The organism is Zobellia uliginosa, from assembly GCF_018860745.1.
Lineage (GTDB): Bacteria > Bacteroidota > Bacteroidia > Flavobacteriales > Flavobacteriaceae > Zobellia > Zobellia uliginosa_B.
Window position 1 is genome coordinate 1,151,104 of the sequence record NZ_JAHKPY010000003.1, and the last position, 51,309, is coordinate 1,202,412.

37 protein-coding genes and 1 tRNA gene (1 of these 38 only partly in view) are annotated in these 51,309 nt (G+C 37.4%); 22 read left to right on the forward strand and 16 right to left on the reverse strand.

Features of this window, described 5'->3' with window-relative positions; genetic code table 11:
• The 8 genes from KO521_RS08790 to ccsA all read right to left on the reverse strand — a co-directional run.
• On the reverse strand, positions 1–945 hold the 5' portion of the coding sequence (locus KO521_RS08790) for an MATE family efflux transporter (protein ID WP_215939516.1). Its footprint begins 465 nt before the window's first position; 945 of the gene's 1,410 nt are visible here — the first part of the coding sequence; the start codon lies at positions 943–945; its stop codon lies off the left edge, out of view.
• A gap of 301 nt (positions 946–1,246) precedes the next feature.
• Positions 1,247–2,809, reverse strand: a complete 1,563-nt coding sequence (locus KO521_RS08795) for a sulfatase family protein (RefSeq protein WP_215939517.1) — start codon at positions 2,807–2,809, stop codon at positions 1,247–1,249.
• A gap of 52 nt (positions 2,810–2,861) precedes the next feature.
• The gene (locus KO521_RS08800; RefSeq protein WP_215939518.1) at positions 2,862–5,387 is read right to left on the reverse strand and encodes an alkaline phosphatase D family protein; all 2,526 of its coding nucleotides are present in this window, start codon (positions 5,385–5,387) and stop codon (positions 2,862–2,864) included.
• Positions 5,388–5,389: 2 nt separating this feature from the next.
• Entirely contained in the window at positions 5,390–7,060 is a 1,671-nt protein-coding gene (locus tag KO521_RS08805) for a RagB/SusD family nutrient uptake outer membrane protein (RefSeq protein WP_215939519.1), read from the reverse strand.
• A 3-nt stretch (positions 7,061–7,063) separates the two neighbouring features.
• Positions 7,064–10,504 carry a TonB-dependent receptor gene (locus KO521_RS08810; protein WP_215939520.1) on the reverse strand — a complete coding sequence of 1,147 codons (3,441 nt, stop codon included), beginning with the start codon at positions 10,502–10,504 and terminating at the stop codon, positions 7,064–7,066.
• Between the two features lie 102 nt (positions 10,505–10,606).
• Positions 10,607–11,734, reverse strand: coding sequence for a FecR family protein (locus KO521_RS08815; RefSeq protein ID WP_215939521.1), 1,128 nt, complete (start codon positions 11,732–11,734; stop codon positions 10,607–10,609).
• 194 nt (positions 11,735–11,928) lie between these two features.
• A complete protein-coding gene (locus KO521_RS08820; RefSeq protein ID WP_215939522.1) occupies positions 11,929–12,498 on the reverse strand; it encodes an RNA polymerase sigma-70 factor in 570 nt (189 codons plus the stop codon).
• 122 nt (positions 12,499–12,620) lie between these two features.
• The gene (ccsA, locus tag KO521_RS08825; RefSeq protein WP_215939523.1) at positions 12,621–15,761 is read right to left on the reverse strand and encodes a cytochrome c biogenesis protein; all 3,141 of its coding nucleotides are present in this window, start codon (positions 15,759–15,761) and stop codon (positions 12,621–12,623) included.
• Positions 15,762–16,089: 328 nt separating this feature from the next.
• On the opposite strand from ccsA, the gene KO521_RS08830 reads away from it, so the two are divergent.
• From KO521_RS08830 to KO521_RS08885, 12 genes are all read left to right on the forward strand, one after another.
• Complete coding sequence (locus KO521_RS08830) at positions 16,090–16,854, forward strand: Rossmann-like and DUF2520 domain-containing protein (RefSeq protein WP_215939524.1); 765 nt, start codon at positions 16,090–16,092, stop codon at positions 16,852–16,854.
• The gene (locus KO521_RS08835; RefSeq protein WP_215939525.1) at positions 16,838–17,365 is read left to right on the forward strand and encodes a KdsC family phosphatase; all 528 of its coding nucleotides are present in this window, start codon (positions 16,838–16,840) and stop codon (positions 17,363–17,365) included. Before KO521_RS08830 ends, KO521_RS08835 begins: the two co-directional genes overlap by 17 nt.
• 2 nt (positions 17,366–17,367) lie before the next feature.
• Positions 17,368–17,949 carry a Maf family nucleotide pyrophosphatase gene (locus tag KO521_RS08840; protein WP_215939526.1) on the forward strand — a complete coding sequence of 194 codons (582 nt, stop codon included), beginning with the start codon at positions 17,368–17,370 and terminating at the stop codon, positions 17,947–17,949.
• Positions 17,950–17,985: 36 nt separating this feature from the next.
• Positions 17,986–18,930 carry a septum formation inhibitor Maf gene (locus tag KO521_RS08845; RefSeq protein WP_215939527.1) on the forward strand — a complete coding sequence of 315 codons (945 nt, stop codon included), beginning with the start codon at positions 17,986–17,988 and terminating at the stop codon, positions 18,928–18,930.
• A 4-nt stretch (positions 18,931–18,934) separates the two neighbouring features.
• Positions 18,935–19,480: a mechanosensitive ion channel domain-containing protein gene (locus KO521_RS08850; RefSeq protein WP_215939528.1), complete on the forward strand. Its 546-nt coding sequence runs from the start codon at positions 18,935–18,937 to the stop codon at positions 19,478–19,480.
• A gap of 152 nt (positions 19,481–19,632) precedes the next feature.
• Positions 19,633–22,158: a PIG-L family deacetylase gene (locus KO521_RS08855; protein WP_215939529.1), complete on the forward strand. Its 2,526-nt coding sequence runs from the start codon at positions 19,633–19,635 to the stop codon at positions 22,156–22,158.
• A gap of 107 nt (positions 22,159–22,265) precedes the next feature.
• Positions 22,266–23,999 carry a sodium:solute symporter gene (locus KO521_RS08860; protein WP_215939530.1) on the forward strand — a complete coding sequence of 578 codons (1,734 nt, stop codon included), beginning with the start codon at positions 22,266–22,268 and terminating at the stop codon, positions 23,997–23,999.
• A gap of 137 nt (positions 24,000–24,136) precedes the next feature.
• Positions 24,137–25,177, forward strand: coding sequence for a LacI family DNA-binding transcriptional regulator (locus tag KO521_RS08865; protein ID WP_215939531.1), 1,041 nt, complete (start codon positions 24,137–24,139; stop codon positions 25,175–25,177).
• A 172-nt stretch (positions 25,178–25,349) separates the two neighbouring features.
• Positions 25,350–28,403 carry a SusC/RagA family TonB-linked outer membrane protein gene (locus tag KO521_RS08870; RefSeq protein WP_215939532.1) on the forward strand — a complete coding sequence of 1,018 codons (3,054 nt, stop codon included), beginning with the start codon at positions 25,350–25,352 and terminating at the stop codon, positions 28,401–28,403.
• 28 nt (positions 28,404–28,431) lie between these two features.
• Positions 28,432–29,991, forward strand: coding sequence for a SusD/RagB family nutrient-binding outer membrane lipoprotein (locus KO521_RS08875; RefSeq protein ID WP_215939533.1), 1,560 nt, complete (start codon positions 28,432–28,434; stop codon positions 29,989–29,991).
• Between the two features lie 101 nt (positions 29,992–30,092).
• On the forward strand, positions 30,093–33,392 hold the full coding sequence (locus tag KO521_RS08880; RefSeq protein WP_215939534.1) for a VCBS repeat-containing protein: 3,300 nt from the start codon (positions 30,093–30,095) through the stop codon (positions 33,390–33,392).
• Positions 33,392–36,523: a DUF5107 domain-containing protein gene (locus KO521_RS08885; protein ID WP_215939535.1), complete on the forward strand. Its 3,132-nt coding sequence runs from the start codon at positions 33,392–33,394 to the stop codon at positions 36,521–36,523. The genes KO521_RS08880 and KO521_RS08885 overlap by 1 nt, the downstream gene beginning before the upstream one ends.
• Before the next feature lie 52 nt (positions 36,524–36,575).
• Here KO521_RS08885 and KO521_RS08890 read toward each other — a convergent pair whose 3' ends face one another.
• Entirely contained in the window at positions 36,576–37,424 is an 849-nt protein-coding gene (locus KO521_RS08890; RefSeq protein ID WP_215939536.1) for a DUF2911 domain-containing protein, read from the reverse strand.
• 265 nt (positions 37,425–37,689) lie between these two features.
• Between KO521_RS08890 and KO521_RS08895 the strand changes: the two genes are divergently transcribed.
• From KO521_RS08895 to KO521_RS08905, 3 genes are read left to right on the forward strand one after another with little or no spacing between them, the layout of a single operon-like run.
• Complete coding sequence (locus KO521_RS08895; protein WP_215939537.1) at positions 37,690–38,187, forward strand: SRPBCC family protein; 498 nt, start codon at positions 37,690–37,692, stop codon at positions 38,185–38,187.
• Positions 38,188–38,198: 11 nt separating this feature from the next.
• Positions 38,199–38,891 carry an SDR family NAD(P)-dependent oxidoreductase gene (locus KO521_RS08900; RefSeq protein WP_215939538.1) on the forward strand — a complete coding sequence of 231 codons (693 nt, stop codon included), beginning with the start codon at positions 38,199–38,201 and terminating at the stop codon, positions 38,889–38,891.
• Between the two features lie 3 nt (positions 38,892–38,894).
• The gene (locus KO521_RS08905) at positions 38,895–40,205 is read left to right on the forward strand and encodes a cryptochrome/photolyase family protein (protein WP_215939539.1); all 1,311 of its coding nucleotides are present in this window, start codon (positions 38,895–38,897) and stop codon (positions 40,203–40,205) included.
• Between the two features lie 15 nt (positions 40,206–40,220).
• Here the strand turns inward: KO521_RS08905 and KO521_RS08910 are convergent, their stop codons facing one another.
• A complete protein-coding gene (locus KO521_RS08910) occupies positions 40,221–41,270 on the reverse strand; it encodes a DUF6340 family protein (RefSeq protein WP_215939540.1) in 1,050 nt (349 codons plus the stop codon).
• 318 nt (positions 41,271–41,588) lie between these two features.
• On the opposite strand from KO521_RS08910, the gene KO521_RS08915 reads away from it, so the two are divergent.
• Positions 41,589–42,038: a VOC family protein gene (locus KO521_RS08915; RefSeq protein WP_215939541.1), complete on the forward strand. Its 450-nt coding sequence runs from the start codon at positions 41,589–41,591 to the stop codon at positions 42,036–42,038.
• Positions 42,039–42,089: 51 nt separating this feature from the next.
• Here the strand turns inward: KO521_RS08915 and KO521_RS08920 are convergent, their stop codons facing one another.
• From KO521_RS08920 to KO521_RS08935, 4 genes are all read right to left on the reverse strand, one after another.
• Complete coding sequence (locus tag KO521_RS08920) at positions 42,090–42,410, reverse strand: GNAT family N-acetyltransferase (RefSeq protein WP_215939542.1); 321 nt, start codon at positions 42,408–42,410, stop codon at positions 42,090–42,092.
• A 19-nt stretch (positions 42,411–42,429) separates the two neighbouring features.
• Positions 42,430–43,737 (reverse strand): UDP-N-acetylglucosamine 1-carboxyvinyltransferase, encoded by a 1,308-nt coding sequence (gene murA / locus KO521_RS08925; RefSeq protein ID WP_215939543.1) that lies wholly within the window; start codon positions 43,735–43,737, stop codon positions 42,430–42,432.
• Between the two features lie 16 nt (positions 43,738–43,753).
• Positions 43,754–44,410: a DUF4290 domain-containing protein gene (locus tag KO521_RS08930; protein ID WP_215939544.1), complete on the reverse strand. Its 657-nt coding sequence runs from the start codon at positions 44,408–44,410 to the stop codon at positions 43,754–43,756.
• Positions 44,411–44,489: 79 nt separating this feature from the next.
• On the reverse strand, positions 44,490–44,777 hold the full coding sequence (locus KO521_RS08935) for a DUF493 family protein (RefSeq protein ID WP_215939545.1): 288 nt from the start codon (positions 44,775–44,777) through the stop codon (positions 44,490–44,492).
• A gap of 87 nt (positions 44,778–44,864) precedes the next feature.
• On the opposite strand from KO521_RS08935, the gene KO521_RS08940 reads away from it, so the two are divergent.
• From KO521_RS08940 to KO521_RS08960, 5 genes are all read left to right on the forward strand, one after another.
• Entirely contained in the window at positions 44,865–45,428 is a 564-nt protein-coding gene (locus KO521_RS08940) for an AAA family ATPase (protein WP_215939546.1), read from the forward strand.
• Entirely contained in the window at positions 45,428–47,326 is a 1,899-nt protein-coding gene (locus KO521_RS08945) for a RecQ family ATP-dependent DNA helicase (protein ID WP_215939547.1), read from the forward strand. Before KO521_RS08940 ends, KO521_RS08945 begins: the two co-directional genes overlap by 1 nt.
• Before the next feature lie 35 nt (positions 47,327–47,361).
• Positions 47,362–48,309, forward strand: coding sequence for a methionyl-tRNA formyltransferase (fmt, locus tag KO521_RS08950; RefSeq protein WP_215939548.1), 948 nt, complete (start codon positions 47,362–47,364; stop codon positions 48,307–48,309).
• Between the two features lie 174 nt (positions 48,310–48,483).
• Positions 48,484–48,756 carry an HU family DNA-binding protein gene (locus KO521_RS08955; protein ID WP_194527026.1) on the forward strand — a complete coding sequence of 91 codons (273 nt, stop codon included), beginning with the start codon at positions 48,484–48,486 and terminating at the stop codon, positions 48,754–48,756.
• Between the two features lie 113 nt (positions 48,757–48,869).
• Entirely contained in the window at positions 48,870–49,430 is a 561-nt protein-coding gene (locus KO521_RS08960; RefSeq protein WP_215939549.1) for a YqgE/AlgH family protein, read from the forward strand.
• An 18-nt stretch (positions 49,431–49,448) separates the two neighbouring features.
• Here the strand turns inward: KO521_RS08960 and KO521_RS08965 are convergent, their stop codons facing one another.
• Together KO521_RS08965 and KO521_RS08970 are read right to left on the reverse strand one after the other, a co-directional pair.
• Positions 49,449–50,294, reverse strand: a complete 846-nt coding sequence (locus KO521_RS08965; RefSeq protein ID WP_215939550.1) for an aminotransferase class IV — start codon at positions 50,292–50,294, stop codon at positions 49,449–49,451.
• Positions 50,295–50,351: 57 nt separating this feature from the next.
• Complete coding sequence (locus KO521_RS08970) at positions 50,352–50,735, reverse strand: START-like domain-containing protein (RefSeq protein ID WP_215939551.1); 384 nt, start codon at positions 50,733–50,735, stop codon at positions 50,352–50,354.
• Between the two features lie 137 nt (positions 50,736–50,872).
• Between KO521_RS08970 and KO521_RS08975 the strand changes: the two genes are divergently transcribed.
• Positions 50,873–50,946: transfer RNA gene (locus KO521_RS08975), tRNA-Met, on the forward strand.
• Positions 50,947–51,309: the final 363 nt, after the last annotated feature.

The following is a 51,309-nucleotide window of genomic DNA, read 5'->3' on the forward strand; positions in this document are numbered from 1 at the left end:
ACTCATACCCCAAGACGGCATTAAAGTGAATAACATTACACGAATGGCAATCGTGTAACCAGCCAATACCTCGCTACCGAACTCGGACATCATCCGCATTAAAAATACCCAGCTAGAAGTGCCAATTAGAAATTGAGCAATTCCCCCAAGGGAAACTTTAATAAGGTTCAACATCACTCCAAAACGAATGACAATATCTTTGAACCCTATTTTTATTCGGCTCCATCCAAAGAATAAAACCGCTAGTTGAAACAAAACGGCAGTTCCTCTTCCAATATTGGTTGCTATAGCAGCTCCCATTACTCCGTATTCCGGTATTGGACCCCATCCGAATATAAAAATAGGGTCAAGAATAATGTTGAGTCCATTAGAAAGTACCAAGGCCCACATGGCAACGGAAGCGTCACCTGCTCCCCGGAATATGGCATTGATAAGAAACAGGAGTAAAATAGTAATGTTCCCTCCCAACAAAAGCTGAGTGTATCCATACCCTTCTGCTATCAAATCGGGTTCAGCGCCCATTAGGCCAAGTATATCTTCGGCATATTTAAAACCGAATACACCAAAAATTATCGAAACCAAAACACCTAAAGCAATGGCCTGTACAGCAGCTTCTTGTGCTCCTTTTACATCCTTTGCCCCTATTCTTCGTGCAACTATGGCCGTGGCAGCCATACTAAGCCCTATGGCTATCGCATACACCAGGGTCACAACGGACTCGGTCAAACCAATGGTTGCTACGGCGTTTACGCTCACTTGTGAAACGTAAGCAATATCTACAATGGCAAAAATGGATTCCATCATCATTTCCAAAATCATGGGGATGGAGAGCATAAAAATAGCCTTACGGATGCTTCCGGTCGTAAATTCTGTTTCTTTACCGGTAACGGCAATTATAAAGTACTGAAACAGCCTTTTTAAAGTGATTCTATCTGAATGTGGCATTTGTAATGAAGTTATGTTGATGAAAAGAAAAGTATGTCTTAACCGAAAGAAGAAAGCTCGATTAATTTATAGGTGAAAACCTAGTGACATTTGTACGGAACATAATTTCTATAACTTCATGATGTAACAAAGATGCAAAAAAAAAGGTATTGAGTCTATTTAAAAAGTAGATAAAATAAAACCGTTCCAAGTATAATATGCTCAAAATGAACAACAATTACACTTAAAACGGTCTGTATTACATGTATGTTGAGAATATTTGACTGTTTCAACTAAAAGAAACAGAACACCTCAACATTTTCTATTTCAATTCCAATTCTTTGATTTCAACATCAGATGTACCCCTTATGGCCTCGTAATCTGCAATCAATTCCTGAAGTTTTTCTGGATTTTCTTTTGCCAAGTTTTTCGTTTGGCTTAAATCCTCCTTCACATTATACAATTGGTATTCGCTGTCGTTACCCAATTCAATATTAACCTGCGTATTAACTGCTGCACCTTTGTAAGGTGGAATCATTGCCCAGTCTCCTTTTCTTAAGGCTGTTCTAGAACCGGCCTCTAACACCAACTCACTTCTAGCTTTATCCGTTTTCCCTAAAAAGGCATCTAAAATGTTCTCACTATCCTCACCCTTTTTATCACTCCCTACCAATGCCGCTACGGATGTTAACAAATCTACCTGACAAACCAAAGCATCTGATTTCCCCGGAGCTATCTTTCCTTTCCAATAGGTAATAAAAGGTACACGAGTACCCGCTTCAAACAAGCTGTATTTTCCTCCACGTAAAACACCTGCTGGCGTATGCTTACCAAGTTTCTCTTCAGAGTCATCATAATAGCCGTCATTTACAACAGGGCCATTATCACTAGAAAAAACAATCAGCGTATTTTCTAAGAGACCTTGAGCCTTTAACGTTTTCATAAATTCACCTACAACCCAATCCGCTTCAAGAATAACATCACCACGAGGGCCCATTCCTGATTTACCTTCAAATCTTGGGTGCGGTGTACGCGGTACATGTGGTTGCTGTAGGGCATAGTATAAGAAGAAAGGTTCATCTTTATGGTCTGTTACATAGGCCTTAGCTTTCTCTAAAAAGTGATCTGCCATATCCACATCCTTCCATTTAGCAGCTTCACCACCTTTCATATAGCCAATACGCGGAATACCATTTACAATACTATTATTATGACCGTGATGCCATTTCATAGTTGTCAACTCCGGGTTATCCAAGCCTGTTGGTTCTCCTTCAAAGTTCTTTTTATAATCAACTTCTATAGGATCGTTAGGATCAAGACCATCTACGTTTCCATTATCAATATATACAGTTGGAACTCTATCTTGTGTTGCTGCAAGGATATACGAATAGTCAAAACCAACTTCGTTAGGTCCTGGAGATACTCTCTCGTTCCAATTTACATTTCCACTTCCTAAGCCCAAATGCCATTTACCGACTATACCCGTAGCATAGCCTTTTTCTTTAAGCATTTTAGGTACGGTAAGTTGATCTGTACTGATAATCAAAGGAGCTGTACCCGGAAGTATTTTTGCATCTTTATTTCTCCAAGGATATCTACCCGTAAGGATGGCGTAACGACTTGGTGTACAGGTAGCCGAAGTAGCATACCCATTAGTAAATTGAACTCCTCCTTCCGCTAAAGCATCAATATTAGGTGTGTTTAATTCGGTTGCTCCATAGGAACTAAGGTCTCCGTAACCCAAATCATCCATGTAAATAAAAACGATATTTGGTTGCTTCGGACTCTCGTCCTTGACCACTGTTTTTTCTTCCTTTGACTTACAACCGGATAACACCAGTAACAAAATGGCGCCATTCAAAAAATACTTCCTTAAACTTGTCATGAACTGTTTTGTATTTATAAATTAATCTACTCTCAAATTTATTCCTTTTCGCTTAAATAGAAATTACCTTTTTAGGATCAATGGTTATTTCTATACCACTTATGGTTTTTTCTGTTGCCCCTTCCCCTATAAGTAGAGTGTATTTCCCCTTTACGTAAACGGAGGGCGTATAACTATTCCCTTTAATCCGCATAGCATGAACCAGTTCTTTGGTGTCTTCATTTACAATTTTCAACAATTGATCGGCTGCCTCTACTTCTAACTTTGGAAGATAACCAATAGGTCTCCTTCCATCATTATCCGATTGCTGAATAGTCAATGGCCACCCAGGATACGTATTCTCTTCAGAATCAACATCTAGATTTGCCAAAAATCGGATGGCTTCCATCTTTATGGTCCGGGCGGTGGTATCAAAAGTAACTATACCATACCCCGATGCTTTCTTCTGTGCCTTTTGGTAACGGTTAAATTCTTTATCAAAATCATCTGTAGGGTTTCCTACCGCATAAATATAATTATCGTTTCCAAAACCATCACGATAACATCCGGTGTTCGGTAATCCGTGTTCGGGTCTATCCGTATAAGGAACGTTCACTGAATCTGGCTGTCCCCATCTTGGGTAACCTGTAGAAATAGCTGGCGTACAAAATGTCCAACCTCCATCCCTTGGTTCATTCACGCTGTATTGGACCATAAATGGCAAATGCTGATCACCATTAATGTGAAAAGCACAAGCTTTTCTAATTGTTTCAACAACTTTATCCCGTTTTGATTTTGGCCATCCCCCAGAATCCAAATCGCCGAACAAAAATTCTTTTGTTGGCCCGTGATGTGTTCCCACGTTGGAGAAAAGCGTCTGGCTCAGTAATACTTTCATATTGGCTCCTTTCCAATCTGTAACCCAATTTTCTAGAAAATCCAGTTGTCTTTGCCCCATAAAAGAAAGCGTTTCCGCTTCCAATTCCCCTTCTTTTGCAGGAGCGGTCAAGTGATCTATTCTACCCGCTCCTTCCCTAACCATTTCTGGTCCGGATTTAAAAAGGCGATCACTGACAATTGCAAAACTGACCTTACCATATACCAGCTCCGTATACCAAGTGGTCATACCAGATTTTAAAGGTGTAGCATCATAAGCGTCGGGCATATGACCACATTGCGTTTGGTTTACCACATTCACAAAATTGGGAGTCTGTACCAAACCACCATGGGCATCACGCACTTTTTCCCATTCTTCAAATGAGATTCCTTCTCCTCCTTCTCCCCAAAGGTTTCCTTGATACACATCATGATCATCAGGTGTGCATACGCTTGGTCTATTTTTTAGAACATCGCCAAACGCCCATCCGAACATATACCATTTACCTAAATAATTTAAAATGGCCTTTTCTTCTGGCTGCCTTTTTATGGGATACCCTCCGTTGCCTTCGTATAATTGGTCTCCTGAAAAATAGAGCATATCCGGATTGGATTTGTCTAAATTTTCGACCAAAGGACGGTATGGAAACCCCATAGCATGCTGACATGTGAGTCCGCCAAAGGTTAAAGCTCTATCCGTAGGTTCTTCACGTATAACGCCTTCGTAACTATGTTTTTTCTTATCCAAACTGTAACGTAGACGGTATTTTACATCTTTAGAGGTATCCCAGTTAGCAACAGAAAAAATAGAAGTGAAAGAAACCGGATCTATCTGAACCTTTGCCTCTTTTACCCATTTTCCGTTTCTTAAAAACTGTAGTTCTACCTTTTGGGAATCTTTAGGCCCTATTGGAGGAAGTTGAGCGGTAAGTTTTAACTTCCCTTGAGATAAGGTATACATTGCCCATAAAATAGGACCAAAACTATTTTCTGGCGTATATTGAACTTTTGTGCCCGATAGATGTACATCACTCCACCAAAAAGTACTTTCTTTTTTTTCATCCCCTCTATTCTCAAGAGCGACTAACCCGTTTATATTTTTATCTACTGAATACTTTAGAGTTTTAGAGATACCAGCACTATCATTTACTTCTAGGTTTAATTCTGTGGCATCAGCTTTATTTTGTCCCTTAAATTGAAGGGTGAAATTTTTAAAATCGAATTCCTTTGGAAGTGATTCTTTCTTTTCATCAATATAAATTTCGCCATTTAGATTTAATCCTGCCGAAATACCCTTTCCAAAATAACAGGCCGCTTTAACGCTTTTAGGGTCTGTAAAATCTTTTATTCCAACGGAAAAACCTACTCCACCTTTATTGCCCTTATTCTGTAGTAATCCTAAGTTCCCCTTTAGTACAAAATCGCCCTGGTTTTCACCTAATACATGGGTTAAGATATGTAACCTGGATTGCTTCTCTGCACCGGAAAATTCTAGTCGGTTGTTTTTAATTTCCCAATCTTCCATAGGTACTGCCCAGAACGAACTGCCAACCCAAACCCTATCATTCAACTTTTTAAAGTCCGCTGAAAAATTGGAATTAACAGAATTCATCGTCCCTCTCTCAAATACCATCTCTTTTGCAAGGATAGGATTAAAAGGACTCGCCAGCATGGGCACGGCGAGTCCTAAATTTTGAATAAACTTTCTTCTTTTAATGGTCATACTTAGTTTCCTAATTTAGGATTTACATTAACCTCAGATTCCGGAATAGGCCAAACATTATCCGTTCCTGCCCTGAAATTTTTGGTCGTCACGTACCATCTTGATTGCGGGTCGATTTTCTTGGATGTAGTTGGATACAAAGTAGAGCTTGGAAAAGGAGCTCCCCAGAAATCGCCAACTAGGACCTCGTCTCCTATATCCCATCTAAAAATATCCCAAAGACGCTGACCTTCCAATGCCAATTCAATTCTTCTTTCGTTTCTCAAAATAGGACGAAGTGTAGCCGGATCGGTTTCGGTTATTGGTGGCAGTCCTACAGAAGCTCTACCTCTAACCTTATTGATAGTCTCGTCTAACAACGTTTGTGTTATAGGGTTACCTGCTTCTAGCTCAGCTTCCAAATAACTCAATAAAACTTCGGCATACCTTATAATCGGAATATTTCCACCATAATCAGATCTTAAATTACCACTAAAAGACTCGTCAAAGAACTTTCTAAGCCCATAACCCGTTCGCGTTGCCTGTTTAGAATAGGTTAATTGATCCAAAGATTCCGTATGATCAGGGTGACAGTCATAAATTTTATCTCCAAAAGAAGAACCGTCCCAAAGTAAATTATATCTAAATCTTGGGTCCCTATTAGCTCCCATATCATCGTAATCAAATCTTGGGTCATCATAAGATAAAGGCGTACCATCATCAAAACCATAAGCATCTGCCAAGCTCCCTAATGGATTTACAATATGCCATCCCGAAGCTACGGCAGGATATGCGTGCTGCGGCAAAGAATTTCCTGCCTGTCCTCCAAAATACTGGGTACTAAAAATGTTCTCGCTACTAGCTTCGTTCGCAGGAGTGAAAAGAGAAGCATAGTCTGGGTCTATGATATTTTCACCCATGTCAATAATCTCTTTGTACACTTTAGAAGCTTCGATAAAATTCTTCTCCCCAAGATACATTCTACCCAAGAAAGCTAAAGCAGCCTGCTTACTTGCCCTACCAGCTTCTGAACCCGACAATTCTCCAAAAGATGGCAAATCTGCGGCAGCGGCTTCTAACTCACTGATCACAAATGAAACCAATTCTGCTTTTGAAACCTTATCTACATTGTTTGCCTCATCTGGCGTTAAGGTCGTTGTTACCAAAGGAGCACTACCCCAAAACTGGGAGATATAGAAATAAGTGGAAGCCCGTAAAAAGCGAACCTCGGCGGTCATTCTATCAATCTTGCCCTGGTCCATATCTACATTACCAACGTTTTCTAAAAAGTCGTTGCAAATAGCAATTCGCTTGTAAGAACCTTTCCAATAGCCATTAATAACATTATTATTTGGTAATAAAGTACCGTCCGTAAGACGATTTTGAGTAGAGTTATCCCCTCTACGATCATAGGCATTATCCGTTGCAAATTCCATAAAAACGATGCCGCAATACGTCCACCAATCTGAAGGCACCACTTGGGTTCCATATTCAATGGCACCACGGTAAGCCCCTGTCAAAGCTATATTTGCATTGGACTCTGACGTCCAAAAATTATCTTTTGCAAAAGCGTTACTTGGAAACTGTTCTAGTTCTTCGTCGCAGCTCGATACGAAAATCAATGCCATGCTTAAAACAGCGAACCTAGCAATGTATGATATGCGACCTATATATATATTTAATAAGTTTGTCATGTCCTAAAATTTTAAGTTTAAACCAAAGGTGTAGGTAGTTAGAATAGGATAATAACCTCCTGTAGAATTAATCTCGGGATCCCATCCATCTCTGTAAGAGTTAAACGTGTGCAAGTTCTCGGCACCCACATACATCCTTAGATTATCGATGCCAATTAAATCAGTTACAGGATCAGGGAAATTATAGCCCAATTGCACATTTTTAATTCTAAGATACCCCGCATCTATCACCCAAAAATCTGAGGTTTGCGTATTTGGCGTACCACTATTGGTAATAACTTCAAGTCTAGGGTAATCAGGGTAACGAACCGGATTTTCTGGATCAAACCTTCCTTCCATTTGCCATCTTTGAATATTTCCTAAATTGAAGAAAGCATACCCAGCATAATTCGTCAACTGTCCTTTAACTCCTCCAACACCCTGAAGAAACAGAGAAAAGTCGAAGTTTTTGTAATTAAGGTTAACATTAGCTCCGTACGTGTATTTTGGTATACGACTACCTAAATACTTACGGTCATACGTTGGGTCTACTTGACCATCCGGCACCCCATCAGGACCACTAATATCCTTATATCTAAAATCACCTGCTTGCGAACCTGGGTTAACTGCTGTCTGGTCTGCCCAACTAGATACTTCTCCGTCATTTAGAAAAACACCGTCTGTCTCATACCCGTAATACATTTGCATAGGATAACCGATAAAAAGATCAGATCCATTACCCACATAACCATTTGGCTGCTCTACGTTACCTAAGCCCAAGGTCACAACCTCATTATCAATCACAGAAAAGTTTCCGTTAACCGAATAGCTGAAATCACCTTTACTGCCTCTGTAGCCCAAGTCAAATTCCCAACCCGTATTTTTAACGGCACCGGTATTGGTTTCACTAATACCAACCCCTAAAACAGATGATACACTGGAAGATGGCTTAAAAAGAACATCCGTGGTATTTCTCCTAAAATAGGTAGCATTGAACGTCAATTTTCCGTCAAAAAAACCGGTTTCGACACCTATATCCGTTGTTTCCGTTGACTCCCACTTAATGTTCGCATCACGATAGGTAGAATAAGCAGCTCCTGTAGAAAGTCCGCCACCCAATGCATAATCACGGCCTGAAGCCAAAACGGTTTGGTATGGATAGTTACCAATATTCTGGTTTCCTAAAATACCCCAAGAACCTTTCAGCTTTAAGTTTGAAAGCCATTCCACATCTTGTAAAAAAGATTCTTGTGATGCTCTCCAACCAACAGCAGCCGCTGGAAACACTGCATACTTATTACTCTTAGGAAATCTTGATGACCCATCATAACGAAGCGTAGCTTCAAACAGGTAACGCTCATCAAAACTATATTTTAAGCGAGAAAAGAAAGACTGTAAGGCCCACTCCGCATCATAACCAGCAGTTTGCTGATTTTCTGCACTACCTAGATCCAATACCGTGTAATCATTACTTGCAAAATCCTGTCGGTATCCATTAAAAAAAGAAAACTCTTCGTTCTCAAAAGAATACCCCCCCAAGAAGCTAAAATCATGAATACCTACTTCTTTTGACCATTCACCTGTAAATTGAAGCGTTTTATATAGTTCCTTATTACTGTACTGGTTCAAATAAGACTGACTCAAGTTAATCTGGTCGTTCAATCGTTGAGACGCGTAGTATGAACGCTCTTCGTGCAGTGTAAAATTATACCCACCTATTGCCGAAAACACTAAGTTATCATTAGGCTTATAGTCTAGTTTAACATTTACACCTGCTTTTGTACGTGGGTTTTCCAAATAAGAATCAGAAGCCAACCAAGCCACTGGAGTTCCACCGCTTTCAGGCCCAATCCCAAAATTACCTTGAGAATCTTGTCCTAGCTCAATTGCTGGATATCTTACGGCATTAGATACCAATTGACTCACAAAACTGCCCGCATTATCAGTTGCGTCAGATGCTCTACTAGCTTCACTCTGGTACCCCGGGCCTTTATTCCCTGTCACCTGAGGCTCTTCTCTTTTTTCTACAGAACCAAAAAATCGAGTATTTAATGTAAACTTATCCCCCAATTTATTCTGAAGGTTCATACGCACATTATAACGATTAAAACTATTTTTTGGAACGATACCGTCTTGTTGTAAGATTCCGGCAGATACATAGTATTTGTTTTTTTCGTCTCCACCATTCAAGGTTAGCGTATGTGAAGTCTGGATTCCGTTTTTTGAAAATAAATCTTCTAGAAATTTTGTGTTCGGATAATTATCCGGGTCATCTTGTGCTTTATATTTTGCAATATCCTCCGCAGTAAAACTATTACTGCCAGAAGCTATATTATACATTTCGGCATATTCCCAAGAATCAACAAATTCCGGAAGCTCTGTTGCCGCATTAAAGCCAACGTAGCTATTGTAATTTATAGAGAACTTGTTCTCGCTTCCATTTTTTGTGGTAATAAGAATTACCCCATTTGCCGAACGCGCTCCATAAATTGCCGCAGAAGAAGCATCTTTTAATACTGAAATTGATTTAATATCATCCGGATTAATATCATTCATGCTACCAGCAATACCATCTATCAAAACAAGTGCGTCCGGTGTTGCTCCAAAGGAACCAACCCCTCTTACACTTATGTTTCCCCCACTCTGACCAGGTCGCCCAGAACGTTGAACCACTGTAACACCCGGCATTTGACCGGTAATAGCCTGGGACACCTGAGTAACAGGTCTGTTCTCTATATCTTTGGAAGATACTTGAGAAACAGAACCAATTACGTTCACTTTCTTTTGTGTACCAAAACCGACCACAACAACTTCATCCAAGCCTGCGGCACTTTCAACCAATTTAATATTTAAAGTAGTTTGTCCTGCAGCGGGTATTTCTTTAGTGGCAAAACCAATATAGGAAACCACCAAAATAGCATCATCAGAAGTAAGTTCTAAACTAAAATTACCATCAAAATCTGCCGTAACACCATTTGTCGTTCCTTTTTCTATTACATTGGCCCCAGAAAGGGGTACCCCCATTTCGTCTGTAATCGTGCCTGTTACAGATTGTTGATATGTAATTATTCTCTCCTTTTCAGGAGGATTATCTGCTTCTTTAAAAGAAATGTTCTTCTTAAGAACAATCTGGTTTTTTACCATGGTATACGTAACGCCATTACCAAAAACCAAGTTCAATACTTCTTTGATCGGTCGTTTCTCTATACTGAGAGTCACCCTTTTAGAAACGTTAAGCTGACCCGTTTTATAAAAAAAACGGAACTCACTTTGCTTTTCTATTTTTTTCAGTACACTTTCAATAGTCTCGTTTTCGGCCTCAATGGAAACCTTCTTATTTTGCGAATAAGAATTCGCATGAAGGTTGAACAAGGCAAAGGCAAACATTAGAATGGAGATTTTCACTGTTCGGTTCTTGTTAAGAATGTTTTTCAATAGAATGAAAAACAATGGTTTTTTTTCCATATTTTTAAAGGATTTTGATTTGTTTAAACTGGATTGAAATCATTACTTGTCGGGGGACGTTGCCGCGTTCCCCGTTTTTTTTGGCTCTAAATCAGGTCATTCTTATGTTGGTTTTTTAATTAATATTTGGTTATTAGATATCTCATAGTCAAATTCTGCACTTTCTTTAAAAGTGTCCAGTAAATCTTGTATTGTTTCATTTTTAAAAGCACCTCTAAATCGCACTGCTTCCAGCTCCTGATATCCATTTTCAATTCGGACTCCGTAGCGGCGCTCAATCTTTTTTACAATAGCTTCAAAAGGCTCATTATTAAAAGTCAAATCGCCCTCACGCCAATTTAGATAGTCATCTAAATTAACTTCGCTTATTACAAGAGCATCTTTTTGCATTGCTACTTTTTGCCCAGGTACCAGAATACTTGGCTCGTGATTTATTTGTTCACTTCTATTATCATTAATAGCCACACTACCTTCCGCAAGTACCGTATAGGCTTCTTCGTTCGCATAACAACTAACGTTAAAATGGGTTCCCAGTACCTTAACATCCATATTCTGGGCAACCACTGTGAATTGATGATTTGGGTCCTTGGCCACTTCAAAATAGGCTTCCCCCTTTAAAAAAACTTTTCGCTCTTGCCCTTTAACAAAACTTACGGGATACTTGAGCGAAGTATCTGCATTTAAGTGCACCAATGTGCCATCGGAAAGTAGTAATTCAAAGGTCTTCCCCTTTGGAATAATTATCTCATTGTACACAAGCTCAGTAGTAGGCTTGCCATGGTACACCATTTGATCATTAGCTTGCGACGCCAAAATGTTCCCATCTGCATCTTTTATGGATTCCTCACTGCCAACAACAATTTCCTTTGTTTGATTATCGCTGGTTTTTAGTACAATTGCGGAATCATCTACTGTTAATACGGGTTCTTCCTGCGTATCTATGTTTAGAAAATAATAAGATACCACAAGTCCTAATACGCCAACAAATATGGCGGCATACTTTAAAACAAAAAGATTGAAATTAATTCGTTTGATTTTGGTTGGGTTTGTTTCATTTGTAATTTTTTGCCAAACCTCTTGCTTTACGGATTTATCAAACTTAAAATTTGACATTTCAAGATCATCGCCTTGATACGATTCAAGAAACCTTTCCAACAACTCTCTTTCCTCTGGAGAGCATTCGTTATTCAAGTATTTCTTAAATAGTTTTTTTGCGTTTTTTGCATTCATCTACACCTCTATTAGAAACGGATATCATTATTAAGTACCCAAAATAATGCGATGGTACACGTCAGAAGTCGATTATTTTTTAAAATCGATAAAATTTCAATAGTTTAATTACGATATACCCAATACCTAAAAGCTAGTATAGTAATCAAAAGAAAACTGTAACACATTCAAAAACAAGACTTAATAAAGTTGATTTAGTAGAGCAAAAGGAGAGAAATAACAATGGCCTCCTCTAGCTGAAGATTATTTCTAAGAGAAGCCAATGCTTTTGAAATTTGATTTTTTACCGCTTGCACGGATATTTCTAATTCTTCGGCAATTTCTTTGTTCGATTTGTGATGGTAACGGCTCAGAACAAAAATTTGGCGGCACCTTTTTGGAAGTTTAGCTACATGATCACGTATGATTTGATCGAGCTCCGAGTACTCCAGTCTTTGAGATACGTTCATTGAAACGTCAATAATGTTCAATCGGGTTAAATCTTCCGTCGATAACTTATTATTTCTAAAATGATTGAAAATCTGAAACTTTACTGCTTGAAACAGATAGGGCTTTAAGAAAGTAATATTGTTTGTCTTTCGTTTTGACCAAAGAGAAATAAAAACCTCTTGAATAATATCTTCACATACAGCCCTGTCCTTAATTATGTTGTGCGCATAAATGAACATAGCGCGGGAATATTTGTCATAAATAGCCTTGAAAGAAGCATTATCATCTTCCTCCATACCTTTTACTAGCGTCAAATCTTCACTTATCATCTTCATCACACAACAATCAAGATGCTAAATCTATAAAAAATTGACTTAAAATTACAATAACAGTAAAAAGAACACTTAATTTTAAGCTATAATACCAATTTTAAAGTAAACAAAGTGAAGCCAGAACTTTACTTTGCGTAGTTAACCCTATACCTCCAATTACTTATTACACCAAGTATTACAGCTCCTAAAGCTATATACCAAATATAGTCCGGTGTAATAGCTGCGGCACCACTTTGTCCGTAACTATGTAAACCTACCAAGTAATAGTTTACGCCAAAATAGGTCATCATTATACTGCCAAAAGCAATAACACTCAGAAAATTAAAAACCCACCTACTTCGTAAACCTGGTACCAGACGCGTGTGCACAACAAAAGCATAGATCATTATAGAAATCAGAGCCCAAGTTTCTTTAGGATCCCAGCCCCAATATCTGCCCCAACTTTCATTGGCCCATTGGCCACCTAAGAAGTTTCCAATGGTGAGCATAACAAGCCCTACAGTCATAGATAGCTCATTTATAATAGTCAGCTCTTTAATGTTTATATCCATTACGGCCTTATTCTTCTTATTGGTGAATATCATAAGTAACAAAGAAACCAAGCCAAGAATCATTGCGACTGATAACGGACCGTAACTTGCAACAATCACGGCAACGTGAACCATAAGCCAATAACTATCCAACACCGGTACCAAATTGGAAATAGCAGGATCAACCCAGTTCAAATGGGCAATAGTTAGCAGCATACTGGTAACAAAAGCAGATGCCGCAATGGTCATATCACTTTTTCTGGCAAAGAGAAGTCCCATTCCCATGGTTGCCCAAGAAACATAAAGAATACTCTCATAAGCATCCGTCCACGGTGCATGACCAGAAATATACCACCGCAAAACAAGACCAGCGGTATGCCATAGGAACAGAATAAAAATGGTGCCCTTTAAAGCAAAAACAGCAACACGCCAAATAGAACGGTCCTTAAAAATCTGAAATACTAAAACAAAGAACATTATAACACCTACTAAAGCATAAAGACGATAAAGGGTGTTGAAGATATTCAGTTTGTTATAAATAACCTCTGTATTGATTTTAGCTTCAGAAGGAAGCACTTCTTTACCGTGGTTCTTTTGATTCTGTTTGAACGCCTCCAATAGTTTGTCCGCACTACTATAATCTCCCGTTTCCTTTGCTTTTCGCAAGGTCATCAGGTAATAAGGAACCGAATTTTTTATAAAGTTAGCATACAACGAATCAGAAACCTGGTATTGCCCGCCTCTGTATTCTATTGCTGAAATCCATTTATTGTTCTCATCATTCAACAATGGAAAAATCTTAATGATACGCCCACTTAAAGCCTGATCTAATAGACTTAAACGAATATTTGCGTCTTTAATATCCGTATCGAATTTATTAGGGATATTAGTTGAAGTCGCTTTTGCTAAAAAAGGCTCTAACTTGTAATTCCCTTCTTTATCGAAAAAATCGGTGGCCTTTACAAATTTCTGTCCTTCAGGAATACCTATTACGTGACGAATACTATCATTCTTACCCTTTTTATCAACAGCCAAAAATTCTGCGTTGTACCACGCTGCTGGACTCAACATCATGGATAGAAACACCTGATCGGCATTCATATCCTTATAGACATCCTTTAAGCTAAGCTTACGAAGTAACTCTGAAGAAAAAGTATTTATGGGCTTCATGCGGCCGCCTTCATCTTGTATTACCAATTTCCCAAACTTCTCCGCATGCTCCTCAGAAACAATTGTAGTTTGTAAAAGCGAATCTATCTGAGATTGCGTCGGTGCCATGTTGCCATGATCATGACCATCATCCGCAGAATGTTCTTGAGCACTAACATTCAACAACATTCCCAAAACCAGAACCGTGGTCAATTTTGCTTTTTTGTTTTTTAACTTTTCCAAAGAAGCGGCAAGATCCTTAAACCTGGTTTTTCCAAAGAACATAATCCCCATTAAACCAATGTAAAGTAAAAAGTACCCTAAATATGTAATGCGCGTCCCCCACTGATCATGGTTTACGGATAAAACGGTTCCTTTTTCATCTGGACTAAAACTAGCTTGAAAAAAACGATACCCTTTATGATCAAGAATATTGTTCATGAAAATACGGTAATCAAAAGGTCTTTCATCCTCTACCGTAACCTTACTCATAAAAGACTTATACCCTTGCTCGGTACCAGGATATTTTTCAGCAATAAAATCATTCAGCTTAATGCTAAAAGGCAGCTCGTAAACTTTAGAACCATAGCTTAAACTAAAATCCAAGCCGCCAACATTTATCTTATCGGAAAATTCAGAAACACCTTTACCACCTAAAAGTTTTTGCTGAACAGTTTCTCCATTAACCGTAATATCCACTATCATAGCGTCCATGGTAGCATCTGTCATTTTCTCTTTTGGCACTTTTACAACACCATAAGAACCTTTTACCACTGGTTCAGGAACTACAAATTGCATTCCTGCAGTTGAGTACAACGAACGCAGTTGAAATTCCTGTAGGCTATCCTTGGCAACCTGTCCTTGAAACTGGTCTGCCATTCGCATAAAATTACCTTCAAAAGGTGTTTTTATCGTGTAAGTACCATCCTTTTCAAAAATATTGATTGCACCTTCCGTATCATTGTTCAAAGAAAAAAGTACATTGTGAATGCTAGAGACTTTACCACTTTCCAAGAAATGTTCATGTCTTTGACCATCACCCGCCTCAACAATCTTTAAATACTCTTTTCCATTTTCATCCGGAATCAACCCTTCTTCTGCCCCATCAATAAAACCTACATAAGAAATAGTAAAAGGCTGACCATTAAAATCCGATTTCCACGGTAATCTTGCTTTAATATCTTCGGCCGTGACAATTAAATCTTCTTGTAATGTCTTTCTTTTGGGTTCTCCGTTGATTTCACCATCTACAAAGGCCGTTAAATAGGTTTTATCCGAATAGAATACCTTTTCTGATTTTCCCTCTCTAATGGGCATCATTCCTTCATAACTGATATATCTAGTAACAAATGCGCCAACTACAATAAAAATCCAAGAGAGGTGAAGTGTTAAAACTGCCCATTTTTCCCATCTTAACAGACGGTACCTGAACATATTACCAATGAAATTGATTACAAAAAATACCATAATAGCCTCAAACCACCAGGTATTATAAATCCAAATCCTAGCTGTTTCAGTAGAATATTTACTTTCGATAAACGTACCTAAACCCATTGAAATAGCAAAAACTATAAACAAAATGGACATTAAGCGGGTGGAGAAAAAGAATTTTTTGAGCATGTTCATCGTCAGCAGCGAAATTGGTTTTCAGCAGGCAAAAATACGCCCTTTTTATTATTTACAGGAAAATAGGCCAACCTAAAGTCCTGATAAAACTGTTAATTATAAGTGAAATTTTTACGAGATTCGTTTAAATGAATAGAACCCTTTCTATACATCTTAAGGCACAAGGGTTGCTATTATATATTCTTAGAGTCATAGTAGCTAATTTTAAAATGAAGGGATGTGAGATTTGTAGTTCATTTTTAAATAGAACAAAGTCTCCCATACGTAATTATATGCTTATTTTCGTCACATGATCAAGGTAAGTATTTTAGGAACGGGCAATGTGGCCACCCATCTTTTCAAGGCTTTTTCCAGCTCGGAAGAAATTGAAATCATACAGGTTGTTGGCAGAAATACCAAAGCGCTTCTCGCGTTTGGCCATAACACCAATACGACTTCGAATTTTACTGATTTAAAAGTGTCAGATATCTATATTATTGCATTGAGTGACAACTCCATAAAAACTGTATCAGAACAACTTACAAAAAATAATGCCCTAATTGTTCATACATCGGGAAGCACTCCCATGGCCGAACTTTCAAAACACAAAAGACATGGTGTTTTTTACCCATTGCAGACATTTAGCAAGACCACGGAGGTAGATTTTAAAAAAGTTCCCATTTGTTTAGAAGCTAAAAAAAAAGAAGACATGGCTTTATTGAAAAAGCTAGCAAATCTTGTTTCCAACTACAGCTACGAAATAGATACAGAACAACGTAAAAGCCTTCATCTTTCGGCTGTATTTGTTAATAATTTTACGAATCATCTGTATCAAATGGGCTCAGACCTTTGCAAGGAACACAATGTTCCTTTTAAAATTCTGAGTCCGCTTATCCAAGAAACCGCAAGAAAGATTGAGACGCTTTCCCCTTTTGACGCCCAAACTGGTCCCGCAAGAAGAGGCGATTCAAAAACCATAACAAACCACTTAGAACAATTAAAAAATCCAGAATTCAAAGCCATTTATAAACTGCTTAGCAAATCAATACAGACCACTTATGGAAAAAAGTTATAAAGAGTACCTTAAAAATATCGACACTTTTGTTTTTGATGTTGATGGCGTTTTTACCGACAGCACCTTAATGATAACCTCCGAAGGTGAAATGCTCCGCACCATGAGTGTAAAGGATGGTTACGCCGTAAAGACCGCCTTACAAAAAGGATATAAAATATGTATTATTTCAGGCGGCACCAATGAAGGAGTTCGGCTTCGTTTAAATGCTTTAGGAGTAAAAGATATTTACTTGGGCGCGCACCACAAAATGGACGCCCTTAATCAATATATGGAGATGTACAATATTGAACCGAGTACGATGCTGTATATGGGAGATGATATTCCGGATATTCCACCTTTAAAAACCGTAGCCTTGTCAACTTGCCCACAAAACGCTGTTCAAGAAGTAAAAGCGGTATCTATGTACGTTTCTCACAAAAACGGAGGAGAAGGTTGCGTAAGAGATGTGATCGAGCAAGTTTTAAAGGTTAAGGGAGATTGGATGACCAATTTTAGTGCTGCAAACGATTAACTATGTTAGATCTAAATAATCACACTGTAATTTTAGCCAGCGGCTCTCCTAGAAGACATCGGTTTTTAAAGGAAATGGGTATTCCTTTTGAAGTACGATTAAAATCTTTGGATGAGATATATCCTCCTGAATTAAAAGGAAGCGAAATAAGTGATTATTTGGCCAAATTAAAAGCCGATGCTTTTGAAGGTGAGTTACAAAATAGAGAGATTTTAATTACCTCGGACACTGTGGTCTGGCATAACGGGGCATCTTTAGCCAAAGCGGCCGACGCGGAAGAAGCTTTTCAAATGCTAAGAGCACTATCTGGTGATTGGCACGAAGTGATAACTTCAGTGTGCTTTACTACACGAGGTGAGCAGAAAGTTAAAAATCAGATAACCCATGTAAAATTCAGGCAGCTGTTAGACGAAGAAATAAAATATTACGTCAACACCTACAAACCTTATGACAAAGCCGGCGCATATGGTATTCAGGAATGGATAGGACTTACTGGGATTGAAGAAATTAAAGGGTCTTACCCCAATGTTGTAGGCTTACCTACGCAATTGGTATACAAAACGTTAATTGAAATGGCCAAGTAGTTCTTTTTGGTTAATTTTAAATAAAACTTTTACTTCATGAAAATTATAACAAAACAAGCTCTTCCACTCACATATATTGCTTTACTAATTTCCTTTACCCAGTCTTGTCAAGATGTTAAAAAAGAGGCTGATAAAGATATTGTTCATACTGAAAAAAGTGTAAAGCTACCCGAGAAAGAACTCTCTGGTGACTTTAAGAATTACTGGTACGCCGGTGATGCGGAAATTACATCTTACGAACTACAACTAGCACGATATGGCGAAATCAGAGAAGGCAAAGCTGTTCTTGTTTTTGTTACCGAACCTTTCTTGAAAGATAAACAGGTAAAGGCTGATGGAAACAATCCAGATAATATTCCTGTTTTAAAACTTAATGTTACTAAGAAATATCTTACCGGTATTTACCCTTACTCCATAATGACAAGTACATTCTACCCTGTTCACGATAACCAGCATGCACTTAAAGTTTCGTTTTCCGCACAAGAATGGTGCGGACAGGTTTACGCACAGCTTAATAACCGTGAGAAATTTAATGTGATATCTCATTCGTATTTTGAGGGTGAAGCAGACCAAGACTTTAAATTAGAGAAAACCGTACTTGAAAATGAGCTATGGAACAAGATTAGGGTTTCTCCTGAAACACTACCTGTTGGAGATTTAAAAACAATACCTTCCCTAGAGTTTATTCGATTGTCGCACAAAGAGTTAAAACCATATGAATCAACTGCTAGTTTAAGTGCTGGAGATAGTGTTTCAACCTATCAAATAACGTATCCTGAACTAGAAAGAACGCTAAAAATTAATTTTACAACTGCCTTTCCCCATAGTATAGAAAGTTGGTCTGACAGCTTTACTAGCGGCTTTGGAGAAAAAGCAAAACAGATGACATCTACGGCAACAAAAATAAAAACTTTGAAGACTCCTTACTGGCAACAAAATGGAAATAAGCATTTATCTTTGCGCGATAGTTTAGGTCTCTAATTTTATGCAAGAATTTATTTTAACGAACAATCACGAACTTATAGCCACAGCCATAACTTTTGGACTGTTGTTGATTTTAAAGTTTATTACGGATAAGACCATTCGGAAGATTGGCAGAATTAGTGATATTGTTGAAGCTCGCACCCTTTTAATCACAAAGTACGCATCAATGCTTCTAACCCTTATTGGCTTTGGTGTAATTTCATTTATTTGGGGCGTAAACTTTAGAGAAGTAGGTCTTGTTTTCTCTTCTGTTTTTGCAGTAATCGGTGTAGCTTTGTTTGCCAGTTGGTCCATTTTAAGCAATATCACAGCTGGTGTCATCTTGTTCTTCTCATTTCCATTCAAAATTGGAGATCAGGTAAAGATTTTAGATAAGGATATTGAATCTCAAGAGCCATTTTTAATAGAGGATATTAGAGCTTTTCATGTGAGCTTAAGAAAATCCAACGGTGAGCTTTTAATTTATCCAAATAATTTAATGATGCAAAAAGCGGTAATATTAATATATCATTCCGAAGATATACCAGACGGTACAGAAGACGCCTAGATACACACCTCATTGTTTTATTTTTCAAATTAAGGCTAAATCTTTTTGTTAAAGAATTTTTAAAAAAACCCGCGAAGCCCTTTAAACTTTCTATCTTTGGTATGGTGTCGCTTTTGTATATTAGTGACTTTTTCCAGACAAAAACCAACTTTATGCGTAATCTTTTGGCATTCTTTGCCGGAATACTTTTGTGTTCAAACCTTATTAATGCACAGCATACTGTGCAGCAGTCTTCTTCCGAAATTTACCATTCCATTGAAAAACTGAATTTTTTGGGTGCTGCCCTTTACATTGCTGCTCACCCGGATGACGAAAATACCAGACTAATTTCATATTTATCGAACAAAACTAAAGCCAGGACCGGCTATCTTTCGTTAACAAGAGGAGATGGCGGGCAAAACCTTATTGGTCCCGAGCTACGCGAACTTCTCGGTGTTTTACGCACACAAGAGCTTTTAGCTGCGAGACGGGTAGATGGCGGTGAGCAGTTTTTTTCTAGAGCAAATGATTTTGGTTATTCAAAACATCCGGATGAAACTTTAGAAATTTGGAATAAAGAAGAAGTTCTAGGAGATGTCGTTTGGGCCATTCGTAATTTTAAACCGGACGTGATTATAAATCGTTTTGACCATCGTAGTCCAGGAACCACTCATGGGCATCATACATCTTCTGCTATGTTGAGTTTTGAAGCTTTTGATTTGGCAAATGATAGTAATGCGTATAGCAAGCAATTAAAGCTTACCGAAACATGGCAACCTAAAAGGTTGTTTTTCAATACATCTTGGTGGTTTTACGGTAGCCAAGAAAAATTTGAAAAAGCAGATAAATCAAAAATGGTCAATTTAGATATTGGCACTTACTACCCCATTTTGGGGAAATCCAACAACGAAATTGCTGCATTAGCCAGTAGTCAGCACTTATGTCAAGGTTTTGGTCGCCTATCCAAAAGAGGTACGGAAAATGAATATGTTGAATTATTGAAAGGCGATATGCCCAAAGATTCAGATGATATTTTTGAAGGCATAGATACGTCATGGTCTCGTGTAAAAGGGGGTAAAGCAGTTGGAGAAATCCTTTATGCAATTGAAAAGAATTTTGATTTCACCAACCCTTCCAAACATTTACCTCAATTGATAAAAGCATACGAATTACTTCAAAAAGTGGATGACCCCTATTGGAAGGCCTTAAAATCTCAAGAACTAAAAAGTATCATTTTTAATATAGCAGGTCTTTATTTGGAAGCGTCAGCTGAGACGGCTTTTTCAAATCCCGGAGGACAAGTAAAAATCAATATTGAGGCCGTTAACAGAAGCTCTGCCTCCATCGTTCTAAAATCTATTTTAATATCAAATACAGATGAAAAATTAAGTCCCTCAATCGCTTTAAAAAATAATGAAAAACATAATTTTGAAATCACTTTAGAAATTCCTGAAACTACAAAATATACCAGTCCCTATTGGCTTAATGAAAAGGGAACTTTGGGAATGTATAAAGTTGATAATCAAAAACTCATAGGCAAACCGGAAACACCACGTGCATTCTTTGCGGAATTTGAATTAGAGATCGATGGGAAAACATTGTTGGTAGAAAAGCCTGTTATCTACCATTATGCAAAACCGGACAAAGGCGAATTGTTTCAGCCTTTTGAAATATTGCCAGAAGCTACAGCTAGTTTCAGTGATAAAGTATTGATATTCGCAGATGGAGAAGCTAAAGAGATACCTGTAACGATAAAAGCAAATGCAGATAACCTTAAAGGTGAGCTTAAATTACGCCATTCACAAGATTGGGATTTAGATGTGGAATCAAAGCCATTCGAAATCGCCAATAAAGGTGATGAGCAGACTATCATTTTCACCTTGACCCCGCCAGCAGACGAAAACGAAAGTTACATCTCTCCAATTATAGAATTAAATGGAAAAGAAATTACCAAGGAATTAATTACAATAGCTTACGACCACGTTCCAACACAATCCGTTTTACTGCCCGCAGAGGCTAAAGTCGTACGTTTGAATATTAAAAAAACTGGGGAACACATTGGCTATATCGTAGGTGCAGGAGATGAAGTTCCCGAGAGTTTAAGGCAAATCGGCTACATTGTGCATACCATAGCCCCAAGTAGCATTTCAAAAGGGTCTTTAGATAAGTATGATGCCGTAGTGGTAGGTATTAGGGCATATAATGTTTTGGACGAATTAAAGTTCAAACAACGCTATCTTTTCGATTATGTTGAAAAAGGTGGTAATCTTGTAGTACAATACAATACAGCAGGTCGTTGGGGAGATCAATTTGAAAATTTAGCTCCCTACCCTATTACCTTGTCTCGTGACCGGGTAACGGATGAAAACTCCGAAGTAGAAATAGTAGCCAAAAAGAACGCTTTAGTAAATTACCCAAATAAAATCGAGGAAAACGATTTTAATGGATGGGTACAAGAACGTGGGCTTTATTTTCCAAATGAATGGTCCAAAGAGTTTACTCCTGTCCTTTCTATGCACGATAAAGGCGAGTCCGCTAAAAAAGGCAGCCTATTGATAGCTCCCTATGGTAAAGGAAATTACATATACACAGGTTTGAGTTTTTTTAGAGAACTTCCTGCGGGCGTGCCAGGAGCATACAAACTGTTTGCAAATATGCTTTCTGTTGAAAAGAATGTACAACCCACCAAATTGAATTAAGATAATGTTAGACAAGTTCGATTGGAAAAAAGAATACACGTTAGTACTCATACTAAACATTGTATATATATTGGTTTTCTCTTACTTAATGACTGCATTTACCTAATATGGGAACATTAGACTGGATTATTTTATCGAGTACCCTAATCTTCATTGTTTCCTATGGTGTATGGAAAACCAAAGGAAGCAAAAGCGTAGATGATTATGTTGGCGGTGGAAAAGATGCCAAATGGTGGACGATAGGATTATCCGTTATGGCTACACAGGCAAGTGCCATAACCTTTCTATCTACACCGGGTCAAGCATTTCATGATGGTATGGGCTTTGTTCAATTCTATTTTGGACTTCCCATAGCCATGATCATTATCTGTTTGGTGTTTCTTCCTATTTATCACAGATTAAAAGTCTACACGGCTTATGAGTTTCTAGAAAATAGATTTGACCTTAAAACAAGGTCCTTAGCTGCAATCTTATTTTTGGTGCAAAGAGGTCTTGCCGCAGGTATTACGATTTTTGCTCCCTCCATAATCCTTTCTGCCGTGTTGGGCTGGGATTTAAGAACGTTGAATATTATAATTGGTGTTCTTGTTATCATCTACACCGTATCCGGTGGTACCAAAGCGGTTAGCGTTACCCAAAAACAGCAGATGTTCATTATCATGACAGGTATGTTCATCACCTTCTTTTTTATTTTAGGATATCTACCCGCTGATATTAATTTTGGTAAAGCCCTTAAAATTGCTGGCGCTAGTAACAAATTGAATATAATAGACTTTAGTTTTGATACCAAAAGTAGATATACTTTTTGGAGCGGGATAACAGGAGGGCTGTTCTTAGCTCTAGCCTATTTTGGTACAGACCAAAGTCAGGTGCAGCGTTATCTTTCCGGGAAATCCCTACGCGAGAGTCAATTGGGACTAGTTTTCAACGGAATCTTAAAAATACCTATGCAGTTCTTTATTCTACTGGTAGGTGTTATGGTTTTTGTTTTTTATCAATACAATCCATCTCCATTAAACTTCAACCCTGCGGCAACCGAAGCGGTTATGAGTTCTGAATATGCCAAGGATTACTCCATTCTTCAAGAAGGTCAAGAAAGATTGGAAGAAGAAAAGAAAATGGCCCAAAACAAATTTTCCGCTGCTTTGGAGCTTAAGGAGTATAGCGCTGTAGAAGAGGCTAAACAAGAAATTATAAGCTTAAATATCAAGGACAGTACCAATAGAGCAGCCGCAAAGGCGTTGATAAAACAAGCTGATGATGTTGTAGAGACCAATGATAAAGATTATGTTTTTATCCACTTTATCCTTCACAACCTCCCAAGAGGGCTCATAGGTCTGTTATTGGCCGTCATCTTATCTGCAGCCATGTCTTCCACGGCATCTGAACTCAATGCTTTAGGAACCATTACTGCCTTGGATCTATATAAAAGAAATACGACTAAATCTTTAACGGATGAACATTATGTTAAGGCTACAAAGGGATTCACCCTTTTATGGGGTGTAATCGCTATTTTCATTGCCAGTATCGCCAATTTATTTGATAACCTCATTCAACTTGTTAATATAATAGGTTCTATTTTTTACGGAAATGTACTAGGCATATTTTTACTAGCCTTCTTCTTTAAATTCGTTAAAGGTAATGCTGTATTTTTCGCGGCTCTGCTTACTCAGCTAATAGTATTCGTGTTGTTCTACAACCTTATTTTCATTCACCCTACAGGAGAAGAAAAGCTAGGCTACCTTTGGCTAAACTTTATAGGAGCAGCCATGGTAATTGGAATGGCAATTGCTTTTGAAGGTTTTGACAGAGTACTCAAAAAGCCACCATTAAGGAACTAAAGCATAGCCTCTTAGCGCTTTATAAGTATTGAAATTCAATTATTTTTTTGTGAACACTATTTCAAGACTTAATTAATCAATAATTTTAGTGTTCAATATTCATAATAAGTAAAAAACCAATACCACGATACTCCATAATGACCAATAAAAAGAAGACAATTAAGGATATTGCCAAACTTGCGGGTGTATCCAAAGGAACTGTAGATCGTGTTTTGCATAAACGCGGCAAAGTTTCTAAGGATGCTTTAGAAAAGGTCGAGAAAGTATTAAAAGAAATAGAGTATCACCCCAATCCAATTGCAAGAAATTTAAAGGAAAATAAGTTATATAAAATCTGTGTACTCATTCCCGATGATAAAATAGATGCTTTCTGGACACCTGCGCATGAAGGAATATATGAAGCCCAACAAGAATTTGTCATGTTTGGTCTTGTAGTTGAAAAATACTTGTATCACCCGTACAAAAAGGAAGACTTCTACGAAAAATCTAATCAAGCATTAGATGCATCACCCGATGTTCTTTTAATAACTCCCCTATTCAAAGAAGAATCCTATAAAATTATTGATACTTGTAAAGAAAAAAATATTAGGATAGCTCTTTTTAATAATTACTTGAATACCCTTAATAAAGAGGTTTTTATTGGCCAAAATCTTTCCCAAAGCGGAAAAATTGCGGCTGATTTATTTGATAAGACCGTTTTACCTAATTCCAAAATTGGAATTGTCCATATTGATATAGAGCCACATGTTTTACTAAAAGAATGTGGTTTTAAAAGTTACTTCAAAGAAAAGAATAGTGATCATATTATTCTAGATGGAATTAGCTTCACTTCTGACAACCAAGTAAATTTTAAAAAGCAGTTTAGAGAATATCTGGTTACTAATTCAGATTTAAGCGCTTTGTTTGTGACCAATTCCAAGGCTCACATGTTGGTAGAAACCCTAGATGAAGTTGTTGAGAATTGCGCGATTATCGGTTATGATTTGGTCCATCAAAATATCAATTTCTTAAAACAAGGAAAAATTGATTTTCTAATTCATCAAAGACCAAAAGAACAAACTTATTTAAGCATTAGTTATTTTGCAGAGTTTTTCCTTTTTGGCAAAAAAGTTCCTCTTCAAAATTTACTTCCCATAGACATTATCACTTCTGAAAATGTAGATTATCATATAAATTGAGCCGATTTTAATAGACTTAAGACTCTAATCCTGTCATTAATATCATTCTCGCAATCCAAAGTGTGTTCGAGCACATTTTGTAGTAAAATCTTAAGGTTTTTAAAAAATTAAGTTTACATTCACATAACTTTAAGAGAATATTGACAACTAACAGCTTTTAAAAACTAACACTATGATGAAAAACATTTTAATGTTCCTAGTACTAATAATGGGTACTCACCCCATATTAGCACAGGATAAAACGGTAACCGGTACTGTCACCGACGCTAATGATGGAATGCCATTGCCTGGTGTTAATGTATTAGTACAGGGAAGTACTACAGGAACACAAACAGATTTTGACGGTAATTATGCCATAGAGGCTACTTCTGGCGATGTTTTAATTTTCTCATACATAGGTATGAAATCTCAGAATGTTACTGTTGGTGCAAGTAGCACTATCGATTTGGGAATGCAGGAAGACGCAAGCCAATTAGATGAAGTTGTAGTTACTGCTTTGGGTATAAAAAGACAAAAGAAGTCTTTGACCTATGCCACACAAGGGGTAGACACCAAGAGTATTGATGAAGCTAGACCGCAACAAGACCTTGTAAATAGTCTCCAAGGAAAAGTAGCTGGACTATCTATACAAACATCAGGAAATGGTGTTAGTGGATCTTCCAAGGTGGTATTGAGAGGTAACCGTTCAATAGCAGGTAGTAGCCAAGCACTATATGTTGTAGATGGTGTGCCATTAGGTGGTGATATTTCTAACCTAAGCCCTGATGACATTGCTTCTATAAACGTATTAAAAGGAGCTAATGCCGCCGCACTTTATGGAGCAAGAGCAAACAACGGTGCTATTATAGTTACTACAAAAACAGGAACAAGTGATGTAACTACCATTGACTTTAGTTCTACTCTTACTGCAGATACAGGAAGAATCATGTATGATTACCAAAATGAGTATGGCCAAGGTAGTGGTGGTCTTTTTAATAACTCATCCACTGGTTCATGGGGTCCTAGAATGGATGGCTCTTCGGTTGCCAATTGGTCACCAAGTCCAGATATCACTTCTGCAACTCCTTACACTGCACAACCTAATAACGTTACTGATTTTATGCAAACGGGTTTTAATATGGCCAATAACGTTTCTATACGATCTGGTAATGACAAGAACAGAACCTTTTTTGGATATACTAACGAAAATAGAAAGGGTATCGTAGCTGGTAATGAATTGAAGAGACATAACGTTACACTTAAAATAGACAACAAATTGTTCAATGACAAGCTTGAACTTAGTGCTAAAGCAAACTACATTAGAACAGAAACAGATAACATATTAGAGACAGGAGAATCATTTGCTAATCCATGGAGACATGCATACAGGCTACCTAGAAACATACGTACTTCAGATGCAGAAGTTTTTGAATATTTAGCTTTGGATGGGAGTACAAAACAAAACTATTGGAAACCTAAAGATAATGGTGGAGCGAATCCTTATTGGACTACCAATCGTAATCTAAATAATTCTATTAATAATAGAGTAATAGGATATGCTTCATTAAAATATAATATTCTTGACAACCTTAGTTTAATGGTGCGTACCGCTGTAGATAACAGTACTACCTTCAGAGAAGATATTGATTATAACGATACTTATGTTCTTGCTGATAATGGAAACTATGAAACAAGAAATAGTATTGACTTAGAATGGAATTCCGATTTCTTGTTGAGTTATAACAAACAAGTTAATGACGATTTTAATTTTAATATCAATTTTGGTGGTAACAGTCGTATGGCAGAGGACAAATATGTATCAACCAATAACCAAGGATTGAATGCTCCTAATATTTTTGCGATCAGCAATGCTTTAAACCTTGCTTCAGAGCAAGATTACAATAATAAAAAAGTAAATTCCCTTTATACTTTTGGACAAGTAGGTTACAAAGATGCTTTGTTTTTAGATCTTACCTATAGAAGTGATTGGAGTTCAACTCTACCGGTTGATAATAATAGATTTGATTATTACTCTGCAGGTCTTAGTGCCGTAATATCCGATCTTGTAAAATTACCTGAAGTTATTTCATATCTTAAGCTAAGAGGTTCTTATGCAGAGGTAGGTAACGATACTGATCCCTACAGGGTTTACCGTAACGCATCTAATGTCCCACTTGCTCGGCTTAAATTAGACGATGCACTTCCTAATACAAATTTAAAGCCTGAACGTACACAATCTTTAGAATTTGGTGTTGATGCTAGGTTCCTAGATAACCGTCTAGGTATAGATTTAACTTACTATAAGAGTAACAGTATAGATCAGTTATTCCCTGTGAGTGTTGATCCTGCTTTTGGCTTTAGTACCAGATTTGTAAATGGAGGTGATATTCAGAACAAAGGGGTTGAAGCTATTTTAACAGGAACACCTATTCAAACTAATGACTTTAGTTGGAATGTCTCTGTTAACTTTAGTAAAAATGAGAGTGAAGTGCTAAGCCTTTCTGGAGGGTTAGAAACTCTTATCCTTGATGCTGGCAATCCATTTTTCAGACAATTTGAATTGGAAATAGGTGAACCATGGGGTAATATGTATTCCAGAGGTTTTGAAAGAGACGACCAAAATAGAGTTATTGTCAATGCAGATGGTACACCATCCGTAACTGCTGGTAAAAGCGTTTTAATTGGTAATTACAACCCAGATTGGTTAGGTGGTATTAGTAACAGCTTCCGCTATAAAAACTTAAGTTTAAGCTTTTTGATAGATATTAGACAAGGTGGTGTAATTGGCTCGCTTACAAATGCTATTTTGGCCTCAGACGGTGCGCTTGATGTTACCACTATTGGTCGTGATGGGACTCTGGTATTTGGTGATAACGTTTTTGGAGACTTAGAAGTAGTTAAGGCCGATGGAACTCCAAATGATATTCAAACTGATGCTGAAACATTTTGGGCTTCAATAGGTGGAAGAAACGCACCGGTTGGAGAAGCTTTTGTGGAAGATGCATCTAACATTAGAATGAGAGAAATAACATTGGGCTATAGTCTACCTTCATCACTAATAGATAGAACGCCTTTTAGAAACATAAAGCTGACATTAGTAGGGAGAAATCTTTTCTTCTTCTCAAACAGCGCAAGTGTTGATCCAGAGGTGATTGTTGACCCTACACTTACAAGTGCAGATGGTTATGAATCTTTTTCTCCACCATCAACCAGAAGTTTAGGTTTGAACCTAAAATTTGGATTTTAAAAAATTGTTTATATAAAATATGAAAATCATGAAAAATATAAGTTTCTTACTTGTTACGGTCTTGCTACTAGCGAGCTGTACCGATGATTTTGAACAAACCAATACGGACCCGCTTTCATTTGACATAAATAAAATTTCTGAAAGTGAACTATTACAGGGGCAAGCTTTTGCGCAAGCTCAGTACACATCATTAATGGGCGAAGATTGGAGGTATCAGATTTCACAAAATCTATTTGCCGATATTTGGTGTCAATATTTCACAACCACTGCCTCGGGCTTTGACTCTGACCGTTATGTACAAGTTGGCGGTTGGTCAGATTTAGCGTGGAACTCTTTTTATCAAGAAGCAGTGCCTCAGATAATTTTAGTAGAAGACATTACCGAAGCTAATGAAAATGCTGTAGGAAATGCAATGATTAAAATATGGAAAGTAAATGCTTTTCATAGAATTACAGACTACTGGGGACCTATACCTTATTTAGAAATAGGGAATACGGAACTTGAAGCTATTCCTTATGATTCTCAAGAGGCTATTTACAGAAGCTTTTTTGTGACATTGGATGAAGCTGTTGCTCAATTAGAATCAAACCTAGACAAATTATCATTTTCTGGTAGTGACCTTACATACTCTGGAGACCCTGCAAAATGGTTAAAATTTGCGAACAGTCTACGTCTTCGTTTAGCCATGAGAGTAAAATATGTGGATCGTGCGCTGGCACAATCAGAAGCAGAAAAAGCGGTAGCGGCAGGAGTTTTTCTATCTAATGGAGATAATGCCTATGTTTCTGTTAATCCAGTTAATAGAAACCCTCTAGAAACTATTACAGATTGGGGTGAGTTTAGAATGAGTGCTACAATGGAAAGTATCTTAGAGGGCTATGAAGACCCCCGTCTGCCTCAATATTTTGCACCAGCAGTAGATGGTGATAGCGATGGTGATGGAAGCCCTTATGAAGGGTTGTTGAATGGACAAACCAAAGTTTCTCTAGAAACAAGTAAAAATGCAAGTCATTCCGATCTTGCTACTATATATATTGATGAAGCATTAGGAGGAAGCAACCCTCCAATAGAAGTGATGACCGCTGCTGAAGTTTACTTCTTACGCGCTGAAGGTGCTTTAGAAGGATGGGCTATGGGTGGTACAACAGAGGATTTGTACGCTCAAGGAATAACAACATCTATGGAACAAAGAGAAGTTGGTGATGCTACTTCTATTGCTGCATATATTGCAAGTACCAATACACCAATAGCTTATGAAGTGGGTGCGGCGGCAGTTGCGGATATTCCTGTTGCATTTAGTTCTGACCCAGAAACTCAGTTTGAACAAATCATTACTCAAAAATGGTTAGCCCTATACCCTAACGGTTGGGAAGCATGGGCAGAATTAAGAAGAACGGGCTACCCTAAACAGTATGCACGTGTACAGTCTGAGAATTCTGATGTAGCAGTTGACGAGATTATGAGAAGAATGGTTTATGTATCAAGCCAATTTGATACTAATGCAGAATCTGTAGAAGCAGCCATAGCTGGACCTGAACTTAACGGTGCAGATAAAAACAACACCAAACTTTGGTGGGATAAGAAATAATCCATTATGAATTTTTAAAAAGCACCAACTTAACCATTGGTGCTTTTTTTTTACTATCTATTTCATGCTATCTTAGAAGTCCTCTTCAAATAAGAAAACCTATGCGTTTCAGATTATTTTATATACTTATAATTTCTTTGATATTCCTCTCGTGCAACGATAGTAATGATAAAAAACTATTTACAAAATTAGAATCTTCAAATACCGGTATAAAATTTAAAAATATTCTAAAAGAAACCGAACAATTCAACGTCCTTGAATATGGCTACTTATATAATGGCGGAGGTGTATCCGTAGGTGATGTTAATAATGATGGTCTTACAGATATTTACTTTACCGGAAACATGGTTGGCAGTAGGCTTTATATTAATCAAGGAAATTTTGAATTTAAAGAAATAGCTGAAGAAGCCGGTGTTTTTGCAGAAGGCTTATGGAATACGGGAACTACCATGGCAGATGTAAACGGAGATGGGTTTTTGGATATCTACGTTTGCCGATCTGCAGCTCCGGATTCCAATAAGAGAAAAAATCAACTTTTTATAAATAATGGTGACTTGACATTTACGGAAAGTGCATCAAAATACGGCGTGGATAATTCTGGCTACTCCACTCAAGCTTCATTTTTTGATTATGATAAAGACGGAGATTTAGACCTCTATATAATAAACCACTCTACCCAAGAATATGCAGGTTTTGGTCAGATTACTGGCTCGTTAAAGAAAAAAAATAACCCCGCCTACTCAGATAAGCTGTACCGAAATGACAATGGAAAATTTAAGGATGTTAGTTCTGAATCTGGCCTGGTATCCAATGTTCTGGGCTTTGGGCTAGGTTTGGCGGTTTCCGATATTAATAATGACGGCTGGCAGGATATCTATATTTCCAATGATTACAATGAACAAGATTACCTTTACATCAATAATCAAAATGGTACATTTTCAGAAAGTCTTGAGAAATATATAGGACATACTTCGTTATTTTCAATGGGCTCCGACATAGCCGATATTAACAATGATGGCTTCATGGACATTATGACGTTGGACATGTTACCAGAAGGCAATTACCGTCAAAAAATGGTTTCGGGTCCTGATAATTATGACAAATACCAACTCTTAGTTAATTCTGGTTTTTACAATCAGACCATGCGTAATATGCTTCAGCTTAACAATCAAGGGGAATCGTTTTCAGAAATAGGACAGTTTTCCGGAATATCAAATACAGATTGGAGTTGGGCTACCTTGTTTGCCGATTTGGATAATGATGGTTTTAAAGATGTATTCATAACCAATGGGTATAAGAGAGACTATACCAATATGGACTTTATAAATTATGCAGTCCAAGCAAAATTAAAGGAAAACAAGACCGGAAAGCAGACGGCCATTATGGAGCTTTTACAAAATATCCCGGCTACAATAGAAGAAAATTACACTTATAAAAACAATGGGGATTTAACTTTTTCAAAAGTCAACTCTGAATGGGGCTTGGACACAAAATCTCTTTCAAACGGTGCAGCTTATGCTGATCTGGATAATGATGGGGATTTAGATTTAATAGTCAATAATATTGAAGAAGAAGCTTTTGTATATAGAAACAATAGTGAGAAATTCAACGAAAACAATTTCCTCAGAATAAAGTTAACCGGTAGTGGTAAAAATACCTTTGGTTTTGGTTCAAAAATAATTATTGAAAGTAAAGGTCAAATTTTAGCTCAGGAAGCAATTTCCACAAGGGGTTATCAATCTTCCGTTGATCAAACGCTTGTATTCGGTTTAGGCGAAAATGACACTATAGATAAACTTACCATTGTATGGCCGGATTTTACAGAACAGACTTTACTAAATGTACCAAGCAATCAGACTTTGAATCTAAAGCAATCTGACGCTCAATCACCCAACAAGGTTGTTAAAACAGATTCTATTGGTGTTTTAGTTGACATTAGCAATGATAGTTTGATTCCTTTTCAGCATAAAGAAAACAACTACATCGATTTTAAAAGCCAACAATTACTACCTCACAAACTTTCTAATCAAGGTCCTAAAATATCAAAAGGAGATATCAATGGAGATGATTTAGAAGATTTGTTTATTGGAGGAGCCAAAGGACAAACTGGTCAACTATTTCTACAAAATAAAAAGAGAGATTTCAACATTGGAGAACCATATTTTGAAAGTGATATAGCTTCTGAAGATACCAACTCATTATTCTTTGATGCAGACAATGACAACGACTTAGATTTATACGTCGTAAGCGGCGGAAATGCATTCAACGAAGACTCCAAAGAATTACAGGATAGACTCTATCTAAACCATGGCAATGGTACATTCAAAAAGTCAACTACATCGCTGCCTTCTATGCTTACAAGTGGCTCCTGTGTTAAAGCCAGTGATTTTGATAATGATGGAGACCTAGACCTTTTTGTAGGTGGTAGATTGGTTCCTGGTAAATATCCAAGTAGCCCAAGAAGTTACTTGCTGCAAAATGACGGCAAAGGTAATTTCAAAGATATTACTAAAACTGTGAATTCGGATATAGAGCATATAGGCATGGTTTCAGATGCTATATGGAGTGATTTTTCTGGCGATGGTATTAACGATTTAATGGTAATTGGGGAATTTATGGCCATTAGAGCTTTTGAGAATACAAACGGGAAACTTATTGAAATCAATAATTCTACACTCAGTAATGCAAAAGGTTGGTGGAACAGTATTGAACAAGGCGATTTTGATAATGATGGTGATGTAGATTATATCGTAGGGAATTTTGGTTTGAACTCCCAACTCAAAGCTTCCGAAAAAGAACCCGTAGCATTATACGTCAAAGATTTTGATAATAATGGTTCTATAGACCCTATTCTAACCTCTTATATAATGGGTGAAAGTTATCCCGTTTTTTCTAAGGATGATTTAATTGGGCAGTTAAGTTTTCTAAAAGGAAAATACTTAAACTACGCAGATTATGCCGACCAAAAAATCACTGATATTTTCTCAAAAGAAGATTTGACCAATGTAGAGGTTTTAGAAGCAACTACTTTTGCTACAAGTTATATAGAAAATTTAGGTAATAATTACTTCAAAATCTCACCTCTCCCCGCCCCTGCTCAATTTGCTCCTATATATGGTATTCTTATAGAAGACCTTAATAATGATGGTAATTTAGATATAATTTTAGCCGGTAACTTTTTTGGAACACGAGTAAAGTATGGCAGGTATGATGCCAATAAGGGAACTCTTCTCATGGGTAATGGGCGAGGAACCTTTAAAGTTGTAAATCAAAAAGAAAGCGATTTAAACCTAAACGGAGAAATCAGAGATATTAAATCTATTCCATTAGCAAACAAAGAGACCTTATTAATTTTCTCTCGCAACAATCAAGTTCCTTCAACATATAAAACTAATTTCTAATGTCAAAACATCTGCAATTGGCCCTGTTGCTATTAGCTGTTGGCCTATCTTTTAATGTGCAATCACAATCTATATCAATTAAGGAAGAACTGGTTTCTATAAACACCTATGATTTTGGTGAACCTAACCCCGTTCCTCTATTGGTAGACAACACTAAAATTCATCCTTATTTTAAGTTTGAAGGATACCAACATAATCCAGAAAAAAAAGAATGGAAAGTAGTAACCTTAGAAAACGATTATATTAAAGTAATGGTTCTCCCAGAAATTGGCGGAAAGATTTGGGGAGCTATTGAAAAAAGCACAGGTGAAGAATTCCTTTATAAAAATGAGGTAATAAAATTCAGGAATATAGCTATGAGAGGCCCTTGGACCTCTGGTGGCATAGAATTTAATTTTGGTATAATTGGTCATCATCCGTCTACGGCAACACCTGTAGATTATATTACCCGCACTAATACAGACGGTAGTGTCAGTTGTTTTGTTAGTAATGTAGACCTACCATCAAACACAAAATGGACTGTTGAAATTCGCTTGGAAAAGGACAAGGCTTATTTTGAAACGAATGCTTCTTGGTACAATGCCTCTCCCCTAACGGAATCCTATTATAATTGGATGACTGGTGCTGCCGTGGCAACCAACGACTTAGAATTTTTTATTCCGGGTAATGCGTATGTAGAACATAATGGAAATGCGCATTCTTGGCCTGTTGACCAAGAAGGTCGTGACCTAAGCATGTATAAAAACAATAATTTTGGCCCTGCAAAATCATATCACATTGTTGGTGAGTTTAATGATTTCTTTGGAGGTTATTATCATGATAAGGAGTTCGGTTTTGGACAATGGTCTCTTTATGAAGAAATGCCAGGACAAAAATTATGGCTTTGGGCCTTATCCCGCTCTGGAGGTATTTGGGAAGATTTACTTACGGATACGGATGGGCAATATATTGAATTTCAAGCCGGAAGGCTTTTTGATCAGTATGAACCATCAGGAGCTAATAACCCAATAAGCCAAGTAGGCTTTGACCCTTATGTAATGGATAAATGGAGTGAAATCTGGTTTCCATTTAAGCAAATTGGTGGTATGGTAGATGCCTCGCCAAAAGCAGTGTTAAATGTTGAAACCGTTAATGGAAAAACCGTAATTAGTGTAAACGCACTACAAGATTTAGAATCTGAAATTCATATTCTAGCTGGACAAGAAACTATTACCGAGAAACTAAATCTAAAACCAATGGAGGTGTTTACAAAAACCATTTCTATTGCCCCTGACCAAGAAATAGAAGTTTCTATAAATGATACCGAATTATCCTATAGTAGCAATCCGAAAATAAATGATTTAAAAAGACCTTTTAATGCCGATGAAAACTTGAATATCTCTGAAAGTGAAAAACTACTTTTTGCTGGAATTGAGGCTTTAGAGTTTCGGGAGTTTGAAAAGGCCAATGAACATCTCTCCAAACTAATAAGCATCGACCCCTCTAATATAAAGGCATTAGTGAGGTTGGCCGAATTAGAATACAGAAGAAGTAATTATGAACTCGCATTAGAGCATGCAAATACAGTTCTTAAGATGGACACTTATAATTCAAGCGCAAACTATATGGCAGGTATCGCGTATCGCGCTAAGCATGATACTATAAATGCTTTGGAGTCTTTCGGTTGGGCGGCTCGTGATATTAAATACAGGTCAGTGGCTTATGCGCAAATGTCTGAAATCTATCTAGCCGATAAAAATTATAACAGAGCGAAGACTTATGCCAACAAATCTTTAGATTTTAATACTTACAATCTTAATGCCAGAGAAGTTTTACTCTTATTGAACAGAGCACACAGTAATAAAGATGCTTTTAATGCCGAAAAAAAACATATTCAGGCTATTGACCCTTTAAACTATTTAGTTACCGTTGAAAACGAATTATCAAACGACAATACTACTGATTTAAAAGCCAACCTTACCATTGAGAATGAGTTTATAGAAGAGACCTACTTGTCCGTAGCATTACGATTTAAGGAGCTTGGTTTTGATGCAGAAGCATTACTTGCGTTGTCCGCAAATACCGAAAGCCCTAAAAATCAACTATGGATGGCCTATCTACTAAGAGACTCAAAACCCGATGAAAGTAAGAAAATCTTGAGTAACCTACTTTCGGCCAAAATTGATTTTGTTTTTCCATATCGTAGAGAAACTATTCCTGTCTTAGAGTGGGCAATAGCACAAAACACAAACTGGAAATTGAAATATTATTTAGCGCAAAACTATTTAGCAGTTGGTTTAAAAGATAAGGGGATTACTATTCTGAAAGAGTTAAAAAATGAACCAGATTCAGATATTTTTTATCGATTTAGAGCGAAATTGAATTTGGCCAATCCAAATAATTTCTCATCTAATTTTGCTGCTGAAGATTTACAAAAAGCACTAGACCTAAAACCAAATGATTGGAAAATATGGGAAGAAAACATACTTGTAAATCAAGAGCTTGGCGATGATAAAAAGGCCTACTCCCTTTCAAAAAAAGCATTAAAAAAATATCCCGGAAATTATAATATAGGTTTAGCACATGCCAAGTCTCTCTTAAACCTAGAACGTTATGAACAGGTTTCAAATGTTCTTGAAAACATAGAGGTTCTTCCTTTTGAACATGCCAGCGAGAGTAGAAAAATATATGAAAAAGCCTACGTAAGAACAGCTATGCAAGAGATTGAGAAAAAGAATTACTCAAAAGCACTTTCTGTCCTGGACAAAGCAAAACAATGGCCAGAAAATATTGGTGTCGGAAAACCATACACTCCTGATGAAAGAATAAGCGATTATCTAATCGCCATAGCCCTAGACAAAACTGGTAAGCAAAAAGAGAGTAAGGACGCATTTGAATCTATTATATACTATACCAAAGAGCACTCTGGTAACAATAGTACAAACCACATACTTGGTTTATTAGCAGCTAAAAAGATTGGAGAAGATACAAAGCCGATTGAGGAACAATTAAACGCAACATCAAACCATATAAAGACTCAAATGGCATTGGCTATTTTTAATGAAGATGTAAAAGTTACTGCGGAACTCAACGAAAAAGTCAAGTTACCTGAGGAAGAATTAAAATTCCTAAAATCACTAAAAGATTTATAAATAAAAAAGCCCTGATTTGACAATCAGGGCTTTTTTATAAAACGAGAGCTGCTTATTTAGCACTCCACTCTGCTATAGACTCCGAATTCATTTTAATGTAATCATCGTTACCGGCTTCTTTTGCTTTTTCTAAAGATTTTTTAGCCGTTTTAATCGCTGCTTTTTTATCTCCAGATTTTGCTTGGATAAGCGATTGCTGACGCAATTGCCAGAAAGCAGGCTCTTCAGTCATAGACATCGCTTTATCCATCCACTCAGATGCTTTCGCAATATCTTTGTCTTCACTAGAAAAATATACTGCAGCTGCATAATAGTCATCAGCTTTTGGACTATCTGCCATTACCTTATCAATATCGGCCATGACGTTTGCATCTGTAGGCACTTCAAAAGGAACGGCTACATAACTTTTTTCCCACATCATACCTAAATTTGCTCCTCCACTGGTCATATCATCAATAGTGATAGTAAAAGCTTCGATATTAACCGGTAAAGCATAAACCTCAGAAGTAGCTTTGGCTACAACCTTACTATCGTCCCATTCTTTAGGTGTTCCTCCTCCGTCAACATCAGTATAAAAGAAAATTTCCCAAGAAGTAGCTCCTGGTTTAGTGAAAATAGAATACGTACCGGCCTTTACATCTTGACCTGCAATTTTAACGTCATCGCTAAACGATATTTTTGTGTAAGCATTAGCTCCCGTTCTCCATAATTTACCAAATGGGACTAGCTCTCCAAAAATTGTTCTACCTCGCATAGAAGGTCGTGAATAGTCTACGGTCACATCTGTTAGTCCTACGGTCTGTTGTAACTTAGAAGATGGACTGGGGGCTGGTGTGCTAATTTGAGCCTGTATAGATACAGTAGCAAATACGGCAGTCGCTAGAAGTAATAATTTTTTCATTGTAATTGATTTATTAGTTTTCACAAAACTAAATATAAACCTTTCCTTATTTGTTAATGAAATCTTAAATAAGACTTTTGTTGAGAGAAACAAGATTGAATTCATTTTTGTATTTAGCTATTTAAGAAGTGGTAATGACGGACGTTACAAAATCGAATAAAGCATAAATTTTCATTTTAAATTTAAAACCTTAAAATTAGCATTAAGATTATTTTGTTTATTAATAAAGACAATAACTTAAACAAAATGTTTTTACATTTGTAATATGAAATTATATCAACTACATTCTAAACAATCCTTTCCTATTAGCACAGAGGTGGCTTGGCGCTTTTTATCCGACCCGAATAACTTAAAGGAAATCACCCCAAAGCATATGGGTTTTAAAATTCTTTCAGGTGATGACCGTGCAATGTTCCCAGGTCAGATTATACAGTATACCGTTTCTCCATTTCCTGGCTACACTACCAAATGGGTAACTGAAATAACGCATGTAAAGGAGGGCGAGTATTTTGTGGATGAGCAACGTTTTGGACCCTACGCGCTATGGCACCATAAACATTTTATAAAACCGGTAAATGGCGGGGTTGAGATGGAAGATATAATCGATTACAAAATTCCATTTGGTATTTTGGGTCAACTGGCGCATCCATTACTAGTAAAAAAACAGTTGAAGCAAATTTTTTCCTTTAGGGAACAAAAACTGATAGAACGCTTTGGGGTATTGGAGAACAGTAAGAAAGAACTTCATTTTAATTCATTCTAGAAAATATCAACATGAAGAAAAATATACTTTTAATTGGCGGGTCTTATGGAATAGGACTTGAAATAACAAAACAACTTGTGGAAGAATATGAGGTGTATGTAGCCTCAAGAACGTCCGAGGGATTAGACGGAACCAGTATAACCCACATTCCTTTTGACGCAAATACTGATACCCTTGATGTATCTGATTTACCAGATGAACTTCATGGTTTTGCGTACTGCCCCGGATCTATAAATCTAAAACCGTTTAAAATGATGTCAATAGATACTTTTGAAGCGGATATGCAGTTGAATTTTTTCAGTATGGTTAAGGTTATAAAAGAAATTATACCTATAATGACCAAAGGCAGTGCCATGGTACTTTTTAGTACGGTAGCAGTTGGTTCCGGTATGCCTTTCCATACTAGTGTAGCGGCTGCAAAAGGTGCTGTTGAAGGTTTTTCGAAATCACTGGCAGCGGAATACGCACCTAACATAAGGGTAAATGTCATTGCTCCCTCGTTGGTAAATACGCCATTGGCCAAACGGTTGTTGAGCAATGACAAGAAAATAGAAATGATGTCTCAGAGACATCCCCTCAAACGTGTGGGTGAAGTTGAAGATATTGCCAATACTGCCGTATTTTTACTCGGTGAAAAAAGTTCTTGGATCACAGGTCAAATCATAGGTGTTGACGGCGGAATGTCCACTTTAAATTTAAGTTAGTTTATGTCAGATAAAATTTCGATATTTTGGTTTAGAAGAGACTTACGATTAGATGATAATATAGGATTTCTTGAGGCTTTAAAAGGAGATTATCCTGTAATGCCAATATTTATTTTCGATACTGAAATTCTTGAAAAATTACCAAAGGACGATGCAAGGGTAACGTTCATTTTTGAAACGCTACAAAAAATGCGAGATACGCTTCAAAATGAAAATAGTAGCTCCATTGCCTTACATCACGGTAAGACCACTTCAATTTTTAAATCGCTTATTGAAAAATACAACATAGATTCTGTTTATACCAATCATGATTATGAGCCTTATGCCAAGGAACGTGATAAAGAAATTCATAAGCTATTAAAAGAAAACGATATTTCGTTCCAGACATACAAAGATCAAGTAATTTTTGAGAAGGATGATATTCTAAAAGGAGATGGGGACCCATATATCGTTTACACTCCTTATAAAAACAAATGGAAAGAACATTTTAAACCAGAGAAACATTTAACCATACACTATACAAGCCAGCATATGGACAACCTTGTTAAAAATTCTAGGTTGCCTAATCTCTCGCTATCGGACATGGGTTTCAAAACTTCCTCCATAAAAATTCCCGATTATACGGTTACTCCGACCCTTATTGATAATTATGAGGACACCAGAAATTATCCCGGCATTGAAAACGGCACTTCCCATTTAGGTCCGCATTTAAGGTTTGGCACTGTTTCCGTTCGTAAAATGATGAAAAAAGCCATTGCCGAAAAAAATGAGGTTTTCTGGAGCGAACTTATCTGGCGTGAATTTTTCATGCAGATTTTATGGCATTTTCCCAGAACTGTTAACGAAGCTTTTAAGAAAAAATATGACCGTATCAGTTGGCGGAATAATGAGGAAGAATTTGAAAAATGGAAAAACGGCGAAACTGGTTATAAGCTAGTAGATGCGGGAATGCGAGAATTGAATGAAACTGGCTATATGCACAACCGTGTACGCATGCTAGTAGCAAGTTTTCTTTGTAAACACTTACTTATTGATTGGCGTTGGGGTGAAACCTACTTTGCGGAAAAGCTATTGGATTATGAAATGAGCAGCAACGTTGGGAATTGGCAGTGGGCTGCAGGAAGCGGTGTAGATGCGGCTCCTTACTTTCGTATTTTTAACCCTATGACCCAAGTTGATAAATTCGATAAGGAGCACAAGTATATTTCAAAATGGGTTCCCGAATACAATAAGGATACATATGCTCCCAAAATGGTGGACCATAAGGAGGCGCGTGAGCGCTGCCTAAGTACCTACAAAGAGGCACTCAACTAAAATTCCAAATCTAATTTAGCGAGACAGTTGTCTTTCCAGTTGACGCTTTTCGGCCATTCGGTACTTTAGCACATTTACATATCGCAGAGCATCTCCATTATTGTAATCGGTATACGATTTAGATGCCCATTCCATGGCTTTATCTAGGTCTCCATTAATTTCGTTAATGATAGCCATATTATAACATGCTCTACCCGCAACCTTCATATCTGGATTATTTACTTCTTTTTCCCATAAAGCAGCTGCTCCGTCCCAGTCTCCTGTTTGTGCACGTCTTTTGGCAACCACAAAATTATCGGTACCTCTCACGAAGTAATCCCTAGAAATCCTTTTTCTTACCGGTCGAACATCGTAGCCATAAGAATTGCCAATATTGCTACTACGTTGTAGAACTGCTTCTTTCCTTCCTATTACCGCTTCAACTGCCTTCATAGGGTTAATTCCGGAGCCAATAGAAGTAATATGGTCATTGGTGATATATTCATCCAATATCAACTTACTCTGAGGGTCATAAACTCTCCATCCGTTTTTTAATGCCGTGTTAAGTGTTACTTTATGTCCGGGTAAATTTGCTTTAATACCAAAATCATTGGGCACACTCACCATGGTAGCTTCATAATTTACATTGGTATCTGTATCATAAAACTCCAACGAGAACAGTACATCAACATTATTCGCATCACAGATTTCTTGAACGGCTTGCCAATTTAAGGCTGCCGGAAAGATACCAAGGCCCTTTCTCTGTATATCAGTGTCGCTAATTATTTTTATCTCCTCAAAACGATCATTTCGCGTTAATTCATCAAACAGTCCAGTTACTGCAGATTCCGCTCCTTCCCTATCAAGATGAAGACCTTCTAAAGAAAGAATCTTGTCGATTTTATCTACTACCTTATTTTCTTCCGATGGAATACTTCTGTTAATCAAACCAATTCGTACCGCATTGGATGGCAAACTAATACGTGCAGGTTCTATAGCACCCATTGTTAGCTTATTTGTTGACACACAACTAGATAAAAGAAGCAAAATAACACCTGCGGAAAGTAGTCGGTTAAGATTTTTCATGGGACAAAAGTTAAATAGTTATATCTTTTGAATTTTTCAAAAAAGTTAAGTAGGTTCGTTATTAACTAAAACTGCCCCGTATTATTGCGTTTTGCACCGCTATAGCCAATAAACTCGACCAACTACCTAGTTATTCACTTTATATCAGAATAATGATTACATTGGCCCCGCTACCCTGTAGTTCCCTAGTAAAGGAGAAAAAAGAAGTGTGCCAATTACTTTCTAATTCCTAAAATTGCTTTTGTATCTTACCAAACGGAATTTCAAGGCCTATTTTATTAGCCATGGATTTAAAATTAATTTATCAGCACAGACCAAATGAAAAAACTATTTCTTACTTTACTTTTTGTTACCAGCACTACCTTTTACGCACGAGCGCAAAATTTTGATTTTAAAATAGATCATTTTGCATTGGTCGTAGAAGACTCGGATATTAGTGCAGATTTTTATGCCAACATTCTAAAACTGGAAGAAACGCCACATCCGGATAAGAAACCAGGTTTTCGTTGGTTCATTGTAAGCGGTAATTCTCAAATTCACCTTATTGAAAAGGAATTCGCCCCTTTTGTAAAAAACAAGTCTATGCACTTATGTCTCTCCACACAAGATTTAGATGGAATGATAGCACATCTTGAAAAGAACAATATTCCGTATTGGGATTGGCCGGGTAAAGAAGGGGCCGTAACGTTACGTACGGATGGCGTACGACAAATTTACTTCCAAGATCCAGACAAGTATTGGATAGAAATAAATACCGCAAAACATTAAAACACAAAAAAGAGGCTCAAAGGCCTCTTTTTTATTATAAAATAATGAAGATTAATCAACTGAATATCCTGGAGCCAATATAGCTTCACCTGCCTCCGGATGACGTTTTATATAGGCGGCTACAAACGGGCATAAAGGTGCCATTTTCATACCACTTTGCTGTATAAAATCAAATACTTTTGAAACCAAAGCACTTCCTACTCCTTGACCTCCTAACGAACTAGGTACTTCGGTATGAGTTAAATAGATGATATTCTTTTTGGAAATCATATATTCCATGAAAGCTGTTTGGCCATCGATCTCAATTTCAAACCTACCTTTATCCCCTTCCTTGTTTACTAGTGGTATATGGGAATAATCTCTTTCTGACATTGATTAGCGTTCATAAAACTTAAACTCTGGTAATCTTGGCTCCGATAGCACGCAAACGTGTGTCAATATCTTCATACCCGCGGTCTATCTGTTCTATATTATGAATAGTAGAAGTGCCTTTTGCAGATAACGCTGCTATTAACAAAGAAACTCCTGCTCTAATATCCGGAGACACCATTGTCGTTGCTTTTAAAGTAGATTTGAAATCATGACCGATTACCGTGGCACGGTGCGGATCACAAAGAATAATCTTTGCGCCCATGTCAATTAGTTTATCTACAAAGAACAAACGGCTTTCAAACATCTTTTGATGAATAAGTACTTCTCCTTTTGCCTGTGTTGCCACAACTAGGATGATGCTTAACAGATCTGGTGTAAGGCCAGGCCATGGTGCATCTGCAATAGTTAGAATAGAACCATCTATAAAGTTCTGTATCTCATATCCGTTCGTATGCTTAGGAATGAATATATCATCTCCCTTTCTTTCTACGGTAATTCCCAACTTTCTAAATACCGTTGGTATCTGACCCAAATCGTTCCAACTTACATTTTTAATGGTAAGTTCACTTTTGGTCATAGCGGCCAGTCCTATCCAACTACCTATTTCAATCATATCCGGAAGCATAGTGTGCTCTGTTCCTCCCAAGGACTCCACCCCTTCAATTTCCAGTAGGTTAGAACCAACACCGGAAATCTTAGCTCCCATGCGGTTCAACATCTTACATAACTGTTGTAAGTAAGGCTCACAAGCAGCATTGTAAATGGTAGTTTTACCTTCGGCCAAAACAGCCGCCATAAGAATATTGGCAGTACCTGTTACGGATGCTTCATCCAGCAACATGTAAGTACCTTTTAGTTTTTTGGCTTCAACACCATAGAAGTACTCTTCTCTATTGTATCTGAACTTCGCACCAAGTTTTATGAATCCTTCAAAATGGGTGTCCAACCGTCTACGGCCAATTTTATCACCGCCCGGTTTAGGAATATAACCTTTACCAAACCGCGCCAAAAGCGGACCTACCAACATGATAGACCCTCTAAGACCACGACCATCTTCTTTAAATTGGTCGGATTGGAGATAATCCAGATTAATATCGTCTGCCTTAAAGCTATATGATCCTTTTGCTTTCTTTTGGATTTTTACGCCCAAATCTTCAAGCAAGGCAATCAGCTTATTGACATCTACGATGTTTGGAATGTTTTTTATGGTAACCGTTTCATTCGTTAGTAGTACGGCACAGAGAATCTGTAGGGCTTCATTTTTTGCCCCTTGTGGCGTTATTTCACCAGAAAGTTGGTGACCGCCTTCAATTTTAAAGGTACCCATGTAAGATTGAGGAGTATTAGTATCGCTTTTTACCGCGATTGTTATTGTTACGTTGGTTATTTTTCTTTCCTGAATTATTATTCCTTGGAGTTTTAGCTACCCGGTTTTTCAAAAATTGACCGCTATCGGTAAGGCTTTCTCCTTTTAAATCTATTTGACCGTCACTAAGTTCAAGTAGGTGTTTGAAAATAGCGGAATCATCAACAGTATCTTTGTTCCAGTTCAGGTAACATTTTTTCATGTGGTTGGCAATAGCATACTCTAAGCCATCTCGCATATCTCCTTTTTCCCATTTAACGGCAACATCGATCATTCTTTTAATGTTGTTTCCGTAGAAACGGTATTTTGGGAAATTCTGTGGATATTCTAAAGGCTCCGGGCGCTTTCTTAACACCTCTTTGCTTGTAATGGGAAAAGGCGATTTTACATCCAATTTAAAATCGGACATGATAAACAACTGATCCCACAGTTTATGCTGAAAATCAGGCACATCTCTTAAATGTGGCTGAATATTACCCATAACACTAATAATTGCTTGGGCCACTTTGTTTCGCTCTTCATCGTCCTCTATTGAGATGGCGTGATCTACCATTTTCTGAAAATGACGCCCGTACTCGGGAATGATCAATTTTGACCTCTCCGTATTATATTCTAGGTTTTCTACTAAATTCAAATTGAAAAATTTTGCTTAAAAAATAAGGAAGTGTTCTTATAACGTCTGCAAATTAAGAAAATTATGGTTCAAATACTATTTATAGGGATATAACCCCATCAACCTTACCCACTTCTTGGTATTTCTCTATAACAGCATCTGCACTTTTCATATTTACCGTAATTGAAATACTGGTATATTTTCCGTTTTTAGACTCTTTCAAATCGATTACAGCTCCGGTATTATCAAAAATCTTGTGAATATCACTAATTTTTCCTGCATTAGTTTGAACTATAAATTTGTACAGGTAATTAGAAGGCCAGGAAGAGGTGTTTTCCAATTGTTCTCGTAAGCGCTTGTAGAACGCTTCTGGTGTTTCTTTGTCCATATAACGGTTTTATACAAAGATAGCGGATACCTTTCAATTTTAAAATCCTTGCGGAATGATTACTTTTGCACGAACAACAATTATCTATTGGATCTTAAAAGAGTAGTTATTACAGGGGGGCCGAGTACGGGCAAAACATCAGTTATTGAGAACCTTGAGCAATTGGGTTTTCCGTGTGTACATGAACTTATACGGAGTATGACTTCATTAGAGAAAAACGAGGATAACGCAGGTGATTTTCTAGTTAATCCTATTGTTTCGGTAAAAGACCCTAAAAAATTTAACCAAAGCCTTTTAAATGGGCGAATAAAGCAGTATGAGGATTCTAAGGAAACTGCTGGGGAAGTTGTTTTTTTTGATCGGGGAATACCAGATGTACACGCTTATATGAACTGTTTTGGGCAGACCTACACCAAAGAGTTCGAAAAGCCTTGTTATACGTATAGGTACCACCAGATTCTATTAATGCCGCCGTGGAAAGAAATCCATGTTGTAGACAATGAACGCTTTGAATCTTTTGAAGAAGCAGAACGGGTTTATGAGCATCTTAAATCTACCTATGAACAAGTGGGCTACCCTATAACGATTATACCAAAAGGAAGTATCGAAGAACGTACCGATTTTATTTTAAAACTGCTAAATCTAGACTAATGCAAGAAGACCCGATATCCATTTTACGGCAATATTGGGGCTTTACAAGTTTTAAAGGTTCCCAGGAAAAGATTATACATGCCATTTTAGACAAAAGAGATGTTTTGGCCCTCCTGCCTACTGGTGGTGGAAAGTCCGTTTGTTTTCAGGTGCCCGCTATGGCACAGGAAGGCATATGTATAGTAGTCTCTCCCCTAATTGCATTAATTCAAGATCAGGTAGAAAGTTTAAAAAGAAAAGGAATCAAAGCCCTTGCCTTAACGGGTGGAATTCCTTTTAACGAGCTTCTGGACCTGCTGGATAATTGTTTATACGGCGGATACAAATTTGTATACCTATCACCGGAACGTTTGCAACAAGAGCTGGTACAAGATAAAATACGGCAAATGAACGTAAATCTGGTAGCTATAGATGAAGCGCACTGTATTTCTCAATGGGGACATGATTTTAGACCTGCTTACTTGGAGTGTTCAGAACTCCGCAAGTTATTGCCACAAACACCAATGGTAGCACTAACGGCAACTGCCACAGATAGAGTTGCCCATGATATTGTAGAAAGCCTGCACTTAACGGCTCCGGTGACGGTAACGGATTCCTTTGCCAGAAAAAATATTGCCTTCAAAATTTTATGGGAACAAGACAAGCACTATAGATTGGCCCAACTTTGTTCTAAAATCAAGAAAAGTGGAATCGTTTATGTAGGCACACGAAGAGCTACCGTAGAGCTTGCTCAATTTTTAAACTCTAAAGGATGCAGTGCCACTTTTTTTCACGGTGGAATTACCAAAAAAGAGAAAGAAAAGAAACTGGACCAATGGCTAGCGAACGAAGTCCAGATTATGGTGGCCACCAATGCTTTTGGTATGGGGGTAGATAAACCGGATGTCTCCCTAGTGGTACATTACCAAATACCGGACTGTTTGGAGAATTACTATCAAGAAGCAGGAAGAGGCGGCCGTGATGGTTCTGCTGCAGAGGCCGTTCTTATTACGAATCCCAATGACGAAGAGCAACTTAAAAACCAATTTTTAAGTGTACTTCCGGATACTGCATTTTTAAAGAAATTATACAACAAACTCAACAACTACTTTCAAATAGGATATGGGGAAGGAAGCAATGAAACGCTACAATTCAACTTTAATGAATTTGTTCACACCTATAAGCTGAATTCCTTTTTAGCATATAATGCCATGAAAATCCTAGATCGGAACTCCGTTATTTCCCTATCGGAATCCTTTTCAAAGAAAACCATTGTTCAATTTATCACGGAAAAGGATGCTATTTTTGATTACCTGGACTCGCATAAGGGGGCCGCTAGTATCATACAAACCATTTTAAGGACCTACGGCGGCATTTTTGATTTTGAGACTAAAATCAATCCCGGGCTCATTTCAAAAAAAATCAATACTTCGGAAAAACAGGTATTTAAAGTATTGGACCAGCTTAAAAAGGATAATATTATAACCTATGAAGCACAACAGAGCGATCTGGAAATAACCTTTCTTGTGCCTCGTGAAGATGACCTTGCCATAAATGTATTTGCCAAGGAAGTAGAAGAACAAAATAAGGTCAAAACCGATAAAGTCTTTCAAATGATAGACTATATCAAGAACGATAAAAAGTGTAGAAGCCGGCAGATTCTTGAATATTTTGGTGAAACCGACACGGAAGATTGCGGCATATGTGATGTTTGTATAAAGAAAGATAATACTACAAAACCCACTTTTAATGAAGTTTCGCAAGAAATCAGAACTTTGCTATTAGAATCCCCAAAAACCTCAAGAGCACTTATAGCGGTAATGAATTATAGCGAGAAGTTAATTTTAAGAGCTTTGCAGCTGATGTTGGAAGATGGGGATATCGAAATAAACACAAAAAATCAATATCAAATACAATAGACCTTATATATAGGTATAAAAAATAAAGGAACACAATGAAGGATTTACGCATCGTCTTTATGGGAACCCCAGAGTTCGCTACCACTATTTTAGCAAAATTAGTTGAGAACGATTATAATGTGGTGGGTGTCATTACCGCTCCGGACCGGCCTGCCGGCAGAGGCAGAAGTCTGCAACAATCGCACGTAAAGAAATACGCTCTGGAAAAAGGGCTGAAAGTTCTGCAACCCACCAATCTTAAGAACGAGGATTTTTTAGACGAGCTAAAGTCCTTGAACGCAAATCTTCAGATTGTAGTAGCGTTTCGCATGTTGCCAAAAGCGGTATGGGCCATGCCAGAATACGGTACGTTTAATCTACATGCCTCCCTCCTTCCCGATTATAGGGGTGCCGCACCTATTAACTGGGCTATCATTAACGGAGAAAAAGAGACCGGCGTCACAACCTTTTTTATAGATGATAAAATTGATACCGGAGAAATCATATTACAGGACCGTACTACTATAGATGAGACCATGTCTGCAGGAGCACTGCACGATAAGCTCATGGATATGGGCGCAGACCTGGTTCTTAAAACCGTAGAAGCAATAGAAAAAGGACCAGTGGCCACAATTGCACAACCCATTTCAAAAGAATTGAAAGAGGCATTTAAAATACACAAGGAGACCTGCCAAATAGATTGGAGCAAACCTATGGATGATATCTTTAATCATATAAGAGGATTAAGTCCTTATCCCGGCGCATGGACCACTATGGTAAATGATGATGAAAAGGTTTTTGTGAAAGTATTTGAAAGTGCGAAAGAAATTACTGACCATCAATTACAAGTAGGAGCTATAGAAGTAAGTAAAAAAGAACTAAAAGTTGCGGTAGATGGCGGCTATATAAACCTGTTGGAAATACAGTTGCCGGGCAAGAGAAAAATGAAGATTCAAGATGTTCTGAACGGCCTAAACTTGCAAAAAAATGCTCAAATGGTGTAAAGCCCTACTATCATTGGGCTGCGAGAAGCGTAAAAAAACCCCTACTTTATCAACAAACACCTATAGTTATTAACAAAAACGGCGATTTCCCCCTATTTTACTTGCGTTGGACATAAATCCCTATAAATTTGTTTAACATTAAAATACGTTTAACAACAATTAATTAATTGAATTATGAACAAAACAGAATTGATCGATGCAATGGCAGCAGACGCCGGCATCACAAAAGCGGCAGCAAAAAAAGCATTAGAATCTTTCTTAGGAAATGTTGAAGGATCTCTTAAAGGAGGTAACAGAGTTTCTTTAGTTGGTTTCGGATCTTGGTCAGTATCAAAAAGAAACGCAAGAGAAGGAAGAAACCCATCTACAGGTAAAACTATCAAAATTGCAGCTAAGAACGTTGTTAAGTTCAAAGCAGGATCTGATTTAGCTAGTTCAGTAAACTAAGCTTTACTGATTTATAATATAGAAAAGCGTCTACATTGTAGACGCTTTTTTTTTATTCGTATTTGCTATTTATAAGAAATGTCTTATTTTAGTTATGATTACTCATAATAATTATGGTAGACCTAAAACCAGAAAAAGGCAAACTCTTAATTGCCGAACCAACCTTAACCGGAGACGTATCTTTTAATCGCTCCGTTGTTCTCTTGGCAGAACATAACAAAGAAGGCTCTGTGGGCTTTATTTTAAATAAGCCTTTGGAGTATACCATTGGCGAGCTTATAAATGAAATAGAAATCCCTTTTCAGGTGTATAATGGCGGTCCCGTAGAACAAGACAACCTATACTTTATCCATAAGGTTCCGGAATTGATTTCCAATAGCATTGAGATTTCCGACGGTATCTATTGGGGCGGAGATTTTGAAAACACCATAGACCTTATTAACCAGAAAGTGATTTCCGAAGAAGACATTAGGTTCTTTCTTGGATATTCCGGTTGGTCCTCGCTTCAATTGGATAAAGAATTGATGTCCAAATCATGGGTAGTTGTAGAGAACGATTATGAAAGTGCCTTGATTCATAAATCTTCCGAAGCCTTTTGGAAAGAAAAAATGGAAGAATTAGGTGGCGATTATCTACTTTGGTCCAACTCTCCTGAAAATCCTAGTTTAAACTAGCCAGGCCCCTACCTACTCTTAAGAAAGTCTTGCTGCGGCATTTAATTTGCCCAAAAGACCCTTGGCGGTAGTATTTACAAACTCTTTCTTCCTGTATTTGGTTATAGGCTGTATACCTGCAATACTATTGGTAATAAACAATTCATCTGCCTTTTGAAGTTCAAAAGGGGATATTGAGGCTTCCTCAAACTTGTAATCCTCTAGTTTTGAAAGGATATCTATCAACTTTTTTCGAATAATACCGTTTAGACAACCCTCTTTAATAGGGGGTGTTTTTATAACGCCATCCTTCACTAAGAACAGATTTCCGTTTAAGGCCTCCACTACTTGCTTTGAACCGTTCAATAGCAAACAGTTCTGATAATCGTTTTCTTTGGCAAAAATACTGCCAACAACATTTATGATCTTGTTATTGGTCTTAAGTGTAGACAACATATCTGCATTTACGTAGAAGTCCTTAAAGAGCTCTACTTCATACGGTTCCTCACTAAGAATATAAAATGGGTTTTTAAGCGGCACGGCCTCTATACAGTAGTTTATATCATTGGAGGTAGGTAAGTAGAAACCACCCTTTTCCCGAAACACAGAAAATCTAACCCTAGCTTGGGAAGCTATTAGATTATTTGCTTCCACGGTTTCGCTTATTTTAGATTCTAGGAACTCCATAGTGAACTCCATAGGGATTTCCATACGCAGTATACGCATAGATGCCATAAGCCTAAGATAGTGGTCCTCCCAGAAAAACAACTTTCCGTTTACCATTCTCATGGTTTCAAAAAGCGCATCACCATAGCGAAGCCCTCTGTTCTGGTGGTCCAAGAATTGTGTGTTTTCCTTTAGAAGATTTCCGTTGTAATTAACCATAAAAAAAGTCCCGATAATTATCGGGACCAAATATAAGGTGATATTAGAAGAATACGGTTATTTAGAACCTAAAACCTGCTTTAGATCCGTTACCTGATTCGTCCATAGCATTTTAGCTTCATCTACTTCGTCTTCCTCTGCAAAGTCTGTTATAAAAAGGGAAACGTCCTTGGTGATTTCATCAACGATGATTTTCATTTCAAAAAATGAATTGTCATCATTTTCAACCCAAGCGAATTTTACAAATTCATCGCTTTTACGTTTTAATAACTTGGCCTCTTCCTCAGATCCGTCCCATATAAAACTGAACATTTCACCTCTAGAGTTAACATTATCGGCAAACCATTCTGAAAGTCCTGAAGGGGTTGACAAGTACGTATATAGCAACTGCGGTGAAGATTGTATTACAAATTCTAGTTCAAATTTTATTTTATCGTCCATTCTTAAGTGTTTACGTGCGGCAATATATAGATTTCCTTATGATAAAAAAATAAAAGAGATAGAATAATTTTAGCAAAGTATTGCCCAAGAACAAGAAATAAACTTTACATTTGCAGCCGTTATCAAAATAATTATGCGGCGAGGTAGCTCAGTTGGTTAGAGCGTCGGATTCATAACCCGGAGGTCGGGGGATCGTGCCCCCCTCTCGCTACAAGGTTTAAAACCATCAAAAACAGCGGTTTGTGTACTCACAAGCCGTTTTTTTATGCCTTGTATTTTTAGTTTACTTAGAGCGTGTACAATACATAGGAAGTACCTAGTACAGGATTCGTTCTGTTTTTAGGTTAGTATTTGCTTTATAGACTTAAATAATACTTTTAATAAATTGGTTCACGGCCAAATTTTCTAAATGCAAAATTTAAAGACCCATTATCATCCGGATGTAGTTAGTTTAGAAGGCAAATCTATTGTCACGAGGCTGGCTACCAGAAGTATTGCCATGCAAGGTAATTGTATTCTATTGGTTTATACGGAGCGCTATGAAGATTATAGTCTGCCTGGTGGCGGCTTAGAT

Excerpts from the sequence above, each read along its gene's own strand:
- KO521_RS08945 (WP_215939547.1), top strand. The coding sequence starts at position 45,428 with ATGCAAGAAGACCCGATATCCATTTTACGGCAATATTGGGGCTTTACA.
- KO521_RS08870 (WP_215939532.1), top strand. The coding sequence starts at position 25,350 with ATGATGAAAAACATTTTAATGTTCCTAGTACTAATAATGGGTACTCAC.
- fmt (WP_215939548.1), top strand. The coding sequence starts at position 47,362 with ATGAAGGATTTACGCATCGTCTTTATGGGAACCCCAGAGTTCGCTACC.
- KO521_RS08845 (WP_215939527.1), top strand. The coding sequence starts at position 17,986 with ATGAAAATTATAACAAAACAAGCTCTTCCACTCACATATATTGCTTTA.
- KO521_RS08910 (WP_215939540.1), bottom strand. The coding sequence starts at position 41,270 with ATGAAAAATCTTAACCGACTACTTTCCGCAGGTGTTATTTTGCTTCTT.
- KO521_RS08890 (WP_215939536.1), bottom strand. The coding sequence starts at position 37,424 with ATGAAAAAATTATTACTTCTAGCGACTGCCGTATTTGCTACTGTATCT.
- KO521_RS08840 (WP_215939526.1), top strand. The coding sequence starts at position 17,368 with ATGTTAGATCTAAATAATCACACTGTAATTTTAGCCAGCGGCTCTCCT.
- KO521_RS08970 (WP_215939551.1), bottom strand. The coding sequence starts at position 50,735 with ATGGACGATAAAATAAAATTTGAACTAGAATTTGTAATACAATCTTCA.
- KO521_RS08810 (WP_215939520.1), bottom strand. The coding sequence starts at position 10,504 with ATGGAAAAAAAACCATTGTTTTTCATTCTATTGAAAAACATTCTTAAC.
- KO521_RS08855 (WP_215939529.1), top strand. The coding sequence starts at position 19,633 with ATGCGTAATCTTTTGGCATTCTTTGCCGGAATACTTTTGTGTTCAAAC.
- KO521_RS08935 (WP_215939545.1), bottom strand. The coding sequence starts at position 44,777 with ATGGACAAAGAAACACCAGAAGCGTTCTACAAGCGCTTACGAGAACAA.
- KO521_RS08965 (WP_215939550.1), bottom strand. The coding sequence starts at position 50,294 with ATGGTTAATTACAACGGAAATCTTCTAAAGGAAAACACACAATTCTTG.
- KO521_RS08920 (WP_215939542.1), bottom strand. The coding sequence starts at position 42,410 with ATGTCAGAAAGAGATTATTCCCATATACCACTAGTAAACAAGGAAGGG.
- KO521_RS08805 (WP_215939519.1), bottom strand. The coding sequence starts at position 7,060 with ATGACAAACTTATTAAATATATATATAGGTCGCATATCATACATTGCT.
- KO521_RS08850 (WP_215939528.1), top strand. The coding sequence starts at position 18,935 with ATGCAAGAATTTATTTTAACGAACAATCACGAACTTATAGCCACAGCC.
- KO521_RS08895 (WP_215939537.1), top strand. The coding sequence starts at position 37,690 with ATGAAATTATATCAACTACATTCTAAACAATCCTTTCCTATTAGCACA.
- KO521_RS08800 (WP_215939518.1), bottom strand. The coding sequence starts at position 5,387 with ATGACCATTAAAAGAAGAAAGTTTATTCAAAATTTAGGACTCGCCGTG.
- KO521_RS08915 (WP_215939541.1), top strand. The coding sequence starts at position 41,589 with ATGAAAAAACTATTTCTTACTTTACTTTTTGTTACCAGCACTACCTTT.
- KO521_RS08860 (WP_215939530.1), top strand. The coding sequence starts at position 22,266 with ATGGGAACATTAGACTGGATTATTTTATCGAGTACCCTAATCTTCATT.
- KO521_RS08960 (WP_215939549.1), top strand. The coding sequence starts at position 48,870 with ATGGTAGACCTAAAACCAGAAAAAGGCAAACTCTTAATTGCCGAACCA.
- KO521_RS08865 (WP_215939531.1), top strand. The coding sequence starts at position 24,137 with ATGACCAATAAAAAGAAGACAATTAAGGATATTGCCAAACTTGCGGGT.
- KO521_RS08885 (WP_215939535.1), top strand. The coding sequence starts at position 33,392 with ATGTCAAAACATCTGCAATTGGCCCTGTTGCTATTAGCTGTTGGCCTA.
- KO521_RS08830 (WP_215939524.1), top strand. The coding sequence starts at position 16,090 with ATGATCAAGGTAAGTATTTTAGGAACGGGCAATGTGGCCACCCATCTT.
- ccsA (WP_215939523.1), bottom strand. The coding sequence starts at position 15,761 with ATGTCCATTTTGTTTATAGTTTTTGCTATTTCAATGGGTTTAGGTACG.
- KO521_RS08815 (WP_215939521.1), bottom strand. The coding sequence starts at position 11,734 with ATGAATGCAAAAAACGCAAAAAAACTATTTAAGAAATACTTGAATAAC.
- KO521_RS08795 (WP_215939517.1), bottom strand. The coding sequence starts at position 2,809 with ATGACAAGTTTAAGGAAGTATTTTTTGAATGGCGCCATTTTGTTACTG.
- KO521_RS08820 (WP_215939522.1), bottom strand. The coding sequence starts at position 12,498 with ATGAAGATGATAAGTGAAGATTTGACGCTAGTAAAAGGTATGGAGGAA.
- KO521_RS08900 (WP_215939538.1), top strand. The coding sequence starts at position 38,199 with ATGAAGAAAAATATACTTTTAATTGGCGGGTCTTATGGAATAGGACTT.
- murA (WP_215939543.1), bottom strand. The coding sequence starts at position 43,737 with ATGGGTACCTTTAAAATTGAAGGCGGTCACCAACTTTCTGGTGAAATA.
- KO521_RS08835 (WP_215939525.1), top strand. The coding sequence starts at position 16,838 with ATGGAAAAAAGTTATAAAGAGTACCTTAAAAATATCGACACTTTTGTT.
- KO521_RS08955 (WP_194527026.1), top strand. The coding sequence starts at position 48,484 with ATGAACAAAACAGAATTGATCGATGCAATGGCAGCAGACGCCGGCATC.
- KO521_RS08875 (WP_215939533.1), top strand. The coding sequence starts at position 28,432 with ATGAAAAATATAAGTTTCTTACTTGTTACGGTCTTGCTACTAGCGAGC.
- KO521_RS08880 (WP_215939534.1), top strand. The coding sequence starts at position 30,093 with ATGCGTTTCAGATTATTTTATATACTTATAATTTCTTTGATATTCCTC.
- KO521_RS08905 (WP_215939539.1), top strand. The coding sequence starts at position 38,895 with ATGTCAGATAAAATTTCGATATTTTGGTTTAGAAGAGACTTACGATTA.